Source organism: Stenotrophomonas sp. 05N423, assembly GCF_056397145.1.
Map to the genome: position 1 here is coordinate 1 of NZ_JBFTMV010000006.1, position 57,274 is coordinate 57,274.

47 protein-coding genes and 1 pseudogene (1 of these 48 cut by a window edge) are annotated in these 57,274 nt (G+C 67.4%); 17 read left to right on the plus strand and 31 right to left on the minus strand.

Annotated elements, in window-relative coordinates:
* Positions 1–638: 638 nt before the first annotated feature.
* Positions 639–1,823, plus strand: coding sequence for a benzoate/H(+) symporter BenE family transporter (locus AC1DGW_RS10915; RefSeq protein ID WP_478022725.1), 1,185 nt, complete (start codon positions 639–641; stop codon positions 1,821–1,823).
* Positions 1,824–1,975: 152 nt separating this feature from the next.
* Here AC1DGW_RS10915 and AC1DGW_RS10920 read toward each other — a convergent pair whose 3' ends face one another.
* The 4 genes from AC1DGW_RS10920 to AC1DGW_RS10935 form a co-directional block, all read right to left on the minus strand.
* Positions 1,976–4,135 (minus strand): lytic murein transglycosylase, encoded by a 2,160-nt coding sequence (locus AC1DGW_RS10920; protein WP_478022727.1) that lies wholly within the window; start codon positions 4,133–4,135, stop codon positions 1,976–1,978.
* A gap of 73 nt (positions 4,136–4,208) precedes the next feature.
* Entirely contained in the window at positions 4,209–5,183 is a 975-nt protein-coding gene (gene egtD / locus AC1DGW_RS10925; RefSeq protein WP_478022729.1) for an L-histidine N(alpha)-methyltransferase, read from the minus strand.
* Between the two features lies 1 nt (position 5,184).
* Entirely contained in the window at positions 5,185–6,486 is a 1,302-nt protein-coding gene (gene egtB / locus AC1DGW_RS10930; protein ID WP_478022731.1) for an ergothioneine biosynthesis protein EgtB, read from the minus strand.
* A 54-nt stretch (positions 6,487–6,540) separates the two neighbouring features.
* Positions 6,541–6,936, minus strand: a complete 396-nt coding sequence (locus AC1DGW_RS10935) for a YchJ family metal-binding protein (RefSeq protein WP_478022734.1) — start codon at positions 6,934–6,936, stop codon at positions 6,541–6,543.
* Between the two features lie 81 nt (positions 6,937–7,017).
* Between AC1DGW_RS10935 and AC1DGW_RS10940 the strand changes: the two genes are divergently transcribed.
* From AC1DGW_RS10940 to AC1DGW_RS10950, 3 genes are all read left to right on the plus strand, one after another.
* Positions 7,018–7,794 (plus strand): sulfite exporter TauE/SafE family protein, encoded by a 777-nt coding sequence (locus tag AC1DGW_RS10940; protein ID WP_478022736.1) that lies wholly within the window; start codon positions 7,018–7,020, stop codon positions 7,792–7,794.
* Between the two features lie 99 nt (positions 7,795–7,893).
* On the plus strand, positions 7,894–8,637 hold the full coding sequence (locus tag AC1DGW_RS10945; RefSeq protein WP_478022739.1) for an SDR family NAD(P)-dependent oxidoreductase: 744 nt from the start codon (positions 7,894–7,896) through the stop codon (positions 8,635–8,637).
* A 160-nt stretch (positions 8,638–8,797) separates the two neighbouring features.
* Entirely contained in the window at positions 8,798–11,668 is a 2,871-nt protein-coding gene (locus AC1DGW_RS10950; protein WP_478022741.1) for a TonB-dependent receptor, read from the plus strand.
* Between the two features lie 83 nt (positions 11,669–11,751).
* Here AC1DGW_RS10950 and AC1DGW_RS10955 read toward each other — a convergent pair whose 3' ends face one another.
* The 10 genes from AC1DGW_RS10955 to AC1DGW_RS11000 form a co-directional block, all read right to left on the minus strand.
* On the minus strand, positions 11,752–11,895 hold the full coding sequence (locus tag AC1DGW_RS10955; protein ID WP_478022743.1) for a hypothetical protein: 144 nt from the start codon (positions 11,893–11,895) through the stop codon (positions 11,752–11,754).
* Positions 11,896–11,978: 83 nt separating this feature from the next.
* Complete coding sequence (locus tag AC1DGW_RS10960; RefSeq protein WP_478022745.1) at positions 11,979–12,356, minus strand: MAPEG family protein; 378 nt, start codon at positions 12,354–12,356, stop codon at positions 11,979–11,981.
* Positions 12,357–12,427: 71 nt separating this feature from the next.
* Entirely contained in the window at positions 12,428–13,027 is a 600-nt protein-coding gene (gene folE, locus AC1DGW_RS10965) for a GTP cyclohydrolase I FolE (RefSeq protein ID WP_478023093.1), read from the minus strand.
* A gap of 129 nt (positions 13,028–13,156) precedes the next feature.
* Positions 13,157–13,795 carry an RpiB/LacA/LacB family sugar-phosphate isomerase gene (locus AC1DGW_RS10970; protein ID WP_478022747.1) on the minus strand — a complete coding sequence of 213 codons (639 nt, stop codon included), beginning with the start codon at positions 13,793–13,795 and terminating at the stop codon, positions 13,157–13,159.
* A 70-nt stretch (positions 13,796–13,865) separates the two neighbouring features.
* On the minus strand, positions 13,866–14,621 hold the full coding sequence (kduD, locus tag AC1DGW_RS10975) for a 2-dehydro-3-deoxy-D-gluconate 5-dehydrogenase KduD (RefSeq protein WP_478022749.1): 756 nt from the start codon (positions 14,619–14,621) through the stop codon (positions 13,866–13,868).
* A 205-nt stretch (positions 14,622–14,826) separates the two neighbouring features.
* Entirely contained in the window at positions 14,827–15,885 is a 1,059-nt protein-coding gene (locus tag AC1DGW_RS10980; protein ID WP_478022751.1) for a LacI family DNA-binding transcriptional regulator, read from the minus strand.
* 201 nt (positions 15,886–16,086) lie between these two features.
* Positions 16,087–17,370 carry a TRAP transporter large permease gene (locus AC1DGW_RS10985; RefSeq protein WP_478022753.1) on the minus strand — a complete coding sequence of 428 codons (1,284 nt, stop codon included), beginning with the start codon at positions 17,368–17,370 and terminating at the stop codon, positions 16,087–16,089.
* Between the two features lie 3 nt (positions 17,371–17,373).
* Positions 17,374–17,892, minus strand: coding sequence for a TRAP transporter small permease (locus AC1DGW_RS10990; protein ID WP_478022755.1), 519 nt, complete (start codon positions 17,890–17,892; stop codon positions 17,374–17,376).
* Positions 17,893–17,904: 12 nt separating this feature from the next.
* A complete protein-coding gene (locus tag AC1DGW_RS10995) occupies positions 17,905–18,909 on the minus strand; it encodes a TRAP transporter substrate-binding protein (RefSeq protein WP_478022758.1) in 1,005 nt (334 codons plus the stop codon).
* Between the two features lie 36 nt (positions 18,910–18,945).
* A complete protein-coding gene (locus AC1DGW_RS11000) occupies positions 18,946–19,770 on the minus strand; it encodes a 2-keto-4-pentenoate hydratase (protein WP_478022760.1) in 825 nt (274 codons plus the stop codon).
* 165 nt (positions 19,771–19,935) lie between these two features.
* Between AC1DGW_RS11000 and AC1DGW_RS11005 the strand changes: the two genes are divergently transcribed.
* The 3 genes from AC1DGW_RS11005 to AC1DGW_RS11015 all read left to right on the plus strand — a co-directional run bounded on the left by AC1DGW_RS11005 (position 19,936) and on the right by AC1DGW_RS11015 (position 23,171).
* On the plus strand, positions 19,936–20,898 hold the full coding sequence (locus AC1DGW_RS11005) for an alpha/beta hydrolase (protein WP_478022762.1): 963 nt from the start codon (positions 19,936–19,938) through the stop codon (positions 20,896–20,898).
* On the plus strand, positions 20,895–22,502 hold the full coding sequence (locus AC1DGW_RS11010; RefSeq protein WP_478022764.1) for a carboxylesterase/lipase family protein: 1,608 nt from the start codon (positions 20,895–20,897) through the stop codon (positions 22,500–22,502). Before AC1DGW_RS11005 ends, AC1DGW_RS11010 begins: the two co-directional genes overlap by 4 nt.
* Positions 22,503–22,571: 69 nt before the next feature.
* The gene (locus tag AC1DGW_RS11015; protein WP_478022766.1) at positions 22,572–23,171 is read left to right on the plus strand and encodes a cysteine dioxygenase family protein; all 600 of its coding nucleotides are present in this window, start codon (positions 22,572–22,574) and stop codon (positions 23,169–23,171) included.
* Positions 23,172–23,234: 63 nt separating this feature from the next.
* On the opposite strand, the gene AC1DGW_RS11020 is transcribed toward AC1DGW_RS11015, so the two are convergent.
* Positions 23,235–27,029: a LamG-like jellyroll fold domain-containing protein gene (locus AC1DGW_RS11020; protein WP_478022769.1), complete on the minus strand. Its 3,795-nt coding sequence runs from the start codon at positions 27,027–27,029 to the stop codon at positions 23,235–23,237.
* Positions 27,030–27,168: 139 nt separating this feature from the next.
* Complete coding sequence (locus tag AC1DGW_RS11025) at positions 27,169–29,922, minus strand: TonB-dependent receptor (protein ID WP_478022771.1); 2,754 nt, start codon at positions 29,920–29,922, stop codon at positions 27,169–27,171.
* A 272-nt stretch (positions 29,923–30,194) separates the two neighbouring features.
* Between AC1DGW_RS11025 and AC1DGW_RS11030 the strand changes: the two genes are divergently transcribed.
* From AC1DGW_RS11030 to adhP, 3 genes are all read left to right on the plus strand, one after another.
* Positions 30,195–31,217, plus strand: coding sequence for a sugar kinase (locus AC1DGW_RS11030; RefSeq protein WP_478022773.1), 1,023 nt, complete (start codon positions 30,195–30,197; stop codon positions 31,215–31,217).
* Positions 31,204–31,842 carry a bifunctional 4-hydroxy-2-oxoglutarate aldolase/2-dehydro-3-deoxy-phosphogluconate aldolase gene (gene eda, locus AC1DGW_RS11035; RefSeq protein WP_478022775.1) on the plus strand — a complete coding sequence of 213 codons (639 nt, stop codon included), beginning with the start codon at positions 31,204–31,206 and terminating at the stop codon, positions 31,840–31,842. Before AC1DGW_RS11030 ends, eda begins: the two co-directional genes overlap by 14 nt.
* A gap of 104 nt (positions 31,843–31,946) precedes the next feature.
* Positions 31,947–32,975 carry an alcohol dehydrogenase AdhP gene (adhP, locus tag AC1DGW_RS11040; protein WP_478022777.1) on the plus strand — a complete coding sequence of 343 codons (1,029 nt, stop codon included), beginning with the start codon at positions 31,947–31,949 and terminating at the stop codon, positions 32,973–32,975.
* Positions 32,976–33,042: 67 nt separating this feature from the next.
* Here adhP and AC1DGW_RS11045 read toward each other — a convergent pair whose 3' ends face one another.
* Positions 33,043–35,127: a TonB-dependent receptor family protein gene (locus tag AC1DGW_RS11045; RefSeq protein ID WP_478023095.1), complete on the minus strand. Its 2,085-nt coding sequence runs from the start codon at positions 35,125–35,127 to the stop codon at positions 33,043–33,045.
* Between the two features lie 205 nt (positions 35,128–35,332).
* Between AC1DGW_RS11045 and AC1DGW_RS11050 the strand changes: the two genes are divergently transcribed.
* Positions 35,333–36,535: an amino acid aminotransferase gene (locus AC1DGW_RS11050; RefSeq protein WP_478022779.1), complete on the plus strand. Its 1,203-nt coding sequence runs from the start codon at positions 35,333–35,335 to the stop codon at positions 36,533–36,535.
* An 83-nt stretch (positions 36,536–36,618) separates the two neighbouring features.
* On the opposite strand, the gene AC1DGW_RS11055 is transcribed toward AC1DGW_RS11050, so the two are convergent.
* Positions 36,619–37,854: an MgtC/SapB family protein gene (locus AC1DGW_RS11055; RefSeq protein ID WP_478022781.1), complete on the minus strand. Its 1,236-nt coding sequence runs from the start codon at positions 37,852–37,854 to the stop codon at positions 36,619–36,621.
* A gap of 188 nt (positions 37,855–38,042) precedes the next feature.
* Here AC1DGW_RS11055 and AC1DGW_RS11060 point away from each other — a divergent pair, with 188 nt between their 5' ends.
* Positions 38,043–39,056 (plus strand): class 1 fructose-bisphosphatase, encoded by a 1,014-nt coding sequence (locus tag AC1DGW_RS11060; protein ID WP_478022783.1) that lies wholly within the window; start codon positions 38,043–38,045, stop codon positions 39,054–39,056.
* A gap of 137 nt (positions 39,057–39,193) precedes the next feature.
* Positions 39,194–39,622, plus strand: a complete 429-nt coding sequence (locus AC1DGW_RS11065) for a nuclear transport factor 2 family protein (RefSeq protein WP_478022785.1) — start codon at positions 39,194–39,196, stop codon at positions 39,620–39,622.
* Between the two features lie 29 nt (positions 39,623–39,651).
* Here the strand turns inward: AC1DGW_RS11065 and AC1DGW_RS11070 are convergent, their stop codons facing one another.
* Entirely contained in the window at positions 39,652–40,743 is a 1,092-nt protein-coding gene (locus AC1DGW_RS11070) for a PA0069 family radical SAM protein (RefSeq protein WP_478022787.1), read from the minus strand.
* 111 nt (positions 40,744–40,854) lie between these two features.
* Between AC1DGW_RS11070 and cls the strand changes: the two genes are divergently transcribed.
* The 3 genes from cls to AC1DGW_RS11085 all read left to right on the plus strand — a co-directional run bounded on the left by cls (position 40,855) and on the right by AC1DGW_RS11085 (position 43,409).
* Entirely contained in the window at positions 40,855–42,315 is a 1,461-nt protein-coding gene (cls, locus tag AC1DGW_RS11075) for a cardiolipin synthase (RefSeq protein WP_478022789.1), read from the plus strand.
* Positions 42,316–42,378: 63 nt separating this feature from the next.
* On the plus strand, positions 42,379–42,657 hold the full coding sequence (locus AC1DGW_RS11080; protein ID WP_478022791.1) for a hypothetical protein: 279 nt from the start codon (positions 42,379–42,381) through the stop codon (positions 42,655–42,657).
* A complete protein-coding gene (locus AC1DGW_RS11085; protein ID WP_478022794.1) occupies positions 42,654–43,409 on the plus strand; it encodes a pyridoxine 5'-phosphate synthase in 756 nt (251 codons plus the stop codon). The genes AC1DGW_RS11080 and AC1DGW_RS11085 overlap by 4 nt, the downstream gene beginning before the upstream one ends.
* Positions 43,410–43,711: 302 nt before the next feature.
* On the opposite strand, the pseudogene AC1DGW_RS11090 reads toward AC1DGW_RS11085, so the two are convergent.
* The 12 genes and pseudogenes from AC1DGW_RS11090 to dnaA form a co-directional block, all read right to left on the minus strand.
* Positions 43,712–44,065, minus strand: a pseudogene (locus AC1DGW_RS11090) (ExbD/TolR family protein).
* Between the two features lie 163 nt (positions 44,066–44,228).
* Positions 44,229–44,639, minus strand: a complete 411-nt coding sequence (locus tag AC1DGW_RS11095) for an ExbD/TolR family protein (protein WP_055768671.1) — start codon at positions 44,637–44,639, stop codon at positions 44,229–44,231.
* A 3-nt stretch (positions 44,640–44,642) separates the two neighbouring features.
* Complete coding sequence (locus AC1DGW_RS11100) at positions 44,643–45,068, minus strand: ExbD/TolR family protein (protein WP_478022797.1); 426 nt, start codon at positions 45,066–45,068, stop codon at positions 44,643–44,645.
* A 45-nt stretch (positions 45,069–45,113) separates the two neighbouring features.
* Positions 45,114–45,857 carry a TonB-system energizer ExbB gene (exbB, locus tag AC1DGW_RS11105; RefSeq protein ID WP_478022800.1) on the minus strand — a complete coding sequence of 248 codons (744 nt, stop codon included), beginning with the start codon at positions 45,855–45,857 and terminating at the stop codon, positions 45,114–45,116.
* Between the two features lie 87 nt (positions 45,858–45,944).
* Positions 45,945–46,616: an energy transducer TonB gene (locus tag AC1DGW_RS11110; protein ID WP_478022802.1), complete on the minus strand. Its 672-nt coding sequence runs from the start codon at positions 46,614–46,616 to the stop codon at positions 45,945–45,947.
* 146 nt (positions 46,617–46,762) lie between these two features.
* Positions 46,763–47,956 (minus strand): tetratricopeptide repeat protein, encoded by a 1,194-nt coding sequence (locus AC1DGW_RS11115; protein WP_478022805.1) that lies wholly within the window; start codon positions 47,954–47,956, stop codon positions 46,763–46,765.
* A gap of 154 nt (positions 47,957–48,110) precedes the next feature.
* Entirely contained in the window at positions 48,111–48,917 is an 807-nt protein-coding gene (locus AC1DGW_RS11120; protein WP_478022807.1) for a M48 family metallopeptidase, read from the minus strand.
* Positions 48,918–48,989: 72 nt separating this feature from the next.
* The gene (locus AC1DGW_RS11125; protein WP_478022809.1) at positions 48,990–49,832 is read right to left on the minus strand and encodes a lysostaphin resistance A-like protein; all 843 of its coding nucleotides are present in this window, start codon (positions 49,830–49,832) and stop codon (positions 48,990–48,992) included.
* Positions 49,833–49,903: 71 nt separating this feature from the next.
* Positions 49,904–52,363, minus strand: coding sequence for a DNA topoisomerase (ATP-hydrolyzing) subunit B (gene gyrB / locus AC1DGW_RS11130; protein WP_478022811.1), 2,460 nt, complete (start codon positions 52,361–52,363; stop codon positions 49,904–49,906).
* Between the two features lie 109 nt (positions 52,364–52,472).
* Positions 52,473–53,573 (minus strand): DNA replication/repair protein RecF, encoded by a 1,101-nt coding sequence (recF, locus tag AC1DGW_RS11135; protein ID WP_478022814.1) that lies wholly within the window; start codon positions 53,571–53,573, stop codon positions 52,473–52,475.
* A gap of 622 nt (positions 53,574–54,195) precedes the next feature.
* The gene (gene dnaN, locus AC1DGW_RS11140; protein ID WP_055768690.1) at positions 54,196–55,296 is read right to left on the minus strand and encodes a DNA polymerase III subunit beta; all 1,101 of its coding nucleotides are present in this window, start codon (positions 55,294–55,296) and stop codon (positions 54,196–54,198) included.
* 321 nt (positions 55,297–55,617) lie between these two features.
* Positions 55,618–56,949 carry a chromosomal replication initiator protein DnaA gene (gene dnaA, locus AC1DGW_RS11145; protein WP_478022817.1) on the minus strand — a complete coding sequence of 444 codons (1,332 nt, stop codon included), beginning with the start codon at positions 56,947–56,949 and terminating at the stop codon, positions 55,618–55,620.
* A 252-nt stretch (positions 56,950–57,201) separates the two neighbouring features.
* On the opposite strand from dnaA, the gene rpmH reads away from it, so the two are divergent.
* A protein-coding gene (gene rpmH / locus AC1DGW_RS11150) for a 50S ribosomal protein L34 (protein WP_006404565.1) crosses the window boundary here: on the plus strand, positions 57,202–57,274 show its 5' portion. 68 nt of this gene lie beyond the right edge of the window; the window shows 73 of its 141 coding nt (coding positions 1–73); the start codon lies at positions 57,202–57,204; its stop codon lies off the right edge, out of view.

Genomic DNA, 57,274 nt, shown 5'->3' on the forward strand with positions numbered 1-57,274 from the left:
AAATACTCTTAGCTGCAGATGTTCAACCACTGGCAACGTTTCGCTTGCTTTACAAACTACTCATTGCTTGATCAAACGTCTGCAAGATGGACAGTCATCCACTCCTGCAGGCGCCTTCACAAGATACCTGCGCATACTTTCAAAGAACTTGGAAAGCGGCCTCAGCGCCAATTCCCAGTGCCCGACGTTTCCGTCCGAGCGAGCCGCCCATTATAGCCGGCCTTTCCGCTTCGTCAACACCTCGTTTCGAGGCGGACTCCGCTGCTTCAACCCCAAACCCGAAGGCCTTTCGTCGAAGCGAGCCGCCTATTATGACAGGCTTTTCGTTGCCGTCAACACCCTCTTTCGAGGAAGTTGCCGCTGCTTCGTGGTCCCTGTCACCGAAGTGACCGGCGCCGTGAAGCGAGGGAGCGAATTCTAGACATCTTTGTGAAATGTGCAATCACTTTTTGCGGCAGAGCCGCAAAAAGTCCGCTGGCGCCAGAATCGGCAAGGGGTAGCGCCGGGCAACGCCGGCTGATCGTCCCCGGGACGCCACCGCGAGGCTGCCACTTCCTTATAAGCTGTGGGTGCAGCAACGGGCGGCTGGCGTTGCCGCTGGGCCACAATGCGGGCTCTTCCCCGCCTCCAGCCGCACGATGACCGATCCCGTACTGCGCTCGTTCTCCCTCGATCTCTCCCTGCCGGCCATCGTCGCCGGCTTCATCACGGTACTGGTCGGTTTCGCCAGTTCGGCGGTGATCGTGTTCCAGGCAGCGCAGGCGGTGGGAGCCGGACAGGCCGAGATCGCCTCCTGGATGTGGGCGCTGGGCATCGGCATGGGGGTCACCTGCATCGGCCTGTCGCTGCGCTACCGGATGCCGGTGGTGACGGCATGGTCCACGCCAGGTGCGGCGATGCTGGTGGTCGGTGCCACGGCGCTGCCGCTGTCCGATGCGATCGGCGCTTTCGTGCTGGCGGCGCTGATGGGAGCGCTGGCCGGCTTCTCGGGCGTGTTCGAAAAGGCGATGCGGCGCATTCCGGTGTCGCTGGCCTCGGGCATGCTGGCCGGCGTGCTGCTGCGTTTCGGGCTGGACGTATTCGTCTCGGTGGGCACGCAGCCGTTGCTGGTCCTGGCCATGTTCGCCACGTATCTGGCAGGACGCCGCCTGTTCCCGCGCTACGCGGTGATCGCGACCCTGCTGGTGGGCGTGACGATCGCCGGCAGCCAGGGGCTGATGCACATGGAGCAGGTGCGGCTGCAGCTGGCGCGACCGCTGTTCACCTTGCCGACGCTGTCGTGGGCGGCCGTGTTCGGCATCGCGTTGCCGCTGTTCATCGTGACCATGGCCTCGCAGAACGTGCCGGGCGTGGCGGTGCTGAAGGCCTCGGGCTACGACGCGCCGATATCGCCGGTGGTGGGCTGGATCGGTGTGGTCAACACGGTGCTGGCACCGTTCGGCGGGTATGCGCTGAACCTGGCGGCGATCACCGCGGCGATCTGCATGGGCCGCGATGTACATGAGAACCCCGCGCGGCGTTACCCCGCCGCCGTGAGCGCGGGCGTGTTCTACATCGTGATCGGGCTGTTCGGCGCGACGGTCGCAGCGGTGTTCGCCGCCTTCCCGAAGGAGCTGATCGCCACGCTGGCCGGCATCGCGCTGCTCGGCACCATCGGCAACAGCCTGGCAGTGGCGTTGAAGGACGAAGGCGAGCGCGAACCGGCGCTGGTGACGTTCCTGGTGACGGCCTCGGGGCTGTCGATGGCCGGGATCGGGTCGGCGTTCTGGGGGCTGGTGGCGGGCGTGGTGGCCATGCTGGTGTTGCGGCGACCCGCCCGCTGACGTTTCGATATCAATGCCGCCCCGGCCCTCTCCCCAACCCCTCTCCGCGCCCCGGCCCACACCAGCGGTGTGGGCGCTCAACCGCACGCGCGCCGATGGCGCGCAAGCCGTGCGGTTTCGCCCCGGTGGGAGAGAGGCTTCAAGAGCCAGCGCTACAGCGGCTTGACCTCGAACACCTGCTTCAAGGTGTGGCGCCCGCCCGGCGCCAGTTCGATCAGGTCCGGGCCGACGTTGCCGGCTTCGACGCAGACATAGTTGCGCCAGCCCGCACCGATGTCGTCCATCTTCGCGGCGGCTGCTTCACCGGCGTTCCAGACGACAGCAGTCCGGCTGCCTTCAGTGGCGATGTCGATGCTGCGGCCGAAACCCGGATCACGCAGCACGTAGTGGCCGCGCGCCTGCGTGTAAATGCGATCGCTTCGGCCCGGATCGCGCGGGTCGCGCAGGTTCCAGTCGCCCTGCTGGACGTGGGCATTGCCGCCGTCGAGCTTGTCCAGGTAGGTCAGGCCATCCAGTCCGGTCACGTCGACCTTCAACGCGTCACTGACATTGAAATAATTGTGCAGTGCCTGGGTGAAGACGGCCGGCTGGCTGCCGGTGTTCTCGGTGAGCAGTTCCTGTTCCAGCGTGCGGCCGATGCGCAGCTTCATGGTCAGGCGCAGCGACAGGCCTTCCAGCGCTGGCGGCGCCAGGGTCAGTACCACGCTGCCATCGGCTTCGCGCTGCGCGTCGCGCAGCTCCCACGGCACGGTGCGCACGAAGCCGTGCGACGGCACATCGTTGCCCTGCCCCTGTTTCGCGAAGTACGGCCAGCACACCGGGCTGCCGCCACGGATCGGCGTGGGCGGCTGCCTGGCAGCGGGCGAAAGCCACATCACGTCGCGTCCGCCCTTGGGTACGAACGACAGCAGCTGGCCGCCGAACACGCTGATGGCCGCGGTGGAGAATGGCGTTTCCACCTTCCAGGCGGTGAAGCCGTTGAAATCGCCTGTACTCAGGCCCTGCACATCCTTCATCGAAACCCCGCTCCTTACGATGGCTGACTGGACGAACTGCGGATGGTCGGCAGGCAGCCGGAAGACCGTGGGTATCGCCGGCCGCGCATCGCGCAAGGCCTGCAGGATACGGGTACCGGCGCGACCATCGGCGTTCTGCCAGCCCAGCCGCTGCTGCTCGATGCGGATGGCGCGACGGGTGGCGTCGCCGACCATGCCGTCGGCGGCGCCGATGGCGTGGCCGCGCGCGAGCAGCAGGGCCTGCAGTTCACGCCGCTCGTTGCGGCCCAGGCCGGGATCGTCGGTAGGCCAGGCGGCGCTCAGACCATTGCCACCACGCAGGCGGTCGGCCAGGGTGGCGATGGCCAGCGCATAGCTTTCGGCCGCGTTGTAGGAATAGATCGCATCGTAGTTGCGGAACACCAGCAGCGCGGGGCCCTTCGCGCCAGCCGGCAGCAGCAGCGCGGCGGCGCTGTCGTCGGCCATCGCCGCGACCTGCAGCGCGCCGCCATCAATCCGGGTGACGCCCAGCGCGCGCCAAGCGGCGAGCGGCCGGCGCTTGGCGCGCCCGGCCAGGGTGGCATCGAAACCGGCGGGAATACGTACCTCGACACCCCATGGCTGGCCGCTGCGCCAGCCCGACTGCTTGAGGTAATTGGCGGTGGAGGCCAGCGCGTCGGGGATGCTGGCGACCAGGTCGCGACGGCCATCGCCGTCGCCATCGACCGCGATGCGCGCGTAGGTGGACGGCATGAACTGGGTCTGGCCGAAGGCGCCGGCCCACGAGCCGGTGAGGCCATCGGCGGCAAGGTCGCCACGGTCGATGAGCTTGAGCAGGGCCAGCAGTTCGCCACGGAAGAACGGCTGGCGGCGGCCATTACAGGACAGGGTAGCCAGCGATTGCAGCAGGGGGCGCTTGCCGGCGATGCGGCCGTAGTCGCTCTCCACGCCCCACACCGCGACCACGGTGGCCGGATCGACGCCGTACTGGGCGGCGATGCGGTCGAGCAGTTCGCGATGGGTGGCAAGCAGGGCGCGGCCATCGGCCACGCGCTGCGTATCCACCAGGGCGGCGAGGTAATCCCAGATCGGCGTGGTGAACTCGGGCTGGGCGTCGAGCAGCGGCAGTACGCTCATGTCCGGCGCAACGCCGGCGAACAGCCCGTCGAAACGTTCGGCGGCCATGCCCTGGGCGATGGCCGCGTCGCGCAGGCCGGTGCCGCAGCTGCCGAAATCGGCGATGGCGGCCTGCGCCGACGGCGCCATGGCGAGCGCACAGGCCAGGCTCAACGCTGGCAGCATCCGGATCGATTTCATGCAACGGCTCCCTGCGACGCCACACCATGGAACGAAGTCCGATGATAAGAGGCAGCGCTCGCGCCGTGGGAGTTCAGGCGGGCTGCAGCAGGCGCAGGCCGAACATGCGCGCGGGCGCATCCCAGGCCGCGCGTACCTGCAGGCCAGCGGCGGCAGCCATCGCGGCGAACTGCGCATCGTCGTACTTGTGGCTGTATTCCACATGCATGGCTTCGCCGCGCTCGAACCCGAACGCCTGTCCAGCTACATGCACAACCTGCGCGTGGCGGCTGACCAGGGACGTCTCGATGCGCCGCCACGGGACGACGTAGCAGGCGCGATGGGCGAAGCCGGACAGGTCGAAGTCGCTTCCGATCTCGCGGTTCAGGCGCGCCAGCAGGTTGAGGGTGAAGGCGGCGGTGACGCCGGCCGCATCGTTGTAGGCGGCCTCGATGATGGCCGGATCCTTGTCCAGGTCGATGCCGATCAGGGCCAGCCCGTCCGGCCCCATCGCCTGGCGCATCCCGCGCAGGATCGATACCGCCGCTGCTTCGGTGAAATTGCCCAGCGTCGACCCCGGAAAGAACAGCAGCGTGCGCCACGCCGTGCGCTGCGATGGCGGCAGGGCCGGCAACGCGGTGAAATCGGCGCATACGGGCAGCATTTCGATGGCGGGAAGCGCCACGGCCAGCGCGCGGACGCTGTCCAGCAGCGCGGTGCGCGAAATCTCCACCGGCGTATAGGCCACCACGTCCTGCAGCGCCTGCAGCAGCAGCCGGGTCTTGCGGCCGCTGCCACTGCCGTATTCCACCACCCGCGCCAGCGGCCCGACCTGCGCGGCGATCTCCGGCAGCGCCTGCCGCAACAGCTCCAGCTCGGTACGGGTGAGGTAGTACTCCGGTTGCCGGGTGATGCGCTCGAACAGCGCCGAACCGCACGCGTCGTAGAAATACTTGGACGGCAGCGCACGCGGCCGCGCCGACAGTCCGGCGAGCACGTCGGCGGTGATGCTGGCGCGGTCGGGACGGTGGTCGATCAGCCCCTCCAGCAGCGGGTCCGGCGCGCCCATCTCAGAGGTCCCTGGCCAGGCGCAGGCCGGCGAACTGCCAGCGCGCCGCGGGCGGGAAGAAATTGCGATAGCTGGCGCGCACATGCCCGGTCGGCGTGGCGCAGCTGCCGCCACGCAGCACGAACTGGCCGCACATGAACTTGCCGTTGTATTCGCCGGCGCTGCCCGGAAGCGGACGGAAGCCGGGATAGGCGCCATACGCGCTGCGGGTCCATTCCCATACATCACCGAACAGCTGTCGCGGCACGCCCGGCTCCGCGACCGGCGCAGCCGCCGGATGCAGCAGGCCGGTGTCCGCGAAGTGACCGGCGGGCGGTCTTGCCGAGGCCGCCGCTTCCCACTCGAATTCGCTGGGCAGGCGTGCGCCGGCCCAGCGCGCGCAGGCATCGGCCTCGAACCAGCTCAAATGGCAGACCGGCGCATCCGGATCCAGCGCGCGCCAGCCGCCCAGGGTGTATTCGCGTTCCAGCGCCTCGTCCCAGTACAGCGGATGGCGCCATTGGCCGACCTGCAGCTGGGCCCAGCCTTCGCTCATCCACAGCAGCGGATCGCGGTAGCCGCCGTCGTCGATGAAGGCGCGGTATTCGGCATTGCTCAGCGGGCGGTCGGCCAGCGCGTGCGCCGGCACCAGCACGCGATGCCGCGGTGATTCGTTGTCGTAGGCGAAGCGCGCATGCGCGGGCCAGGCCGCCGCGCCGATCTCGACGAGGCGCTCGGGACTTTCGATCCACAGCGCGGCATCGCTTGCCTGCGCCGCAGGCGGCGCGGGCAGGTCGTCGCGATAGGCCGGCTGCAGCGGGTTGCTCCACAACGCATGCTTGATGTCGGTCAGCAGCAGCTCCTGGTGCTGCTGCTCATGCTGCAGGCCGAGCACAAGATGACGTTGCGCCTCGTCGTCGAGGGTACCGGCGCGCAGGCTCTGGCCGATGCCGTCGTCGACCTGCGCGCGGTATTCCAGCACCTGCGCCAGCGCCGGCCGCGACAGCAGTCCGCGCTGCGCGCGCGCATGCGCCGGGCCCATGCTCTGGTAATAGCTGTTGAACAGCGACTGCCACTGCGGGTGCAGCGGCCGGTAGCCGCGTTGCCGGCCAAGCACGAACTGTTCGAAGAACCAGGTGGTGTGCGCCAGATGCCATTTGGCCGGGCTGGCGTCGGCCATGCTCTGCACCATCGCATCCTCGGCCGAGAGCGGCGCCGCCAGGGCCATGCTGGCCTGGCGCACGGCGCGGTAACGCTCCGCCAGCGTGGGAGGCGTTGTCGCAGCGCTGGAGGCCTTCAGCAATGCGGCACTGGAAATCTGCATGCCCCGAGCTTAGCCATGCCCGGTTAGCGCGGCGTCATCGGCGCCACGCGGTGTTCAGGCAAGTGCGTCGAGGTAGTACCAGCGGCCGTCCTCGCGCACGAAGCGGCTGTGTTCGGCCATACGCACGGCGCTGCCGCCACCGATGCGGTAGCGGGCGACGAATTCCACGTCGGCGGTATCGGCGCCGGTGACCCGGTGGCGCTTCACCTCCAGGCCCAGCCATTGCGTGCGCTGGCCGGGAGCGTCGTCCAGCGACAGCGTCTGCGGCCGCGTACCGGCATGCCAGGTCGCCAGCAGGTAGTCGACGTCGCCGGTCACGTAGGCGCTGTAGCGCGAACGCATCAGCGCTTCGGCATCGGGCGCGGCCTCGCCGGCATGCCAGCGCGCGCAGCAACGCGCGTATACGTGACCGGAGCCACAGGGACAGGGAGAAGTCGGGGCGATCTGCATGCGCGCATTTTCCCATTCGCGTCGCCCCCGCGACCAGCCGGTGCAGGCGTATGCTGTCGCGCCCCCCGTTCAGGTCCGACCATGCTGGAACTCCTGCCCACCGAACTGCCGTGGCTGCTGGTCATCGCCTTCATCGCCGGGCTGGTGGATGCCGCGGTCGGCGGCGGCGGGCTGATCCAGCTGCCGGGCCTGTTCACGGTGCTGCCGCAGCACACGCCGGCCGCGCTGCTGGGCACCAACAAGTTCAGTTCGGTGTTCGGCACCGGCGCGGCGACGTGGCGCTATGCGCGCTCGGTGCGCTTCCCGTGGCGGCCGGTGCTGCTGGCGGCGGCGACGGCGTTCGTGTTCGCCTTCCTCGGCGCCACCACGGTCAGCCTGCTGTCCAAGGACGCGGTGCGGCCGCTGGTGCTGACGCTGCTGATCGTGATGCTCGGCTACACGCTGGCGAAGAAGGACTTTGGTGCCATGCACCGCCCGCGCGAGGTCGGTCGCCGCGAGCTGGCCATCGCCCTGGCGATGGGCGCGGTGATCGGCTTCTACGACGGTTTCTTCGGCCCCGGCACGGGCAGTTTCCTGATCTTCCTGTTCATCCGCTTCTTCGGCCTGGACTTCCTGCGCGCTTCGGCCGCTTCCAAGGTGGTCAACCTGGCCACCAACGTCGCCGCGCTGTCGTTCTTCATCCCCAGCGGCAACGTGCTGTTGGCCTTCGCCGTGCCGATGGCGGTGGCCAACGTGGCCGGGTCGGTGACCGGCACGCGGCTGGCCCTGCGCGGCGGCACGCCGCTGATCCGCAAGCTGTTCCTGCTGCTGGTGGTGGTGCTGATCGCGCGCATGGCGTGGGATACGTTCGCCGGCTGAACGCGGCGCGGCGGTTTGATCGAACGCAACGCCGCCACCACGGCCGGTGCGGATGATGGTCTCCATGGCGGCCCTCCCTCGCCGCCCTGGAGACCCACCATGCAACTGGATTTTTCCGGCAAGGTCGCCCTGGTCACGGGTGCCGCCTCGGGCATCGGCGAGGCCGTCGCCCGGCAACTGGCGGCCAGCGGCGCGCAGGTCGTCGTCGCCGACCTCGACCGCAGTGCCGCCGAACAGGTGGCGTCCAGCATCGGCACGCCAGCACGTGCGCGCCAGCTCGATGTCAGCGATGGCGACGCGGTGCGGCAACTGGTGGAAGCCACCGTCGCCGAGTACGGCGGGCTGCACCTTGCGGTCAACAATGCCGGCATCGGCGGCGCCAGCCTGCCGACCGCCGACTACCCGCTGGAGGAATGGCACCGCGTGCTCGGCGTGAACCTGCACGGCGTTTTCCATTCGATGAAGTACGAGATCGCCGCGATGCTGGCCGGCGGTGGCGGCGCCATCGTCAACATGGCCTCGATCCTCGGCAGCAACGGCTGGGCGGGGTCCACCGCCTACGTGGCGGCCAAGCACGCGCTGGTGGGCATGACCAAGACCGCGGCGCTGGAGTACTCCGCGCGCGGTCTGCGCATCAATGCGGTCGGCCCGGGATTCATCGACACGCCGCTGCTGGCCGGCATGGACCGCACGGCCTACGACGGCCTGGTCGCCCTGCATCCGGCCGGACGCCTGGGTACCGCCCAGGAAGTGGCGGCACTGACCTGCTTCCTGCTCTCGGACCAGGCCTCCTTCATCACCGGCAGCTATCACCTGGTGGACGGCGGCTTCTCGGCGCGCTGAGCAGTCGCACCTGGTGGGCGAGCGGCGGTATGTGGCCGACGGATGCCGTCCGTCGGCCCGTCCGCGCATTCACTTGTAGGCTCCTAACGAATTGCTTACAAATCGCGCACGCCCGTCATGGTGGCGGGCGAGGTAGTCCGGCAATCCAAGGAGCTTTCCGATGACGTCGTTATCGTTGCATCCGCACCGCCTGACCAGAGCCATACAGCTTTCCCTGTTGTGCCTGCTGCCCGCCATCGCCACCGCACAGGAATCCACCACCGCCCGCACCTTGGACACGATCCAGGTCACCGGCAGCCGCATCAAGAAAGCCGAACTGGAGACCCAGGTCCCGGTGCAGGTACTCACCCGCGAGGCCATCGATCGCACCGGCTACACCTCGGTCGCCGACGTGGTGCAGCACCTCACCGCCAGCGGCGCCTCGCTGAGCACCAAGCTCAATTCCAGCGGCAACTTCGGCTTCCCGCCCGATGGCGGCGGCGTCGGCGCCGGCGCGGCGACGGTGGACCTGCGCCACCTCGGCCCGAAGCGCGTGCTGGTGCTGGTGGACGGCATCCGCTGGGTCAACGAATCCTCCGGCTCGGGCGTGGGCTCGTCGGTGGACCTGAACACCATTCCGCTGGCACTGGTCGAGCGCATCGAAGTGCTGGAGGACGGCGCCTCGTCGATCTACGGCTCGGACGCCATCGCCGGCGTGGTCAACATCATCACCAAGAAGAACGTCGAAGGCGGCCACGTCGAAGTCCAGTACGGCGACTACAACCTCAAGGGCGGCGGCACCACCGGCGTGGACTTCAGCTTCGGCAAGAGCGGCGACCGCGCGCAGTGGGTCGTCGGTGCGTCGTACTTCAAGCAGAAGGAAATCTCCTCGGCCGAGTACAAGTGGGCGCGCGAGCCGGTGCCGGGCACCGGCCTGGCCAATGGCAGTTCGGCCACGCCACAAGGCCGTCTGGTATTCGCCGATCCGGGCGGCAACACCTACAGCATCACCTCCAACACCGGCGTGACCCAACCGCATTTCGATCCCTCCCAGACGGGTTGCGCGCGTACCGACGACTACCACTGCTTCGGTACGCCGGACCGCTTCAATTTCGCCCCGTACAACCTGCTGCTGACGCCGAACGAGCGCAAGTCGGTGTTCGGCCAGGTGCGTTTCGACTTCTCGCCCAGCGTCAGCGGCTGGTTCCGCGGCCTGTACAGCGAGCGCAAATCGGCCAACGAAGCCGCGCCCGAACCGATCTTCCTCGGCACCGATGCCGGCGTGTACAACGACTGGGCCGAGACCAAACTGGTGATCCCCGCCAACCAGCGCTACAACCCGTTCGGTTTCGACCTGACCACCATCGGCCCGGACGCCAACCTGTTCCTGATCGGCCGCCGCCCGGTCGAAGGCGGACCACGCCGCTACGAGCAGGATGTGAAGACCTGGTACGCCGCCGGTGGGCTGGAAGGCAGCTTCGAGGTCAACAGCCGGCCGTGGAGCTGGGACATCAATGCCATGTCCAGCCAGAGCAAGGCCACCCAGACCAATACCGGCAGCTACAACATCAAGCACATCAACCAGGCGCTGGGCGATCCGGCTGCCTGCGCGGCCATTGCCGGCTGCGTACCGCTGAACATCTTCGGCGGCCCGGGCACGATTACCGCGGACATGCTGGCGTGGATCTCGCCGGTGGTGCGCGACCGCAGCAAGAACACGCTGAGCCAGGCCTCGGCCAACATCACCGGCGAACTGGCCGACCTGTGGGCCGGGCCGCTGTCCTTTGCCGCCGGCACCGAGTGGCGCCGCTACAAGGGCGAGTACTACCCCGACCCGATCACCGTGGCCGGCGAGTACAACGGCGTGCCGTCCGGCATCACCATCGGCAGCTATTCGGTGAAGGAGGCCTATGCCGAGTTCGACGTGCCGCTGGCGCGCGGCGGGTTCTGGGGCAAGAGCGTGGACCTGAGCGTGGCCGGCCGCTATTCGGACTACTCCACCTTCGGCGGCACCGGCACCGGCAAGATCGGGCTGCGCTGGCAGCCGGCCGACGAACTGCTGCTGCGCATGTCCTGGGCGCAGGGCTTCCGCGCACCGTCGATCGGCGAGCTGTATGGCACGCTGAGCCGCTTCGATGCGACCCTGGTGGATCCCTGCAACAACGCCGCCTCCACCACACCGAAGTGCGTGGCCGACGGCGTGCCGCCGGGGTACGAGCAGGTCAACCCACAGATCTCGGTGGTCACCTCCGGCAACCGCGACCTGCAGCCGGAGAAGAGCCGTTCGTTCATGGCCGGCGCGGTGTGGAGCCCGGGCTGGGCCGAAGGCAGCAGCTGGGCCAGCAAGCTGGACCTGGGCGTGACCTTCTACCGCCACACCATCGACGGTGCGATCCAGGCACCGGACGCACAGGCGATCATGGACCGGTGCATCGACAGCCGCGACGCGGTGGCCTGCGCCAGCTACACCCGCAACGACCGCGGCCAGATCGTCCGCTTCGAGGACATCCTCGCCAACCTGGGCACCATCAACACCAGCGGCTGGGACTTCACCGCGCATTGGCTGTTGCCACAGGCCGGCTGGGGCCAGCTGGGACTGGACTGGAAGGCGACCTGGGTCACCCGCTACGAGCTGGTCAACGAATCCGGCCAGGCCGAGCCCAGGCGCCCCGGCGTGGAGGTCAACGACAGCTCGATTCCGGAATGGACATCGAACCTGACCGCCAACTGGGACTACCGCAACTGGAACGCGAGCTGGTCGCTGCGCTACGTCGACCGCTTGCGCGAGAGCTGCGCCGGCGCCAATGGCTTCCCGATCTGCACCGACAGCGCGGCCGACCTGCACTGGCTGGGCGCCACCACCCTGCACGATGCGCAGGTCAGCTGGCGCACCGACGCGTGGATGAAGGGGCTGAAGATCACCGTGGGCGTCAACAACGTGTTCGACAAGAACCCGCCGATCTGCCTGAGCTGCACGCTCAACGGCTACGATCCCGGCACCTATGACCTGCCCGGCCGCTACAGCTACGCCAGACTCAGTCTCGATTTCTGAGCAGCAGCACCGCCAACGACAAAGGGAGCCGCAGGGCTCCCTTTGTTTTCCGCCGTGTCGAACCGCGACAAACGCAGTTCGTGCTAATGCCCTGCGTCGAGCTGCACCAGCCGGCGCGCGGCGGCGTCATGCACTTCCAGCAGGTCGGTCCGCATTTCCCAGAGACCGGCCAACAACAGCAATGCCAGCCATGGCCAATGGCGGCGGACCAACGAACGCTGTCTCATCCCAACCTCCTGTCGTCAATGTGTCCATCATGGAACGGGTTCGCAGCGCCGGGCAATGCCGATCCGATGCAGACCGCCCTGCCCTAGCGCAGTACCGCGCCGGCCAAAGCCATCACCACCAGCGCCAGCACCGGCAGCATCGACAGCGCGAAACCCAGCGCGCGGCTGGACGGTGCGTTCACATAGGCACGCCAGTAGACGAAACGGCCGACCAGGTACACAGCACCGACACCAGCCACCCAGGCGGCCGGCCAGAAGCGCGCGGCGACGAACAGCGCCGGCAGCAGCGCGACCATCAACTCCAGGGTATTCATCTGCACCCGGTACGCGCGCTCGAAGCCTTCATGGCCGACCACCGCCGGCGCCTTCACGCCATAGCGGCCGCGCGCGCGTCCGACCATCGCGCCGAAGAACAGGTACTGGACCACGGCCAGCAACGCCACCAGTTCAACGTAATGCATCAGCTTCTCCGGGATATCCGTCGTGAAGGCGTGGAGTGGACGCCGCGGCTGCGGGAGGCCTGGCGCGCGGCTCAGCGCCGCGCGTGGCCCACTTCGATGAAACGCAGGAACTCGGCGCGGGTGCGGGCATCGTCGTGGAAGCTGCCGCGCATGCGCGAGGTCACCATGCTGACGCCACGCTTGTGGATCCCGCGGGTGGTCATGCACTCGTGCGAGCCTTCCACCACCACGCCCACGCCCAGCGGCTGCAGCACGTCCTGGATGACATCGGCGATCTGCGCGGTCATCTTCTCCTGCACCTGGAAGCGGCGCGCATAGGCCTCGACCACGCGTGCCAGCTTGGAGATGCCGACCACGCGGCCGTTGGGCACGTAGCCCACGTGCACGCGGCCGAGGATCGGCGCCATGTGGTGCTCGCAGTGGCTTTCGTACTCGATGTCGCGCAGCACGATCATCTCGTCGTAGCCGGCCACTTCCTCGAAGGTGCGGGCCAGGTACTCGCGCGGGTCGTCGTTGTAGCCCTTGAACCAGTCGCCATAGGCCTCGGCCACCCGGCGCGGGGTGTCCAGCAGGCCCTCGCGGGCGGGATCTTCGCCGGCCCAGCGCAGCAGGGTGCGCACGGCCTCTTCGGCCTGGGCCTGGGTGACGGACGGGTTCTTGGAGTCGGCCATGGGTGACGGCGCCTGGATTTCGGGGGTGGACATGCTACCAGCCGGGTGCTGCCGGGGCACCGGCGGCGGCGGCCAGAAACGACGAGGGCGCCCGCAGGCGCCCTCGTCCATGGGTTCGGTGCCCTGCCCTTACTGGCCCAGCACGCTCTTCACGTAGGCCACGATCTCCGCGTCCTGGGCGTTGTCGAAGAACGCCTTCTGGAAGCGCGCACCGCCGACGGCCTGCTTCACCAGCTCCGGATCGATCGACTTCAGGCCGGCGATGAAATCCTTCGAGGCGCCCTGCTTCACCTGCGCCAGGATGCCGGCGTTGGCCATCTGCGACTCCTTGCGCTCGGCCGGGTAGCCCTGGCCGCGCTCGCCGGCGAAGGCCTTCTCGAAGATGTAGCGGATGTTGATTTCCGCGCCCCAGCCGAAGCCCTTGGCGAACGGCAGCGACAGCGCGTTGCCACTGTTGACCTGGGCGAACAGGAAGGCGTCGGTCGGCTCGATGCAATAGCCGCAGTACACGCCCGGCCATGCGTTGAGCGACATCATCGCGCCCTGGCCGGTACCGCAGCCGGCGACGACGAAGTCCACTGCCTTCGCGTTGAGCAGCAGCGCGGCGCAGATGCCCAGGTGGATGTAGGTCAGGCGGTGGTCGTTGTCACCGTCCATGCCGACGTTGAACACGTCGTGGCCCTGCGCGGCGGCGACGGTGTTGAGCTGTTCCAGCACCACCGGGTTCTTGGCGGCCTGGCTGAATTCCTGCATCAAGGCGATTTTCATTGCATGACTCTCTAGTTCGACAAGGGATTGCGTGGCGCACGGCCGTCGCCGCGCGCCGGGGAATGCCGGATCAGCGCGCCAGCCAGCCGCCGTCCACCGGAATGACCGCGCCGTTGACGTAGTCCGAGGCGCTGGAAGCCAGGAACACGGCGGTGCCGCCCAGGTCTTCCGGCCTGCCCCAGCGGCCGGCCGGGATGCGGTCCAGGATGGCCTTGCTGCGGTCTTCGTCGGCACGCAGCTGCGCGGTGTTGTCGGTGGCCATGTAGCCGGGGGCGATGGCGTTGACGGTCACGCCCTGCTGCGCCCACTCGTTGGCCAGCAGCCGGGTGATGCCGGCGATGCCGCTCTTGGATGCGGTGTAGGACGGCACGCGGATGCCGCCCTGGAAGGACAGCATCGAGGCGATGTTGATGATCTTGCCACGGCCCCGGGCGATGAAATGCTTGCCGGCGGCCTGGCACATGAAGAACGCGGACTTGATGTTGACGTTCATCACGTCGTCCCAGTCCTTCTCGCTGAACTCCACCGCGTCGGCACGGCGGATCAGGCCGGCGTTGTTGACCAGGATGTCCAGCCCGCCCAGGCCCTCGACGGTTTCGCGCACCACCCGCTCGACCGGCTCGATGCTGATCAGGTTGGCCTCGATGTTGAGGAAGCGGCGGCCCAGCGCGCGCACCTTCGCGGCGGTCTCCTCGGCCGGGACGATGCCGGCACCGGCGATGTCGGCGCCGGCGGCGGCCAGCGCCAGCGCGATGCCCTGGCCCAGACCGGTATTGGCACCGGTTACCAGCGCGACCTTGCCTTCGAGGCTGAATGGATTCGTCATGGTGTTCCTCTCCCTGAGCGGTGATACGGAGGTGGGTTGCAGCGTCGCGCCTTGCCTGGCGGGCGATACGGCGCGGCGGTGGCGCAGGTCCGTCCTGGACGGACCCCGCTGGATGCGGTGCGGAGCCATCATAGCCAATTAGGAAACCGGTGTCATTCCGCAGCGCGGAATGCTTGTTTTCCTTTCCGGAACAATGGTTTGAGGGTCAATCCAGAGGTGGCTGGCAGGAATCGCGCACGATCAGGTGCGGGCGCACGCTGGCGATCTGCAGCGCGGCCTGGCCCTCGGGCTGGATCAGCATCGCCGCGGCGGTGCGTCCGGTGTCACGGGTATTGCGCCGTACCGAGGTCAGCGACGGCCACAGCCGCGAAGCCAGCGGGCTGTCGTCGTAGCCGACCACCGACAACTCGCGCGGGATGTTGATGCCGGCGCGCATGGCGACCTTGTAGACACCGGCGGCCATCTCGTCGTTGCCGGTGAAGATGGCGGTCGGGCGCTGCTTGCCGAGCAGCAGCTTCTCCGCCGCGGCCACGCCGGATTCGAAGGTATAGCCGGCCTCGATGATGCGCGCCGGCGGCAGTTCGATGCCGCGGTTCTGCAACGCTTCGATGAAACCGGCGGTGCGCTCGTGCGCCGAGCGGTAGGCCGACGGACCGGTGATCAGGGCGATGTCGCGGTGGCCGAGCGAGAGCAGGTAGTCGGCGGCCTCGGCAGCGCCGTCGCGGTCGTGGGTGATCACCATCTGCGAGGTGTCGTCCAGCGGCAGCGAGGCGATGCGGGTGTAGCGGCAGCCGATTTCTTCCAGCATGTCGGCCAGCGCCTGGTCCTCGGAAGCGCGCGGCACCAGGATCACGCCATGCAGCTTCTGCTGCTGCACGAAGCGCTTCACGCCCTCGATGTAACCGGGGCTGCGCGTGTCGCAGGGATGCACCACCAGCTCGAAGCTGGAGCCGCGCAGCGCGTCGAGCGCGCCGTACTGCATGTCCACCAGGTATTGCGCGGTGGGATTGTCGTAGACCATGCCGATCAGGAACGAGCGCCGGAATGCCAGGCCGCGCGCCAGCGGATCGGGCGTGTACCCGACCTCGCGCATCAGCGCCTCGACCTTCTCGCGCGTGTCCTTCCGCACCAGCGGCGAGTTGTTGATGATCCGCGACACGGTCTTCTTGGAGACGCCGGACAGGCGCGCGATGTCGTTGATGGTCGCGGCCCTGCCCAAGGGCCGGGTTGTGGCGTCGGAATCGGCCTTCTTGCGCAATGACATGTCCTTGCAAACCATCCAGCGGAACGGGTTCTGGCGGGGCCGCGCCCGACCGGGCGCGGCGAAAGGGGCGGCGCGGCGGCCTCCAGCCGGTGCCGGCGGAGTCCGCCGGGGCAGGGCCGGAAACCCGCGCCAGGCGGTGATGTTAGCCCGAGACGCCGCCCCGGGCTGGAATCATCGGCCCGGTTCCCGCCGCGACGGCGCTCAACCGCGCAGCAGCGCCGGCAGCCACAGCGACAGCTGCGGGAAGAACGCCACCACCAGCAGTACGCCCAGCCCGGCCAGCCAGAACGGCCAGATCGTCTTCATGCTCTGGCCCACGGTGATCTTGCCGATGGCAGTGCCGATGAACAGCACCGAGCCCACCGGCGGCGTCACCAGGCCCAGGCCGCCGGCCAGCACCAGCACCAGGCCGAAATGGATCGGGTCGATGCCGTAGGCCTTCGCCACCGGCAGGAAGATCGGCGTGCAGATCAGGATCAGCGGCGCCAGGTCCATGAAGGTGCCCAGCAGCAGCAGCATCACCACGATCATCAGCAGCACCATGAACTTGCTGTGCGCGAACGACTGCAGGAAATCCACCGCCGCCGCCGGCACCTGCAGGTAGGCCAGCAGCCAGCCGAACACCGCCGCGGTGGCGATCACGAACAGGATCATGCCGGTGCTGCGCGCGGCGTGGATCACCGTGTCCAGGAACGCACGCCAGTTGAGCTGGCGATACAGCACGGTGGTGACCAGCAGCGCGTAGACCACGGCGATGGCCGCCGACTCGACCGCGGTGAAGATGCCGGCGCGGATGCCGATGAAGATCAGCGCCACCAGGCCCAGGCCGGGCAGGGCGGCGACCAGCCGCAGCAGCACCGCGCGCAGGCCCGGGAAGACTTCCACGCCGTAGCCGCGATGCCGCGCCACGGCGTAGCCGGTGACCATCAGCACCACGGTCATCAGCAGCGCCGGCACGATGCCGGCGGCGAACAGGTCGGCGATGGACAGGCCGCCACCGGCCGCGGCCGAGAACAGGATCAGGTTGTGCGAGGGCGGCACCAGCAGCGCCACCAGCGCCGCGGTGATGCTGACGTTGACCGCGAAATCACGGTCGTAGCCGCGCTGCACCATCTGCGGGATCATCGTGCCGCCCACCGCCGAAACGTCGGCAATCGCCGAGCCGGAGACGCCGCCGAAGAACAGCGAGGACAGGATCGACACCTGCCCCAGACCACCGCGCAGGCGCCCGACCAGCGAGGCGGCCAGCGCGATCAGGCGCTCGGAGATGCCGCCGCGCATCATGATTTCACCGGCAAAGATGAACAGCGGGATGGCGATCAGCGAGGCGGTGCCGGTGCCGGCCGAGATCTGCTGCACCAGCACCACCGCTGGCAGGTCGAGATAGAGCAGGGTGGCCAGCGCGGCAGCGGCCAGCGCATAGGCCACCGGCACGCCGATCAGCAGCAGCACGCCGAACGCGAGGAACAGGATTGCGATACCCATGATTCAACGGCCTCCTTCGCTGGCGGCCGGGCGCAGCGCCAGCCACAGCCGGTTCAATGCAAACACCACCATCAGCGCGCCACCGATGCTCAGCGGCAGGTAGTTCACGCTCTGCGGCAGGTCGGCACCGGCGGTCTTGATGTGCAGGCCGTCGATCCACAGCAGCCAGCCCCACCAGGCCAGCACCGCGCCGATGGCGGCCACCACCAGCTGTACCAGCGCATCGACCAGGCAACGCAGGCGCGGGCCGAAATGGTCGTGCAGCAGGTAGAAGCCGAAATGGCGGTTGGTGTGCACGCCGGCGGCCGCACCCAGGCTCATCGCCGTGCTCAGCAGCAACAGGGTGACCGGCTCGGTCCAGCTCGGCGAATCGTTGATCACGTAGCGGGCGAACACCTGCCAGCCCTGCACCACCACCAGCCCGAGCAGGGCGACGACGGCGACGTGGATGACGGCGGTGGCCAGCGCTTGCAGCGCACGCTGCGGGCCAGCCGGGGCAGTGGGGGGAGCGGATTGGGTCATCGCTGCGGGTCCTCAGGCGAAGTCGCGGATGCGGCGGTGCAGTGCGGCGATGTCCGGCTGGCGCAGGTAGTCGCGCAGCAGCGGCGCAGCAGCATCGCGGAACGCGGCGATGTCCACGGCGTTGGCCTTCACGCCGTGGGCCAGCACCGCCTGGCGGGCCTTGTCCTCGGACGCGTCCCATTCGCCGCGCATCACCTGCACCGACTGTCGCGCCAGGTCCAGCAGCAGGCGGCGGTCGCCCGGAGCCAGCGTGTCGAAACTGCGCCGCGACATCAGCAGCACGTCCGGCGCGTACGAATGCTGGCTTTCCGACCAGTAATGCGCGGCCTCGAAGTGGCGGCTGGAATGGAAGCTGCGCATGTTGTTCTCGGCGCCGTCGATCATGTGCGTCTCCATGCCGGAGAACGTGTCGCCCAGCGACATCGGCGTCGGGTTGGCGCCGAACAGGCGCATCAGCTGCAGGAAGATGTCCGAGCTGGCCACGCGCAGTTTCAGGCCATGCAGGTCGTGCGGCTCCACGATCGGATGCTTGGTGTTGTAGAAGCAGCGCGCGCCCGAATCGTAGATCGCCAGGCCGACCAGTCCGCGGCTCTCGAAGCCGGCCAGCACCGCATCGGCGATGCCGCCATCCAGCGCGCGTCGCATGTGCGCGACCGAGTCGAACACGTAGGGCAGGCACAGTGCCTGGGTCAGCGGGAAGGCATTGTTCAGCGCGCCGGAATAGACGCGGGTGATGTCGATGGCGCCGAAGCGCGCCATGTCGATCGCCTCCGACTCGCGGCCGAGCTGACCGGAGTGGTACTGCGCCAGCCGCAGCCGGCCGCCGGTCTCGCGTTCGAGCATCTGCCCGATCCACTTGACCGCGGTGACCGTGGGATAGTCGGCCACGTGGACATCGGTGGCGGTGAGCACACGCCCATCGCCGGCGGCCTGGCGGCCGCCGCCCGAACAGGCCATCAGCGCCGGCGCGGCGAGCGCACCCAGGCCGGTGGCAAGGAAACCTCTGCGATTGATCATCGAACCCCCTCCACGCATATCCACCGTGCGCGCCGGTCAGCCGGCGGCCACGGCCCTGCAGGAAATCTCGCCGTAACCCTCGAAGCGGATCACGGCCTGCTGGCCGACCGCAATATCGTGGATGCCGGTCGCATTGCCGGTGGCGATCAGCTCGCCACGGCGCAGCGGCCGGCCGCGGCGCGCCGAACGCGCCAGTGCGAACGCATAGGCCGCGCGCAGGCCGCCGGGCAGGTTGCTGGCGCCGCCGATGCCGACCACGTTGCCGTCGATCTCGGTGCGCGCCAGCAGCCGTGCTTCATCCAGCCGCGTCCAGTCCACGATTTCGGTGCCCAGCACCAGCCCATTGTTGTTGCCGAAGTCGGAGACGACCACCCGCGGCCCCAGCACGTTGATCGTCGCCAGCGGGCTGCTGGCCACCTCCACGCCGGTGAACAGGCGCGCGGGCAGGGCGGCGGCTTCGTCCGGCGTCCAGTCGAGCTTGTCGGCGGGCGCGTCGGCATCGAGCTGCAGCACGTATTCGGCTTCGACCGCGGCGAAACCGCCGGCGCCGGAGAACACCGGGATATCCACGATGCTACCGGTGGCATTCCAGAGCCTGCGCGAGAACACCGGGCCCAGCAGGCGCTCGTCCCCGGACGCGTCGCGGCGCTCGGCGGCGATGTAGCCGACCTTCCAGCCGACCACGTCGTCGTCCCAGCGGCCGATGGCCAGGTCCTGCACCTGATAGGCGGTCACCAGATCGGCCGGGATCGCGCCGGGAAAATCCGCGAGCGAACGCCCCGCGCGACGCGCCTCCACGAAGTGGCGGGCGATGTCGTCCAGCGCGGCGGACGGGTCCTGTCGGCCTTGATCGTTGCTCAAGTGGCTCTCCTGGTGGCGTTGCTGCACCGCCCATCGACAGTGCTGTGGGTGCTGTATATGGTAAACCGGTGTCATATGGCAATACGCAACGCATCACGGCCCCCTCGGCCCCGCATCGCGAGATTCCCCATGTTCCTGGCAGGCATCCGTAGTTCATTGTTATTGATGGTTTTTATCGTGGCTTCGGGACTTGCCCCCGGAACCGTGGCCGCCAGCACCGACGGTGAACCGGTAGCGGGATCGGCGCAGCGGATCGCGCTGTGGCCGGCCGGATTGGCACCGGGGGACAAAGCATTGGCGCAGGCGCCGCAGATCGTCGAGCGCAGCACCGACCCGGCGCTGCCGGACCGCTACATCACCCACGTCAGCGAGCCCTGGCTGGTCGTGTACCGTCCCGCCCGCCCCAACGGCACCGCGCTGCTGGTCACGCCCGGTGGCGGCTACCAGCGCGTGGTGCTGGACAAGGAAGGCTCGGCGCTGGTGCCGGCCTTCGTCGAACAGGGCGGCGTCACCCTGTTCGTGCTGCGCTACCGGCTGCCGGGCGAAGGCCGCGAGGATCGCGACGCGGCGCTGGCCGATGCGCAGCGCGCGTTGCGCCTGATCCGCGCCCGCGCCGACGAATGGCAGCTGGATCCGCGGCGCATCGGCGTGATCGGCTTCTCCGCCGGCGGGCACCTGGCCGCGCGCCTCGGCATCGGCTTCGACCAGCAGGCCTACCCGGCGACGGACGCCATCGACCGCGTCAGCGCGCGCCCGGATTTCCAGCTGTTGATCTATCCGGTGATCGACATGGCCGGCGCGGACGCGCATCCCGGTTCGCGCGAGCGCCTGCTCGGCGCGCAGCCGGAACCGCAGCTGCTGCGCCGCTATTCGATGCAGTACCAGGTCCGCACCGACACACCGCCGACCTTCCTGGTGCATGCCGGCGACGATGCCGCGGTGCCGGTCGGCAACAGCCTGGCCTTCTGCGCCGGACTGCACCAGGCCGGCGTACCGACCGAACTGCACGTGTTCCCGCGGGGCGGACACGGCTTCGGCACGCGCGGCACTGCCGGCCTGACCACCGCCGCCTGGCCGCGGCTGGCGCTGGACTGGATCGCCGCGCAGGCGACGGAGCGCACGCCATGAGCACCGCACCCGACAACCCGCAACGCCGCCATTTCCTGCACGCCGGCGCCCTGTGTTCGCTTGGCGCCGGCCTCGCCGCCGCCCTGCCGGCCGCAGCCGCGCGCGGGCAGGCCAGCCCGATCGCGCGCGTGCGCTCTGGCCGCATCGCCGGGCAGACCGAACAGGGCATCCATGTCTTCCGCGGCATCCCCTATGGCGCCGATACCGCAGCGCGACGCTTCCAGCAGGCGGCGCTGGAAACGCCATGGCAGGGGATACGCGATGCGCTGGCCTACGGCTCCGCCGCACCGCAGACCAGCGGCGAAGGGCCGGGCAGCGAGGACTGCCTGTATCTCAACGTGTGGACGCCCGCCCTGCGCGACGGCGCCCGCCGCCCGGTGCTGGTGTACATCCACGGTGGCGCCTACAACAACGGCTCCGGCAGTGATCCCTTGTACGACGGCGGCAATCTGTGCCGGCGCGGCGACATGGTGGTGGTCACCGTCAACCATCGTCTCAACGTGTTCGGCTACCTGTATCTGGCCGGGCTCGGCGGCGAGGCATTCGCCGATTCCGGCAACGCCGGCCAGCTCGACCTGGTGCAGGCGCTGCAGTGGGTACGCCAGCACGCGGCCGAGTTCGGCGGCGACGCCGGCAACGTCACCGTGTTCGGCCAGTCCGGCGGCGGCGCCAAGATCGCCACGCTGATGGCGATGCCCGCGGCGAAAGGCCTGTTCCACCGCGCCTGGACGATGAGCGGCCAGCAGGTCACCGCCGCCGGCCCGCGCGCGGCGACGCAGCGCGCGCGACGCGTGCTGGACCACTTAGGCCTGCACGACCCGCAGGCGCTTCGCACACTGCCGGTGGAAGCGCTGCTGGAAGCGGTGAAGCTGCGCGACCCCTCGTGGGTCGAGGACACCGGCCTGTACTTCGGCCCGGTGCTGGACGCGCGCCACCTGCCGGTGCATCCGTTCTGGCCGCAGGCGCCGCTGCAGTCGGCCGGCATTCCCATGGTCATCGGCAACACGCATGACGAGACCCGTGCCTTCCTCGGCCACGACGCGCGCAACTTCGCGCTGGGCTGGGACGAGCTGCCGGCGAAGCTGGAGAAAGAACAGTTCGTGGACCTGCTGCCATCGGTGGTGATCGCCGCCTACCGGCAGATGTATCCGCACTACACGCCATCAGAGGTGTTCTTCGCCGCGACCACCGCCGGGCGCTCGTGGCGCGGTGCGGTCGAAGAACTGGAAGCGCGTGCGCGGCAGGGCGCACCGACCTGGGCCTACCAGCTGGACTGGTACGACCGCGGCGGCGAAGCGGAACGGCTGCGCGCCTTCCATACGCTGGACATCCCGCTGGTGTTCCACAACACGCGGCAGCCCCGTTCGCGCACCGGCGCCACCGCATCGGCCACGCGCATGGCCGACGCGATGAGCGACGCGCTGCTGGCCTTCGCCCGTCACGGCGATCCCAACCATGGCGGACTGCCGCACTGGGAACCGTATTCGCTGCGGCGCCGGCAGACCCTGGTGTTCGACGATGGCAGCCGCCTGCAGGACGATCCGCGCGGCGGCGAGCGCCGGCTGTACGAACAGGTGCCATTCTTGCAGCGTGGTACGGCGTGAACCGCACAGGCAATCGAGCGAAGCGGAACGACGAACGGAATGTTCACCGCGTTGCCCTAGACTGGCCACATGATGTCAGATGCAACCGGTTATTCCGATTTCATCGGCCGCGAGCGGCTGGTGGCGGCCATCGACGCGGCGCTTGCCGCGCCTGACGTCGCCGCCACGGTGGCGCGGATCGAACAGGCACTGCAGCAGGCCATCGCCGACCCGACGGTCGTGCTGCCGGGTTGCATACACGAGCCGATCACCGACCACTACGCGCGGCGCGAGCTGTACCGCAGCGCGCGCCACGGCTACAGCATCATCGCCATGACCTGGGGAGCGGGGCAGGGCACGCCATTGCACGACCACGACGGCCTGTGGTGCGTGGAAGGCGTGTGGCAGGGCGTGCTGCGCATCACCCCGTACCGCCTGCTGGAAGACCGCGGCGACACCGCCCGCTTCCAGCCGCTTCCGGCCCTGACCAGCGAGCGCGGCAGCGCCGGCAACCTGATTCCGCCGGACGAGTTCCACGTGCTGCGCAACGCCAGCGACGATGAAATCGCGATCTCGGTGCACGTCTACCAGCGTCCGCTGGAACGTTGCACGGTGTTTGTTCCAGAGATCGGACACGAGGATTGGCATCGGCGCGAGAGCCGGCAGATGCAGACCGACCGCGTCGCATAGATGCGGGGCCTGGCCCCGCATATGGCATTTCCGCTGAAGCCCCGTGCCGGGCAAGTCCGGCACCTACGGCAATGACAACCGGTTGTTGAGCAGCGTCACTTCCTCCGCATCGCCTTCCTGCACCACCCGCACGCTGGCGCCGCTGCGGTCGAAACCAGCCGGCAACGCCAGTTCCACCGTCGTCGTGCGCGGCTTCAGGTCCAGCGGCGCTTCCAATGCCTCAATCGCTACCCGCGCCACTTCGCGGCCACGCGCATCCTCGATCACCGCATGACCGGGCCGGGTGGCGACATGGCCGAGGCTGTGCACGGTCAGCCGCACGCGCCCGTCCACTATCTGCACATCGCCACGGCCGATGCCGAGGTCACCGCGGGTTTCCGCCGGGGCAGCCGCCTGGACCAGTTCGAACTCGAACACCTGCGCCTGCTTCGGCGCGAAGCGCAACGTGGTCGCGGCGCTGCGCTGCAGGGCGACCTCGCGCACCTGCGCCTTGCCATCGATCCTGTCGTCGCCATCGCGGTCGATGCCGCTGGTGATGCGCCAGGTGCCGGCGGCGATGTTCCAGCCGGTCATCGCCGCTTCCAGCGGTTTGTCGCCCATGTTCCAGGCGATCACCTTGAAGCGCTCGCGTGAGGGGGCGTGCACCAGCAGCGCCACCTGCTCGGCGGCGCCGGGCTGGGCGAAACGCCAGCTCACCGTGTGGCCGGGGAAACTCTGGTTGCGCTTGAGCGCGATGCCGCCCAGGCGCAGGCGCTGCAGGAACTCGCTGGGCGCCTCGACGCGGTCGCTCCACCAATGGCCCTCGGTGTTCATGTACTCGCGCTGCGCCTTGGCCTGGATGCCTTCGGCGTGCAGGGCTTCAAGGTACTTCGTGTCTCCGGTCAGCTGCCACGCGGTGACCGCGGCGAAGCCGGTGTCGCCCTTGTCGGCGTCGGCGACCAGCTGTTTGCCCCAGTCCTGCTGGCGGCCGAGCACGTCGATGAAGTTCTCGCCCAGGTTGGACAGCGCGTTCGGGCCGCCCCGCACCACGCGGTAGTCCAGCGCCTTCAGGTAACGATCGTCGCCGCTCCAGCGCCATGCCGCCCAGAACGTGTGCATGACGTCGCCGCCGCCCGAGCCCTGGTTCAGTTCGCCGCCGCGGGTCTTGCCGGTGGCCCAGTTGATCTCGTTGGGCAGGGTCCAGCGGCCCTTGTCGTCGTCGTAGGCGTGGGCGAGATAGCTGTCGGCCAGGCCGGTGACCAGCCTGCGGCCGGTGGGATCGGCGTTGTATTCGCCCATCAGGAACGCCGGGTGCAGCACCGGAAACGAGTACGGCTTCTGCCATTGCCAGTTCGGTTCGCGGTACACCTTGTTGCCGCCGAACCAGTTGCTGGAGAACAGCAGCTGCCCCTGCGGATTGCGCAGGATGATGCGCTCGTCGAAGGCGCGCACCGTTTCCATCAGGCGTTCGACAGTCAGCGGGTCGCCCCAGTTGAGGTAGAGCATCGCGCTGTTGGCGTTGATGCCGTCCTCGTAGGAATGCAGTTCGTCGGTCTCGATGGTGCTCAGGCCGTTGGAGAACATGCCGTTTTTGTACACCGCGTCGGACAGCGCGGTCAGCGAGGCATTGAGCCGGTCGGGCTCCACGCCCATCAACGCCAGCCCCGGCCACTGTTGGGTGAGGTCGGTGTCGTCGGAAATGCCGCCGCCGAAATCGCCGTATTCGACCTGGCGGTTGTCGATCCACCAGTCGACGAAGCGGCGCACGCGCTTGAGGTCTTCCACCTGCCGGAATGCCCACAGCGGCACGCCCTTTGGCGGCTGCGGCTGCTGGAACGGCGGCCGGCCCTGGCTGTTGTAGCTGATGTAGTTCCAGTACAGCCGGCCCAGCTCGTGCTCGGGGTCCACGCGCAGCAGGTCGCTCAGGTCGGCGTAGACGCGCGCGTACAGGCGCTGGCGCTTGGAGGTGGTGTGTTCCTCGACCAGGAAACCCCAGTTGTCGCGCACCTGGTTGAAGCGGTCGGCGACGTGTTCCTTGAGCGCCTCCCTGCGGTCCTTGAACACCAGCCGTACCTCCGCGCCGTCCAGCGAGGTGGCGTTGAAGCCGGGCGCGGCCGAAGCGATGGAAATCCACAGGCTGTCGGCAGTGAGGATGCGATCGCGCAGGTCCAGCCAGAGCGTGCGCTTCTGCCCGGGCCGCACCGAGACCGATACGTCCATCATGTCGCGCGCCGGCCAGATCGGATCCTTGATGCGGATGTTCAGCGGGATCAATCCGTCATGCGTTGCCGGCAGGTCGAGCGCGGGAAGATCGAGCGCCACGCCGTCCAGCCCGTCGTGCATGTTCTCCCAGCTGTAGGCCCAGCTGCGGATCAACGGCTGCGCCGCCGGCGCGTCGCCGACGCCGGATGGAACGAGCACGTGCACGATGGGCTGCGGGTGCGTCGGCAGCGAGCCGGCCGCACGCCTGCGCGAACCGGCACCCTTGGGCAGCGCCATCACCACGCTGCGTTCGTCGGGCGCGAAGCGGCCGTCGATGTAGTCGCGCAGCGCGGCGACGTTGGTGTAGTCCGGCAGCACGCTGCTGTCGATCAGGTAGCGCTGCTTGACCGTGCCCTGCGGCTCGGCCGCATCACTGACGCGGTAACCCCAGATTTCCTGGATCGGCGTTTCCTGCTCGACGTTGCTGAAGCGCAGCGCGCCGCCGGTCTGCGCGGCGAAATCATTCACGCTGCGGACCACGCCCTTCGGCCGGGTGAACAGGGTGCCGGCATCGCCGTCGAGCGTGCCGAAGGCGGCGCCGCGGATCTCGATGCGGTTGATCTGCTCATCGGCAGGCACGGTCAGATCGAGGTGTTGCCCGCCTTCTACATAGGTGTTCCAGTCCGGCAGCTGGAAGTAGTCATTGCGGCCGGGCAGGCGCGAGCGGTTGTAGACGCCAGGCCAGGTGGTCTCGGCGATGCCATCGGTGCCCTTCCACATCCACTGCTTCTTGTCCTTGGCGTCGGCGAACTCGATCTTGCGGATCGTCGTCGTCGCTGCGGCCAGCACCGGCGGCGGCGCGCCCTCCCAACCGTAACGATGCCACCACGCACGCTGCGAGGCGGCCGCGGCATCAGCCGCGCGCGGCTCCACATTGCGCGCCAGCGCGGCCACGTCGTCGCCATCGAGCATGCGGTCGTAGACGCGGATCTCGTCCACGTCGCTGCCACGCAGGAAGTTGTAGCGGCTCTGCACCTGGTAGGGCGCCATCACCCGCCCGGCCAGGCCCAGCTGATCGAGCGCGGCGTCATAGTCACCGGTGGTCTCCACGCGCGCCACTTCGCGACCGTCGAGGAACAGGCGCACGCCCTGGTCCTCGTCCCAGGCGAAGGCGATGTGCTGCCATTGTCCGGGCGATGGGTTTTTTTCCAGCCGGAAGGAAACACGGGTACGTGCAAGGTTGGCGTCGGTGACGAAGGCGTCGAAGCCGTGGCCGTTCCAGTCGATGCGCAGCCAGGTCATGTCCCAGCTGCTGTGATCGGCATAGCCGACGCGAAAAATCACGAACGGCGCTTCGCCCACCGCATAGCGCGATCGCCAGAAGAAGGACAGGGTGCCGCGCTCGGCGCGGATGTTGCCCGGCGCGTTCCACGACAGCACGCCGTCGTCTTCCCAGCGGATCGCGCGGCCATGCGCACCGTCGTCTACCAGGCTCACCTTGTCCTGGAAGTTGGGCACGGCATCGCCCTGCGCCTGGTCGGCGACGAAACCCTGGTCGGCCGAGACGCGGAACAGCAGTTGCGCCGGGGAAGAATGCGCCGCCGCCGGGAGAGCGGCGGACAGCGCGGAAGCCAGCAGCAAGAGGTGGAGCGGGGAACGGGCGGAACGTCGTGACATCGTGCGTCTCTTGGAAACGTGCGTACAGTTGCCGGTACCGCACGCGGTGGGCCAAGTTAGCGACGCCGACGCATCATCACATCCTGCGTCGCACCATCTCCGTAACCCTCCCGGCTTTGCGCCGGGAGGGCATCACGCATCAGAACTTGTAGCGCAGGCCCAGCGTGTAGGTGCGGCCGGTCTGGCTGTACTCCAGCGGCAGCGACACCGACGGGTTGGCCACCCACGATTCCTGCGCCTCGTTGGTCAGGTTGGCGCCTTCCAGGCTGATCTCCAGCTGGTTGCTGATGCGGTAGTGGATCGACGCATCGAGGATGGTGGTGCCGCTCTGGCCGTGCACGCCGCTGGCGTCGCTGTCGAAGCCCTTTTCGGTGCCCGGCACCGCGATCAGGTAGTCGTTGCGGTTGGTCGCCGAGACGCGGCCGGAGAAGCTCTTGCCTTCATAGAACAGGGTGGCGTTCCACGAGTTCTTCGACTGCCCGGTCATCGGCGCCTTCTGCGCGGCTGCGCCGGAAGACAGCAGGTACTGGATGTCCGAATCCACGTAGGTGTAGTTCAGCTGCGTGCCGAAGTTGCTCCACTTGCCCGGCAGGAAGGTGAACGGCTGCACGTAGTTCAACTCCACGCCCTGCAGCTTGCCGCCGGGGGTGTTGATCGGCACGGTGAAGGTGAACTCGTCGCTGGGACTGGCGTTGAGGTTGTCCAGAAGGCTGGCCGGCAGGCCGCTGTCGGCATAGATCCGGTTTTCCTTGGTGTTCTGGATGTAGCTGCCGATGTCCTTGTAGAACAGGGTCGCGCCGAGCATGGCACCTTCGCCCAGGTACCACTCGAAGCCCAGGTCGTAGCTCTTGGCGCGCACCGGGTCGAGCATCGGGTTGCCGCCGCTGACCGTCTTCGCGCTGCCACTGACGCTGACCGTCACGCCCGGGGTCAGGCTGCCCAGGCCCGGACGCGACATCACCTTGGCCGCGGCAAAGCGCACCAGGAAGTCCGGCGTGACCTCGGCCACCACGTTCAACGACGGCAGGGTGTCGTTGTATTCGCGGGTCACGGTGGCAGGCACCGGCTTGCCGCTGGCTGTGGCGACGCCGGAAGAAGTCTGCTTGGTACGAACGTGGCGCACGCCGATGTTGCCGTACACCGGGATCGAGCCGATTTCGGTGGAGAACTTGCCCATCAGCCAACCGCTGCGGTCCTGTTCCTCGACACCGCGATTGCTGGCGGCGTAATCGCTCAGTGCATAGATGCCCTCGCCGCTGAGTACACCGAACATGTTGGCGATGGCGTCGAAGTTCGGCACCACCCACTTGCCCGGCGAACCGGCCAGACCGCTGAGGCTGGCCTGCTCGGTCATGTCGACCGGAACGATCTTGTTGCCGGTGCTGAAGTTCGGCAGCGAATTGGCCTCGTTCGCGGTGCGGCGGCGCTCCAGCGAGCCGAAGCTGTAGTTCTTGCCCTGCACGCCGCCGCTCAAGGTGAACGACGGGCCGATGACCCAGGCGAAGTCCAGCTCGCCGTTGTGGAACTCGTTGGTCACGTAGTTCTGGCGCAGGCGGATGGTGGACAGCGTCCAGCCGTTCGGATCGGTCGGGCTGACACCGTAGTTGAACACCGGCTTGTTGGCGTTGCCCCGGTAGTCGTAGCTGTAGCCCTGCACGTTCAGCTTGTCCATCATGATGGTCGCCTGGACCGGATTCTCATGCTTGGACTTCGACGTACCGACCCTGCCGCTGAGGGTGAAGTTGTCGGTCAGCTTGTGCTCGCCATCAAGGCTGAGCTGGTAGAAGTCCGTGCTCCACTCGTCGTGGCGGTTCTCGGCGCGGATATCCACGTTGTCCATCTGCGCATAGACCAGTGCGCCATTGCGCACTTCGCCGGCGTTGACCAGGATTTCCTTCTTGCCCTTGTCATCGGACTTGCTCAGGCCGTTGGCCTCGATGTACTTCTCGTCGCGCTTGGCGTCGATCTTCGAGTACAGCGCGTCCAGGCTGAAGGTGGTGCGGTCGCTGGGCTTGAACTGCAGCGAACCGGTCACGCCCAGGCGCTTCTGGTCGTGTTCCATCAGCGTGTAGCGCGGGAAGCGCGGCGCATAGACGTCGGACTTCAATGCCTCCTTGAACGCGGAATTCGGACTGAAGCCGCCATTGGTGGTGCCGCCGGACCAGCGTACGGTGCCGGTGCCTTCCTCCACGGTGTCGCGCTCGGAATACGCCACCGACAGCAGGGCGCCGACCTTGCCGTCGGCCCAGCTGTTGGCGATCAGGCCGGCGAAGCGCGGCATGGCCGCCTGCGAGGCATCGTTGTAGCCGGCCTGTACGTTGCCGACCATGGTGAAGCCGTCATAGTCGAACGGACGCGCGGTGCGCAGATCGACGGTCGCGCCGAGCGAGCCTTCCTCCACGTCGGCCGAGGCGGTCTTGCGCGCGATCAGCTGCGAGAACAGGTCCGAGGCGAATACGTTGAAGTCGAAGCCACGGCTGCGGTTGGTGCCGCCCTGGCCGTCGCTGCTGCCGACGGTGCTCAGCGCTTCCATGCCGTTGATGCGCACGCGGGTGAAATCCGGGCCCAGGCCACGCACGGTGATCTGGCGGCCTTCGCCGCCGTCGCGGGTGATGACCACGCCGGGAATGCGCTGCAGCGATTCGGCCAGGTTGCTGTCCGGGAACTTGCCGATGTCCTCGGCGACGATGGCGTCGACCATGCCGGCCTCGCCACGCTTGATGTCCAGCGCCTTCTCGACGCTGGCGCGGTAGCCGGTGACGGTCACGGTGTCCAGTTCGGTGGCGGCGGTGCCGGCATCCTGGGCCGACGCGGCGCCGGCCTGCAGGGCCAGCGCGATCGACAGCGCGAGTAAGGTAACCGGTGTCTTTTTCTGCTTGCTGTGTGGATACATGTGTTTCCCCCTCTCCAAAGGTTTACATGCGAAGCGGTGATTTCTGTAGTGCCAAAGGCCTATGACACCGCTGGTCAAAACCGAAAGTAGCAGGAGCGCCGGGAGGGAGCATCTTGCACTGCAACAGGCGGTTAAACCGCCGCAACCCCTTGTCTTTGGGACATTACGGCGCCGATCCCGACAGGGACAAGGGACATTTCCCGGTCAATGACACCGATGGTCAAACTATCGTGCCATCATTCCCGCCCATGTAGACCGCGACAGGAGTCCCGATGAGTTCCCCCCGTGTTGTCTGTTTCGGCGAGCTGCTGCTGCGGCTCGGCGCACCTGGCCACCAGCTGCTGCTGCAGACCCCGGCGCTGGAGGTGCATTGCGGCGGTGCCGAAGCCAATGTCGGCGTGTCGCTGGCTCACTTCGGCCATGACGTGGCGATGGTCGGCGTGGTCGCCGACAACCCGCTGGGTGCGGCGGTGACCGGCGAACTGCGCCGGCATGGCGTGGACACAGGCCGTGTGCGACGCGGCGAGGGCCGCATGGGCCTGTACTTCCTGACCACCGGCGCCGGCCACCGGCCCAGCGAAGTGGTCTACGACCGCGCCGATTCGGCCTTCGCCAACGCGCGCGCCGACAGCTACGACTGGCCGGCGCTGCTGCATGGCACGCAGTGGCTGCATCTGTCCGGGGTGAGCCCGGCGCTCGGCGCCGAGGCGGCGCAGGCCACGCTGGCGGCGGCGCGCGCGGCCAGCGCGGCGGGCATCAAGGTGTCCTTCGACGGCAATTTCCGGCCGAAGCTATGGGAGCGCTGGGGTGGCGACGCCAGGGCGATCCTGCGCGACCTGTTCGACTGCGCGCATATCGTGTTCGCCGACCACCGCGACATCGGCGTGGTGCTGGGAGGCGAGTTTCCGCAGGCCGACGCGCAGGCGCGCGTGGATGCGGCCGCGGCGATGGCGTTCGCCGCCTTCCCGCGCCTGCAGTACATGGCCTGCACCCAGCGCACGACGCACAGCGTCGGCCACCATTCGCTCGGCGCGATGCTGCTCGGCCGCGACGGCACCCGCGCGGTCGCACCGGCCGAGGAGCTGACCGACATCGTCGACCGCATCGGCGGCGGCGACGCTTTCGCCGCCGGCGTGCTGCATGGCCTGATCGAAGGCTTCGACGCCGATGCCACGATCCGCTTCGGCCTGGCCGCGGGCTGCCTGAAGCACTCCATTCCCGGCGATTTCAACCCGGTCGGCGTGGCCGACGTGATGGCCCTGGTGGGCGAAGGAAGGTTCGATGTCCGCCGCTGATCCGCGCGTGCGCGCCGTCCTCAAGCTGGCGCCGGTGATCCCGGTGTTCACCCCCGACGCCATCGACGATGCCGTGCAGGTGGCGCAGGCGCTGTTCCGCGGCGGCCTGCCGGTGATCGAGGTGACGCTGCGCACGCCCACCGCGATGGAGGCGATCGGGGCGATGGTCGAGGCCGTACCCGACGCGGTGATCGGCGCCGGCACCGTGCTCGACGCGCGGCAGATGGAGCAGGTCAAAGCCATCGGCGGCCGCTTCGCGGTGTCGCCGGGCGCCACCGACCGGCTTTACGCCGCCGCGCGCGATACCGACCTGCCGCTCCTGCCGGGCGTGGCCACCTCGTCGGAGCTGATGCGCGGGTTGGAACAGGGGCTGGATACGTTCAAGTTCTTCCCGGCGGTGCAGGCCGGCGGCGCGGCGATGCTGTCGGCGTGGAACGGCCCGTTCGGCGACGTGCGCTTCTGCCCGACCGGCGGCATCAGCGCGCAGACCGCCGCGCAGTTCCTGCACCTGCCCAATGTGCTGTGCGTCGGCGGCTCGTGGCTGACCACGCGCGAACTGCTGGCGGCGCGCGACTGGGCCGGCATCGAACGGCTGGCGCGCGAGGCGGCAGTGTTGGCGGGCTGACCCGGCGTCGGATGGCTTCCCGGCGCGTCCAGGGCGTGATCACGATCAATGCGCCGCCGGGCGAGTGGCGCCAGAGTAGGCGCATTCCCTGACGGAGATCGCGCATGGACAGGACGATGAAGGCCGCGGTAGTGCGGGCATTCGGCCAACCGCTGGTCATCGAAGAGGTGCCGGTACCGCGGCCGGGCGCCGGCGACATCCTGGTGAAGATCGAGGCCTGCGGTGTCTGCCACACCGACCTGCATGCCGCCGAGGGCGACTGGCCGGTCAAGCCCGAGCCCCCATTCATTCCCGGCCACGAGGGCGTGGGCCATGTGGTCGCGGTGGGCGAAGGCGTCCACCATGTAAAGGAAGGCGACCGCGTTGGCATCCCCTGGCTGTATTCGGCCTGCGGCCATTGCGAGCACTGCCTGGGCGGCTGGGAAACACTGTGCGAAAGCCAACGCAACACCGGCTACTCGGTCAACGGCGGATTCGCCCAGTACGCACTGGCCAACGCGGACTACGTCGGCCATCTGCCGAAGAACCTGGGCTTCGTCGAGGTCGCTCCGGTGCTGTGCGCCGGCGTCACCGTCTACAAGGGCCTGAAGGTCACCGACACCAAGCCGGGCGACTGGGTGGCGATCTCCGGCATCGGCGGCCTCGGCCACATGGCCGTGCAGTATGCGCGGGCTATGGGCCTGAACGTCGCGGCGGTGGACGTGGATGAGGACAAGCTCGCCCTGGCGCGGCGGCTGGGCGCGGCGGTCACCGTCGATGCCCGCACCACGGACCCGGCGGCGTTCCTGAAGAAGGAGATCGGCGGCGCCCACGGCGCACTGGTGACCGCGGTATCGCCCAAGGCGTTCGAGCAGGCGCTGGGCATGGTCCGGCGCGGCGGCACGGTGTCGCTCAACGGCCTGCCGCCCGGCGATTTCCCGCTGGATATCTTCGGCATGGTGCTCAACGGCATCACCGTGCGCGGCTCCATCGTCGGGACCCGCCTGGACCTGCAGGAATCGCTGCAGTTCGCCGCCGACGGCAAGGTCGCCGCGACGGTCGCCACCGATACGCTGGACAACATCAACGCGGTGTTCGCGCGCATGCGCGCCGGCCAGATCGAAGGGCGCGTCGTGCTGGACATGAACGCCTGACCGCCCGTGCATGACCGCCGTCGCCCGCGTCCCCTCCCGCGGGCGCGGCGGCCGTGCCATCTCCGCCTCAGCGCGGCCCCCACTGCCATTCCAAGCCCAGCGTCCAGCCGCGATCCGGGCCGGGTTCGTAGTAGCGCTGGTTGCCATCGTTGACGATGACCGAGCCGACGTAGCGCCGGTCCAGCAGATTGTCCACGCGCGCGAACAGGCGCAGCGGGCCGTGCGCGGTCCGCCACTGGCGGGCCGCCTCCAGGTTCAGCAGTACATAGCCGGGCGCGCGTTCGTCGCCCAGGTCGGTGGCGGGCGTGGCGCTGGCGGCCACGGTTTCGACCGCCAGCAGCCACGGACCCGGTTGCCAGCGCCAGCGCGCCTGCAGTTGCCGGCGCGGCACGCCCGGCAGCGCGGTACCGGCGGCCACCGGGTTGCGCGGCACGGTACAGGGCGCGGGCAGGCCGGTGCAGGCGAGGTAGCCCTCGCGCACGCTGGCCTGCAGCCAGGTCCAGACCAGTTGCAGCCGCTGGGTTTCGCCGATGGGCTGCAGCCAGCCCATCTCCACGCCCTGGCGGCGGGTGGCGCCGATGTTGCGGTAGCTGCTGCGGCCGCCGGTGTTGCTGGCCACGGCCAGCTCGTCGTCGGTGTCGGCGCGGAACAGCGCCAGTTCCAGCCGCGCCCCGGCCTGCGTACGCCATTTGGCGCCGAGCTCATGGTTGCGGCTGGTGGCCGGGGACAGGTCCAGCGCCAGCCCGGCGCCGCCATCGGCGCGATAGCCCAGCTCGTTGAAGGTCGGCGTCTCGAAGCCGCGGCCGGCCGAGGCATACAGGCGCAGGTTCTCGCCAGCGCGGAACACCAGCCCGGCCACCGGCGTGGTGGCCGCATAGTCGCGGCGGCCGCTGTCGTCGGGATTGCCGGCAGCGATGTAACGGTCGTCGGAACGGAAGCGCACCCGGCTGTGGCGCGCCCCGGCCAGCAGCGACCAGCGCGGGCCGAGCTGCCACCAGGCCTGCGCGAACTGGTCCGCGTTGCCGACGCGGTCGCGCTGGTCGCGGCGCAGCCGACCCCTGACGCCCAGCGTGTCGCCGACGAAGTTTTCATGGCCGGTGCGGTGCTGCCGCTGGCGGTCGGCGTTGGCGCCGATCACCAGTTCCAGCGGCCGGCCGGCCAGCGCGCCATGCCAGGCCCAGCGTGCATCCATCCCGCCGTAACCGCCGTCCAGGTCGACCACCCCGCCCGAATGCAGCGGGCTGGCCTGCGCCACCGGCGGGATCGCCAGGAACTGCTCGACCGTGCGCTGCCCGGCATAGGCCATCAACCGCCAGGTCTGCTGCTCGCGTTCCAACGTGTACACCGTGCCGGCCTGCGCCTGCCGCACCGATTTGCGGGTGTCGTACTGGTTGGCGACGGCGGTGGCCTGGCGCGGATCGGTGCGCACCTGGTCGGCGGTCAGGCCCAGCGGGTCCTGCGCGCGCGGGGCATCGAGCACGTTGAACAGCAGGTCCAGGCGCTGGCCCGGCGCAAGCTCGAATCCGAGCCGCGCATTGAGCGATTCGCGCCGCGCCGCGCTGTGTTCGCGCCAGCCATCGCTGCGGTAATCGCTGGCGGCGACGTTGTAGTGCATGGCCGCAACCTGGCCCCTGATCTGCAGGCCCAGACTGCGGCTGTTGTCGCTGCCGATGGCGGCGCGCAGCCGCCACGGGTCGGCCGCCCGGCCGTCGGCGCTCCACAGCTGCACCACACCACCGGAAGAGTTGCCGTACAGCGCGGAGAATGGCCCGCGCAGCACGTCGATGCGGTCGGCGCCGAGCAGGTTGAAGTGCGACAACTGGCCCTGTCCGTCGGGCATCGTCGCCGGCACGCCGTCGGCCAGCAGCCGCACACCGCGCACGCCGAAGGTGGAGCGCGCGCCGAAGCCGCGGATCGACAGCTGCGTGTCCTGCGCCAGGTTCTGCCGCTCGCGCGCCAACAGGCCGGGCACGCCACCCAGGGCTTCGGACACCAGCGCGCCGCGGCCATTGCCGTCCTCGTCCACGTCGATGCTGGTCATCGACGCGGGCAGGTCGAAATCGTCGACCGCATGCACGCGCGCGGCCTGCACCCGCACGGCGTCCAGCGTGGCGGGCGCGGGGCCGGCCCATGCCGTCGCCGGCAGCGCCATGGCCCACCCGATCGCCGGAAACAACCGCTTGCATCGCTTCATGCCGGCATCATCGCCGATCACCGGCAAGCACTGCGTCGCGCCACGACGGTTCCGCCTGAAACCCTGCGGCCAATGGCTCCCGGCCCTGTTAGGATGGGGCGGTTTGACCGCGCTGCGCGGTCGTCCCGAACTTCCCCCTCCCGCCACCGTGACGAGTACCGCCGTGTCCTTCTTTGCAAACGTGGAACAGGTTCCTGGCGACCCGATCCTGGGTCTGACCGAGGCTTACAACGCCGACCCGCGCCCGACCAAGGTCAACCTTGGCGTCGGCATCTATTACGACGAAGACGGCCGCATCCCGCTGCTGCGCGCCGTGCAGCTGATCGAGCAGCAGCTCGCCGCCGAAGCCAAGCCGCGCGGCTACCTGCCGATCGACGGCCTGCCGGCCTACACCCAGGCCACGCAGAAGCTGGTGTTCGGCGAGGGTTCTGACCTGATCGCCGCCGGCCGCGTCGCCACCTCGCAGACCATCGGCGGCAGCGGCGCGCTGCGCGTGGGCGCGGACCTGCTGCACAGGCTGCTGCCGCACGCCACCGTCGCCATCAGCAACCCGAGCTGGGAAAACCACCGCGCCGTGTTCGGCGCCGCCGGCTTCGACGTGGTCGACTACACCTATTTCGACAACGCCAGCCACGGCCTGGATTTCGCCGGCATGATCGCCGACCTGCAGAAGCTGCAGCCGGGCACCGTGGTGCTGCTGCACGCCTGCTGCCACAACCCGACCGGCGCCGACCTGAGCACGGAGCAGTGGAAGCAGGTCGCCGCGCTGCTGAAGGACCGTCAGCTGTTCCCCTTCATCGACATGGCCTACCAGGGCTTCGACAAGGGCATCGAGCCGGACGGCCAGGCCGTGCGCATCATCGCCGAGGCCGGCATCGACAGCTTCATCGTCGCCAACTCGTACTCCAAGTCGTTCTCGCTGTACGGCGAGCGCGTCGGCGCGCTGTCGGTGGTGGCTCCGGATGCGACTTCGACCAAGGCCGTGCAGTCGCAGGTCAAGCGCATCATCCGCACCATCTATTCCAGCCCATCCACCCACGGCGCCGCACTGGTGGCCGGCGTGCTGGGCAGCGCCGAGCTGCGTGGCATGTGGGGCGCCGAGCTGACCGAAATGCGCGAACGCATCCACGCCCTGCGCGCCGGCATGGTGCAGAAGCTGGCCGCCCTGGGCGCGCCGGAATTCGGCTTCATCCAGCAGCAGGCCGGCATGTTCTCCTACTCGGGCCTGAGCAAGGCCCAGGTGGACCGGCTGCGTGACGAGTTCGGCATCTATGCCGTCGGCACCGGCCGCATCTGTGTGGCCGCACTGAGCCAGAAGAACCTGGATTACGTGGCCAAGGCGGTCTACGAGGTCAGCCGCGGCTGATCCGCGGCCATCACCACGACCGAAGAAGAGCCCGGCGAAGTCCGGGCTTTTTTTTGCCCGGCCGCGGCCGACGTCCGTAGCGCTCAGCCCGGCACCAGCCAGGTCGTCAACGCCGCGCCTGCCACCATCGCCGCCAGCCCCACACTGACGGCGACACCATAACGTGGACCGCCACTGGCGAAGGCCAGCACCGACTTGGCCAGCGAGGCCGACACCAGCAGCGCCACCACGCCCCAGCGCGCCGTCGCCAGCTCAAGGCCACCGGAGGCATTCAGACCCGCGATGCCCGCCGCCGCCGCGTGCAGTTCGCCCAGCGCGGCGATGGTCGCCCCCGCCAACGCTCCCGCCTGGCCGAACAGCTGGCGCAGCCCTTCGGACACCAGCAGCACGGCGGCGATCACCAGCGCGATCATCAGCGCATGCCCCAGCCGGAAGGCCTTGGCGGCGGAGGTCGGCGGCAGCGTTTCTTCCTCCACGTGGCGCAGGCCCAGCAGCGAGAACGCCAGCAACAACAGCGATGCGGCCAGCAGCGGCCACGCGCTCGCGCGCAGCAGTGCAGGCGACGTGGCGCCGATCACCGCCGCGAACAGCAGCAGGGAGGCCAGGTTGGCCAGCAACGCAGCCGACGCCGAGGGTCCCACCAGCGCGGCCGACGCCCGGCTGCCGCGGCCAAAGCCGGCCACCGCCGCCGTGGACGAAGCGAAGCCGGAAAAGAAGCCCGCCACCGGCAGCCCCCGGCGCGCGCCCACGGCCCGCAGCGCGATGTGGCCGAGCATGCCCACGCCCATCACCAGCACCACGATCTGCCACAGCTTGGCCGGCACCAGCACGCCCCAGGGATCGATCGCGTCATCCGGCAGCAGCGGCAGCACCACCAGCGCGCAGGCAGCCAGCAGCAGCGCATCGCGCATCTCCTGGTCGCTGATCACCTCGCGGCTCAATCGCGCCAGTGGCGCCTTGGCCCACAGCAGGATCGCCACCACCACGCCGAGCGCCGCCGCCAGTTCCCGCGCTTCAAGCGCCAGGCCGCCGAGCAGCACCGTGATCAGCAGGGCGATCTCGCCGGTCAGGCCCGGGTCGTCGCGGGCGGTGACCCGGTAGCTGCTCCACGCCAGCAGGGCGGCCGCCAGCAGCACCACCAGGAACACGGCGGGTCCCAGTGCCAGGGCCACGACTCCCATCAATGCCAGCAATGCGTGGGTACGCACGCCTGCCTGCAACGCTGCGGCGTTTCCATGCTGGCGCTCCCGCACCGCGCCGATCAACAGGCCGATGCCGAGCGCCGCAAGCAGGCCATGTGTCGCCTGGTCCCAATCCATGTCGCCTCCTTCCTGGATACCCATGTTAAGCCGGCCGTGGGCAGGCTCGATGACGCGCGCCGGCTTCCGGCAACGACAGCATTTGTCCTTCGCCACGCGCGGCCAGGACAGAACCTGACCCTTGGCTCGTAAAAGGAAAGACAACCCGCGACAATAGCGCTCCTTTTGTCTGAAGGTAGCTTCCGACCATGTCCCGCACGTCGCTGACCCGCTTCCTGATCGAAGAACAGCATGCCCGGCGCATCAACGCCGACCTGCGCCAGCTGGTGGCGGTGGTGGCCCGCGCCTGCACCAGCATCTCGATCGCGGTGAGCAAGGGCGCGCTGGGCGGCGTGCTCGGCGACGCCGGCACCGGCAACGTGCAGGGCGAGGCGCAGAAGAAGCTCGACGTGATCTCCAACGAGATCCTGCTCGAAGCCAACGCCTGGGGCGGCCACCTGGCCGCCTGCGCCTCGGAGGAAATGGACCACAGCCAGCCAGTGCCGTCCGAATATCCGCACGGCGACTTCCTGCTGCTGTTCGATCCGCTGGACGGCAGCTCCAACATCGACGTCAACGTGTCGGTGGGCACCATCTTCTCGGTGCTGCGCACGCCGGCCGGCGTGGACCAGCCCGGTGACGAACATTTTCTGCAACCCGGCGTGCAGCAGGTCGCGGCCGGCTACTGCATCTATGGGCCGAGCACGATGCTGGTGCTTACCGTCGGGCACGGCACCCATGCCTTCACCCTGGATCGCGAGACCGGCGAATTCGTGCTGACCCAGCGCGGCATGCAGGTGCCGGCCGATACGAAGGAATTCGCCATCAACATGTCCAACCAGCGCCACTGGGAGGCGCCGATGCAGGGCTACGTGGCCGACCTGCTGGCCGGCCGCGAAGGCGTGCGCGGCAAGGACTTCAACATGCGCTGGATCGCCTCGATGGTGGCCGACGTGCATCGCATCCTCACCCGCGGCGGCATCTTCATCTACCCGTGGGACAGGAAGGATCCGTCCAAGGCGGGCAAGCTGCGCCTGATGTATGAAGCCAATCCGATGTCGATGCTGATCGAGCAGGCCGGCGGTGCCGCCACCAACGGCCGCGAGCGCATCCTCGACATCCAGCCCAGCCAGCTGCACCAGCGCGTGCCGGTGTTCCTCGGCTCGCGCAACGAGGTGGCCGAAGCCACCCGCTACCACCACGAGCACGACGCGCAGGCCTGAATCCACTCGGCCAGCGGATAGAGCGGGGCAACGCCCCGCAGCGGCAGCGGCCGGAAGCTCCCGGCCAGGGTATTGCGCGGCACTACACGTGCGCACCGATTCGGGCCACCATCGGCGTTTCCCTGGAGGACACGCCGATGCGCGTATGGATCGCCGTACCGCTGCTGCTGGTTTCCGTCCTGGCTTGGGCACAGCCGCCCACCCTGGAACAGGCCGACACCGACTGGAACCGCCTGCGCCTGCAGGGCGATGCGTCGGCGTTGGCGCCCCTGCTGGCCGAGGACTGGCTGCTCACCCATTCCGACGGCCGCGTGCAGCACAAGGCCGACTACCTGCAGGAACTGGCCACGCGCACACGCCGCAACACGCGCATCGACAACCAGGACGTGCAGGTACGCCGCTACGGCGATACCGCTGTGATCACCGGCACCAGCGTGCAGGCCGCGGTCAGCAACGGCCAGCCGTGGGAAGGACGCTTTCGTTTCACCCGCGTGTGGCTACTGCGTGATGGCCACTGGCAGATGGTGACCTCGCACTCCTCGCGGTTGTCCGATCCCCAGCCCTGACGGCGAAGACCGCAGGGCACGCGGGCCGATCAGAACAGCTCGCCCTGCGGCGAGGCCTTCTTCGGCGGTACCGGCGGCACGAAGCGGCTGCAGTCCAGCCACGGCCACTGCTCGCGCGAGGCGTTGAAACCCAGGCGCCTGCTGGCCAGCGCGAAGCGGCGCGACAGCAGCTGCGCATACACGCCTTCGCCGCGCATGCGCTTGCCGAACTGGCTGTCGTAATCCTTGCCGCCGCGCAGCTGGTTGAGGGTGCTCATCACATGCTCGGCACGCTGCGGATGGTGCGCCTGCAGCCAGTCGCGGAACAGTGGCGCCACCTCGTAGGGCAGGCGCAGCAGCACGTAACCGGCACTGCGCGCGCCTGCATCGCGCGCGGCTTCCAGCACTGCCTCCAGTTCGGCATCGTTGATCCACGGGATCACCGGCGCCACCATCACGCCGACCGGAATCCCGGCTTCGTGCAGGCGCCGCATCGCGCGCAGCCGCGCATGCGGCGCAGAGGCGCGTGGTTCCAGCTTCGCCGACAGATGCGGGTCCAGCGAGGTCACCGAAAAATGCACGCTGACCAGACGCTGCGCGGCCAGCGGCGCCAGCAGGTCGATGTCGCGCTCGACCAGCGCGTTCTTGGTGATAAGCGAGAATGGGTGGCTGGTTTCCAGCATCACCTCGATCAGCTGGCGAGTGATGCCCAGCCTGCGTTCGACTGGCTGGTAGGCGTCGGTGTTGATGCCCAGCGCAATGGGTTTGACCACATAGCCGGGCTTGGCCAGTTCCCTGCGCAGCAGTTCGGCGGCATTGGTCTTGGCGAAGATCTTCGTCTCGAAATCCAGCCCCGGCGACAGGTTCAGGTAGGCGTGGGTGGGCCGCGCGAAACAGTACGAGCAACCATGTTCGCAGCCGCGGTAGGGGTTCACCGACTGGTCGAAGCCGACGTCCGGAGAGGAGTTGCGGCTGATGATGCTGCGCGCGACTTCCACGCGCACGTCGGTACGCAGGCGCGGCGCGGCGAATTCCTCGCCGTCGTCGGCCAGCCAGCCGTCGTCGACGGCATCGGTGGTGGTGGTTTCGAAGCGGCCGGGCAAGTGGCTGGTGGCACCGCGGCCCTTGATCGGAGTGGGCATCGGCCTACGCTAGCGCGGCGGCGTCGCAGATGCAGCGACGCGGCGTTCATGCAGACGCCCGGCCACGGCCGGCCTCGCGCGCCCTGCACCGGCCATGGCTAGAATCGCCGCATGCGCGAAGCCCTTCACAGCCTCTGGACCAGCGTGTCCTCCATCCCGCACGCGGCGCAGATCCTGGCGACCGCCTACGTGCTGTACCTGGTACTGCTGGCCGGCTACATCGTGCTGCAGAAACGCGAACCGGTGGCGACGCTGAGCTGGATCCTGTCGCTGGCGGTGCTGCCCTACATCGGCCTGTTCGTGTTCTACGTGCTCGGCCCGCAGAAGATCGTGCGCCAGCGCCTGCGGCGCGGGCGTTCGCGCGAGGGCATGGAGGCCTACAACACGGTCTGCCCCGCCGATGTGCACTGCACCGAGCTGGCGCGCATCGGCCAAGCCACTACCGGCCTGCCGCCGAGTACCGCCACGGCCGTGGACTGGCTGGTCGATGGTGCGGCGACCTACGCGGCGATCCTGGCGGCCGTCGCCGGCGCGCGGCGCCACGTGAACCTGGAGTACTACATCTTCGAGCCCGACCACGCCGGCACGGCCCTGCGCGACGCGCTGATCGAGCGGGCGAGGGCAGGGGTGAGGGTACGCCTGCTGCTGGATGCAGTCGGCTCCTCACGGGTCAAGCGGGGCTTCCTGCGGCCGCTGCTCGATGCCGGCGCCGAAGTGACGTGGTTCCACCCGCGCCAGCTGCTCAAGCCGTTCAAGCGTCCGTGGCTGAACCTGCGCACGCACCGCAAGCTGGTGGTGATCGATGGCTCGGTCGCCTTCACCGGCGGCATCAACATCACCGACGACGAGGACGACAGCCGCAACCCGGACGCCTATCGCGACCTGCACACCCGCCTGACCGGCCATGTCGTGCGCAGCCTGCAGCTGGTGTTCCTGGAGGACTGGATCTACGCCAGCGGGCAGGGCATGGCCCATTTCGACCGGGAAGACCTGTTTCCTTCCAATGGCCCCACGCGCGAGGGCGGCACGGTACAGGCGCAGGTGCTGGTGTCCGGCCCGGATTCCTCGTGGGAAGCGATCCACCGCATGCACGTGGCGGCGATCCACGAGGCCGCCCGCCGCGTCTGGCTGGTAACGCCGTACTTCGTCCCCGGCGAAGCCGCGCGCATGGCACTGACTTCGGCCGCGCTTGGCGGGCTGGACACGCGCCTGCTGGTGCCGCGGCGCAGCGATTCGCTGTTCGTCACCCTGGCCGGTCGTTCCTACTACGACGAACTGCTGCAGGCCGGGGTCAAGATCTACGAGTACGGCCCGCGCATGCTGCATACCAAGGCCTTCATCGCCGATGACGACACCTGCATCGTCGGCAGCGCCAACTTCGATCACCGCAGCTTCCGCCTGAACTTCGAGCTGTCGATGCTCTACCACGATCGTGGGCTGACCTCGGAACTGGAAACGATCCTGGCCCAGGAGTTCGCCCGCGCCACGCCGGTGCGTGCCGACCGCCACCGCCCGCTGTGGCGGCAGCGCCTGCCCGAGGCCTTCGCCCGCCTTGCCTCGCCGCTGCTGTAGCTCCACGCATGGAAGCCGCACCGGGCGGGCCGCTACACTGGGCGCCTCCCTGGGGAGATCGTCATGTACTGGCTGTTCCTGCTGCTCGCGCTCGGTGCCTTCACCTTCGCCATCACGACCACGCACACGGGCTTGCTGCTCCTGTCGCTGTTGGCCGCGCTGCTCTTCTTCCTGTTGTGGATGAAGGGGCTGTACGCCGCACGCTTCGGCGGCGCGACCAGCCACGCGCCGCGCGCCCTGCACCCGGCCGAACTGCAGGCCCTGCGCGACCAGCTGCGACCAGGCGCGCCACCGGCCGCTTCCCCGTCTCCCTCCGCACCTGAAGACCATCCGCCGTCATGACCCGCCTCAGCGTCAACGTCAACAAGATCGCCGTGCTGCGCAATTCCCGCGGCGGCAACGACCCGGACGTACTGCGCGCGGCAACGGCCTGCCTGGACGCGGGTGCGCATGGCATCACCGTGCATCCACGCCCCGACCAGCGCCACATCCGCGCCGACGACGTCCACGCGCTTTCGGCGCTCACCCGGCAACGCGGCGTGGAGTTCAACATCGAAGGCAATCCGTTCGCGCCGCCGCGCACCGGTTATCCGGGCCTGCTCCCGCTGTGCGAACAGACCCGGCCAGCACAGGCCACCCTGGTCCCGGATGGCGACGGCCAGCTCACCTCCGACCACGGTTTCGACTTTGCCCGCGACGGCGAGCGCCTGCGCCCGCTGATCGCCGCATTGAAGGGCTTCGGTTGCCGGGTCAGCCTGTTCGTCGACGCCGGCAACCCGGACATCGCCACTGCCGCCGCACTCGGCGCGGACCGCGTCGAGCTCTACACCGGTCCCTATGCCGAAGCTTTCGCCAGCGGTTCGCCGGACGCCGCATTGGCGCTGTTCGCGGATGCCGCCCGGCGAGCGCAGGCCGCGGGCCTGGGCGTCAATGCCGGTCACGACCTGTCACAGGCCAATCTTGGCCGCTTCCTCGCACACGTACCGCAGGTGCTGGAAGTCTCCATCGGCCACGCGCTGATCGGCGAGTCGCTGTACGACGGGCTGGACTCGACGGTGAAGGGCTACCTGCGCATCGCCGGACACGGCCGCTGATCCTGCCTGCGTCGCTTTCCATGGGATGGAAGGCGGCCTCGGGGAAGCCTGATTGAGGGTCCGCTGCTGATCCGCAACGAACGACATGCCTTCGCGCAGGTCAATGTTGTCGGTGGCCAGACGCCGCGATCCTGTCATCCGTGAGTTGATCGTGTCGAAGCATCCACCCGACGTTCTGGCGCACGACAGGGCTTTGCGAACGACACCATTCGTCCTCTCCCATACAGTGCGGCTGCATGAGGCAAGGAAAGCGCTCCCGGCAGACGGGGCGCTTTCCGATGGCGCAATGGCCCGGCAGTGCACTACTGCGCGAAACCGATCTTCCTCACCCCGGCATTCCTGGCCTGGGCCAGGATCCTGGTCATGACCTCGTACCCGGAATCCGGACTGGCGTTGATGCGAAGTTCCGGCTGGTTGGTGGGATCCTTCTGTACTTCTTCTTCAATCTTCTGCTGCAGCTCGTTTACATCCACCGGGCTGTTGTTCCAGTAAACCCGATTGCCCGCATCCACACGCAGATAGATTGGCGATGGCGGTTACCGCGTCATCGGCAGCGGATTGATGACCCGCTGCGGCAGATCCACGGCGATCGGGTACGTCATGACTGACGCACTCAGCACGAGCACGCAGAAAGCAGCGCCGATCAGCGCCAGCATCAACACCACCGCCACCACGATCTTGTTCTGCATGCCTGTCCCCTTTCCGCTCCCTTGCCACCGACGTTAGCAGAGACCGTCTGGCTTGCCTCGAAGGGGAATAAAAAAAACGCCCCCGGCAAGCGGGGGCGTTTTCCAGTCGCGTCATGACTTGGGTATTGCGTTACTGCACGAAACCGATCTTCTTCATCTGAGCGTTCTTGGCCTGGGCCAGGATCTTGGCCATGACTTCGTACTCGGAATCCGGATTGGCGTCGATGCGAAGTTCCGGCTGGTTGGTCGGATCCTTCTGTACTTCTTCTTCCATCTTCTGCTGCAGCTCGTTCACGTTCACCGGGCTGTTGTTCCAGTAAACCTGATTGCTCGCATCCACACGCAGATCGATCGGCGGCGGCGGCTCGCGCAGCTGCGGCGGCGGGTTGATGACCCGCTGCGGCAGATCCACGGCGATCGGGTACGTCATGATCGGCGCGGTCACGATGAAGATGATCAGCAGCACCAGCATCACGTCCACGAGGGGCGTGACGTTGATGTCGGCCATGGGGCCCCTGTTTCCACCACTACTGAATGCCATCGCTTATTGCCCCTTCTCTTTGGTGGCAACGAAGCCGACGTCCAGCATGCCCTGACCCTGCGCGATCTTGGTCACTTCGTTGATCACGCTCATCTTGGTGGTCTTGTCACCACGCAGGTTGAGCGGCGGCTGGGGCGTCTGCTGGGCAGCAGTGGCGAAACGCGACTCCAGGGTCTCCTTAGTCACCAGCTCATCGTTCCAGTAGAGCGAACCGTCTTCCTTGACCGCCACCGTGATCGGACCGGCACGCTTTTCGGCGTCGTCCGGATTGATGTTCAGGTTGGCCTCGGGCAGCTCGACCTTGACCTTGTGGGACATCAGGGGAGCCGTGATGATGAAGATGATCAGCAGCACCAGCATCACGTCCACGAGGGGCGTGACGTTGATGTCGGCCATCGGGCCGCTGCTGTTACCACTACTGAAAGCCATAACGGGCTCCGTCTATATCGTTGCGAGGACTGCTCTGCCTACGGCTCAGCGGACGCGCGAGCCGGTGGCGAAGAAGTCGTGCAGATCGTGCGCGAAGGTGTCGAACTTGCTGACGGTGGCGCTGTTGATCTTGCTGAAGAAGTTGAAGGCGAACACGGCCGGGATCGCGACGAACAGACCGATGGCGGTCATGATCAGCGCTTCACCCACCGGGCCGGCAACGGCGTCGATCGAAGCAGAACCGGTGGCACCGATCTTGATCAGCGCGCCGTAGATGCCCCACACGGTACCCAGCAGACCCACGAACGGAGCGGTCGCGCCGACGGTGGCCAGCAGGATCATGCCGCCCTGCAGCCTGTTGGATTCGCGGGTCACGGCCTGACGCAGGGCGCGATCGACGAACTCCGAACGGCTCAGGGTCTCGGCAGCGCCAGCCTGCTGGTGGTGGGCAGCGGCCTGGGCAGCGTCCAGCGCGATCTTCGAGAACGGCTCGGAAGCCGGCTGCTCTTCCATGGCGCGGATGGCGTCCTGGGCATTGGCGGCATCCCAGAACATGCCCGGCACGCGGTCGGAAGCCGACTTCAGGCGGGCGGTGCGGAAGATGTTGATGACGGTCCAGTACCACGACATCGCCGACATCGCGACCAGGGTCAGCAGCACGACCCAGGAAACCGCGAAGTCACCCGGCTTGGAGGTCATTTCGTGAATCAGATGCTCGAAGCCCATCTGCGAGAGCGCGTTGTTTGCGTTGCCCCCGGCAGCAGCGGCGATGAAGATTTCCTGCAGCATGACGCTTACCTTTGTTGTGTGTGGTGTTAAAGGGTATAGCTAAAGTCGAACGGTTCCCGGAGGGCGGCCGGCGGCCGCCAGCCGGGATCAGCTCAGCGCAAAGTTGACCGGGACGCGGACGCGACCAGCCGCCTTCTGTCCATTGACGACGGAAGCGTTGAACTTCCACTTGCGTGCAGCGTCCATGGCGGCACGGTCGAGGTCGCGGTTACGGCTGGACTTCTCGACGGACACATTGGTGACGTTGCCGCTGGCGTCGACATCAATGATGAGGATGACCTCGCCCTGGATACCGGCGCGGAAGGCGGCCGGCGGGTAACGCGGCGGGTTCATGTTCTTGGACGAGATGTCCACGCTGGCCTGGATGTCGGTGACCTGGGCCGGCGGCGACGGCGGCGACGGCGGCGTCGCCACGTCGTTCGGACGCGGTTCCGGCACGTCCACCACCGGGGCTTCCGGCGGCGGCGGCAGCGGCGAGGCCTTCGGCGGCGCCAGGTTCTTGACCGGCGGCGGTGGGGTGTCCTGCGGCGGCGGCGGCGGCGGCGGGGGTGGCGGCGGCGGCGGGGCGTCGACCAGGGTCACCATGACGTTGCGTTCCTTTTCCGTAGCGGCCTTGGGGGCCACGGCCGGGATCAGGAGCATCATCAGGGCTGCCAGATGAAGTGCGATTACAAAGGCGATACCGGCGATGCGGGGCCAGCTCAGACCCTTGTCTTTCTCGCCGTCATACCTGTGGTGGAAAACCAGTTGTTCCGTCATGCGCCAAGAACTCATTAGTGGGGCCGGGGCGGCGTTGTTCCGACGCCCCTGATTCAGCGGTGCATGACACCGCAGGAACCTCCAAGCTTATACCAATCCTGACCAGCTGCGCATCACAAATGCAGCTGTTCAGGCGTTATTCCTGCTTACTTCAGGTTGATGATCTTGTCTGCATCGGCCGGGTTCTTCACACCTTTAGCCTTTGCATCCCGGGCAGCCTGCCTGGCTTCGGGAATCCGTCCTTCGGCATGCAGCACACGCGCCAGATTCAGGTAGGTCTCGCCATCCTTGGAAAGCGGGGCGGCTTTCTGCCACGCCTCGATGGCCTGCGGGATCTGGTCGGAGTAATAGTACGACTGCGCCAGCGCCAGGTAAGCCTGGTAGTCCGGCTTGAGGATGCCCTTGGACAGGCCCTCGTTGATCACCGCAATGACGTCCTTTTCCTTGTTCTCGGTGTTGGCATAGATCGAGTACAGCTGCTTGTACTCGCGCTCTTCGGTGAGCTGTCCGGCCGCGCGCAGCTTGTCCATCACCGCGCCAGCCTTGTCCATCTGGTCGGCCTGCATGTACATGCTGGCCAGGTTCAGTTGCGCCTTCTTGTCGGCCGGGTTCTTCGCGGCCAGGGCCTCTGCTTCCTTGACTGCTTCGCCGGTCTGGCCAGCTTCGGCGTAGGACGCCATCAGCAGCTGGTTCCAGTTGTCCTTGGGCTCGGGCGAGGCGGCGATGGCCGCCTTCAGCACCGGGATGGCCTCGGCATACTTCTCGGTCTGGTACAGGGCCTGGCCCTTGATCACCAGTTCCTCGGGCTTGTGCGACTTGGACTCGGCGAAATACTTGTCCAGGTTGGCCAGGCCTTCGGCGTACTGCTCGTCCTGCAGCTGCAGCTGGGCCAGCATCAGCATGGCCTGGAAGTGGCCGTTGTTGTCCAGCTGGTTCAGGGCGACGGCCTGCTGCAGGTATTGCTTGGCGGCGGCGTTGTCGTCCAGGTTGTAGGCGGCCTGCGAGGCGAGCTGGTTGGCAACCGCCTTGTCGTATTCGTTGGCACCGTCGGCGGCGATGATCTCGTCGGCCAGCTTGCGGGTTTCCTCGTAGTCGTCCTTGTTGTAGGCAGCGAACAGCTTCTGCAGCTTGCCGCTCATCTTCGAGGACGACTTGCCCTTGGGCTCCTCGCGGGTAGCCTCCGGATACAGCACCTCGGCCTTGGCCGAACCGCGGCTGTGGCGCTCGCCACCCCGATCGGACGAGCGCGACTGGGCGTCGGCATCGGCAACCACAACGCCACCAAGCACGGTCGCGATGAGGACGGAAAGCAGGGCCTGCTTATGGCTGCGGGAGATCATGGGTCACCTCGATGAAACCGCGGGGGGCGGTGCTGTAGACGGGCCGTCCGGGAAGACGGAGCCGCCAAACGTAACAGAAAATTTTTGACGGAGAAATCACTTCCGTTGCTGTACTGCACCAATGTCCAAGGCTGAGCCGGGTCATGTCCGGGAGTCAACCGCAGCGCGGTGTCCGCCCGGACTGTCGCGCCTGGCGATAGACGGGCTCCAGCGCGGCAACATCACGCTGCAGTTCGCGGATGCGGTTGGTCGGGTCCGGGTGGGTCGAAAGCCATTGTGGCGGGCGTCCGCCACCCGCCGCCATCATGTTCTGCCACAGGTCCACGGCCTGGGCCGGATCAAACCCGGCCTGGGCCATCAGGCGCTGCCCGACCACGTCGGCCTCGCTTTCCTGGGTGCGGGATCCCGGCAGCAGGATCAGTCCCTGCGCGCCCATGCTGCCGAACTGATTGACCGCACTGGCGGCGGTATCGCCATAGGCGGCGCCTGCCAATGCCCCGGCAACCTGCAGGAGACCGGAAGTTCCCATCTGCCGGGTTATGCGTTCCTCGTGATGCCGCGAGATCACATGGCCGATCTCATGGCCCAGTACCGCCGCCAGTTGGTCCTGGTTCTTCGCCACAGTGAAGATGCCGCTGTTGACCCCGACCTTGCCGCCGGGCAGGGCGAAAGCATTGGGCTCCTTCTCGACGAACAGCGCCGTTTCCCAACGTACCCCTCGGTATTGTTGTGGCAGTTCGGCCACCAGCGCGTTGACCACGCATTGGACATAGGCGTTCTGCCGGGCGTCCCTGCTCAGGGTCTGCTTGGCCTTGGTTTCGGCGAAGGCCTGCGCACCGAGCTGGTCCAGCTGCTGCTGGGAAACGCCGCCCACGATCTGGCGGCGGCCGGTAGGCGAGGTCGTTGTCGCGCAGGCACCCAGCAGCAAGGCGATCGCGACGCCGAACAGTACGGGTTTCATTGCGGATTTCCCCTCGTTCATGTCGGCAGTGTGCGAGCGCCCGGCTTAAATTTCCGTCAATCGGCGCCGCGTTTATTGGAGCCCGAAGAACACCAGTGCCGCCAGTGCGATCGCGTTGTTGAGCGTATGCGCGGCGATCGCCGCCCACAAGGTGCCGGTCCGGCGGTACAGCCAGGCGAAAGCGACACCCATGCCACCATAGACCAGCCACAGTTGCAGGATTTCCGGCAGCCCGTTGCCGCTCGTACCGGGGATCTCGTGGATGAAGGCGAAGGCGGCGCCGCTGAGCACCATGCCCAGCCATGGCCGACCCGCCACCCAGAGACGGCCGAACAGCACCCGGCGGAACAGCAGTTCCTCGTAAGCCGGCGCCAGGAACACCGCGAAGGCGACCAGAAACACAGGGTAGTGGGCCAACGCCTGTTCCATCAGCGGCAGATTGGTCGGCACCGGCTCGATGCCAAGCTGCTTGCCGATCCAGCCGATCAGGCTGCTGCCGGTGAACACGCCAGCGGCCACGAGCAGGGTCCATCCCCAGGTCGAACGGCGAAGCGCGGCGGCGTGGGATGCGGCACGTTCGGCCTGCGAGGCAGGCCGACGCCAGAAGTAGAGCACCAGTGCGGTAGCGCCGGTGGAGACCAGCGCGATCAGCATCTGCGCCAAGGCACCCGGCTGGCCCAGCTGCGAACCCAGTTGGCCCGCGTCCGGCGCACCGCCGCCTTCGCGCGCGATCGCCATGCCGACCTCGAAGCCGCGCCACAGGCCCCAGGCCAGGCCGCAGAACAGGCTCAGGCCCAGCAGGATGCAGGCAGCCAGCAGGACATCCAGTCCGAATCCCAGCAGCGGGGAACCTTCGCGGGACACCGGTGGCGTGGTGGGCGGGACGGACAACGGAACCGGCGGTGGTGCGGACATCGTGATCCTGGGGCAGCAACGGAATACGGGCAGACGCCGGATGCGGCACCTGCCCATGTTGCCGGATTGTGTCAGATATCCAGGTTGGTGACCTTCAGCGCGTTGTCCTCGATGAAGTCGCGGCGCGGCTCGACCACGTCGCCCATCAGGGTGCTGAAGATCTGGTCGGCGGCCACCGCATCCTCGATACGCACCTGCAGCAGGCGGCGGGTATCGGGGTTCACGGTGGTATCCCACAGCTGTTCCGGGTTCATTTCGCCCAGACCCTTGAAGCGCTGGATCTGGCGGCCCTTCTTGGCTTCTTCCATCAGCCAGGCCTGGGCCTGGGCGAAGCCGGTGACTTCGGCCGAGCGGTTGCCGCGGTTGATGGTGGCGCCCTCGCGGATCAGGCCATGCAGCAGCTGAGAGGCCTGGTGCAGCGGACGCAGTTCGCCGGATTCGAACGCCGCCAGCGGCAACACCTGGATGTGCTCCTCGCCCATGTGGCGGCGGGTGACCAGCACGGCCGCCGGGCGCTGTTCGGTCGGCTCCTGCAGGACCAGACTGAAACGCGGCGTGCCCAGGCTGCCCTGGTTCAGGCGCCTGGCCAGCGCGTCCAGACCTTCGCCGGCGGCAGCGTTGCGCAGGTGCTCCAGGTCCATCGGAGTGAAATCGACCAGCGCCTCGAGCAGGCTGCGGTCGTAACGGTGCGCATTGCGGTCGATGGCATCCTGCGCGCTGGCGTAGGTCATCAACAGCTTCTCAAGCGCCACGCCCTCGATCGGCGGCTCGCCGGCGGCCGGGACCAGCGAGGCGTTCTCCACCGCGCTGTTGGCCAGGTAGGCATCCAGCGCCGGGTCGTCCTTGAGGTACAGCTCGGTCTTGCCCTGCTTGATCTTGTACAGCGGCGGCAGGCCGATGTAGACGTAGCCGCGCTCGATCAGCTCCGGCATCTGACGGTAGAAGAACGTCAGCAGCAGGGTGCGGATGTGCGCGCCGTCGACGTCCGCGTCGGTCATGATGATGATCTTGTGGTAGCGCAGCTTGTCCGGGTTGTACTCGTCGCGGCCGATGCCGGTGCCCAGCGCGGTGATCAGGGTACCGACCTGGTCGGAAGCCAGCATGCGGTCGAAACGCGCGCGTTCCACGTTGAGGATCTTGCCGCGCAGCGGTAGCACGGCCTGGTTCTTGCGGTTGCGGCCCTGCTTGGCCGAACCGCCTGCCGAGTCACCCTCGACGATGAACAGTTCGGACAGCGCCGGATCCTTTTCCTGGCAGTCAGCCAGCTTGCCGGGCAGGCCGGCGATGTCCAGCGCGCCCTTGCGGCGGGTCAGGTCGCGCGCCTTGCGCGCGGCTTCGCGGGCACGGGCGGCATCGACGATCTTGCCGGCGATGGCCTTGGCTTCGTTCGGATTCTCCTGGAGGAACTCTTCCAGGCGCGCGCCGAAGGCGTTTTCCACGGCCGGGCGCACATCCGAACTGACCAGCTTTTCCTTGGTCTGGCTGGAGAAGCTCGGGTCCGGCACCTTCACCGACAGCACCGCGATCATGCCTTCGCGCATGTCATCGCCGGTCAGGCTGATCTTGGCCTGCTTTGCGATGCCGTTCTGCTCGATGTAGTTGTTCAGCACGCGGGTCAGCGCGCCGCGGAAGCCTGCCAGGTGAGTGCCGCCATCCTTCTGCGGGATGTTGTTGGTGAAGCAGTACATCGTTTCCTGGTAGGAATCGGTCCACTGCAACGCCACTTCCACGGTGATGCCGTTGTGCTCGCCGGTGACCGAGATGACGTTCGGGTGCAGTGGGGTCTTCAGCTGCGCCAGATGCTCCACGAAGCTCTTGATGCCGCCTTCGTAGTGGAAGTCGTCGCGACGGCCTTCGCCGCGTTCGTCGGCCAGGATGACCTTGACGCCCGAGTTGAGGAACGAGAGCTCGCGCAATCGGCGCGCCAGGATCTCGTAGTGGAACTCGACATTGCCGTGGAACGCCACGGTCGACGGCCAGAAACGCACGGTGGTACCGCGCTTGGTGGTGGTTCCCAGCTGCTTCAGCGGGCTGACTGCGGCACCGTTGCTGAATTCCTGCTGGTAATGGAAACCACCCTGGAACACGTCCACCAGGAGCTTCTGCGACAGCGCGTTGACCACGCTGACGCCGACGCCGTGCAGGCCGCCGGAAACCTTGTAGCTGTTGTCGTCGAACTTGCCGCCAGCGTGCAGGACCGTCATCACCACTTCGGCGGCGGAAACCTCGCGGCCGAGCTTCTGGCTCATCTGCTCGTGCTTGCCGACCGGAATGCCGCGGCCGTTGTCCGACACCGATACCGAACCGTCGGCATGGATGGTCACCACGACGTTGTCGGCATGGCCAGCGAGGGCTTCGTCGATGGAGTTGTCGACGACTTCGAACACCATGTGGTGCAGACCGGTGCCGTCGTGGACGTCGCCGATGTACATGCCGGGACGCTTGCGGACAGCCTCCAGCCCTTCCAGGGCAGTGATGCTGTTGGCGTCGTAATTGCCATTGCTGGCCGGGGTGTTCTGTTCTTCGCTCATCGCGCTTGCCGTTGGCTCCACAGGTCACGCGCCGGCCCGGAGGTCGGGGCGTGAGTAAAGAGGGGGTCGTGGAAAGTATACCAGCCGGGCCATTACGCACCCGGAACGGTCATTGCAGCATCCGGATTGCGCCGTGTTCCACGTGGAACACGGCCGCCGGTCGCAGCTGCTCTTCGAGTGCGGCAGGTGGTTCGGTCGCGGTGATGAAGACCTGCGCGGGCGTCTCCGCCAAGCGTTCCAGCACGCGTTGCTGGTGATGCCGGTCCAGTTCCGCCCCTAGGTCGTCCAGTGCGATCACCGGCCATTCGCCGCGCTGGGCCGCGTAATCGTCCGCCTGCGCCAGCAGACAGGCGAGGGCGGTGAGCTTGGCCTGCCCACGCGACAGGGCATCTCGGCCCGGGATCTCCCCATAAGCGACAGACCAGTCCGCTCGATGTGGCCCCACCGAGGTATGGCCCATGGTGCGATCCCGCTCACGGGACAGCAGCAGAGCGTCGGCCAACGGCATTTCGTGCCGACGCCAGCCCGATTGCAGCTCAAGACCCTGCAGCTGAAGCCCCGGCGCCAGATCGGCGGCGATGGCTATTGCTCGTTCCTGCAGCCGATCAAGGTAGTGCTGGCGCCGTGAGGTCAGCGGAGTACCGGCCTCGGCCAGTTCATGATCCCAGGCGTCGAGTTGTCGCGGAGCGGCTCCGGCCTTGAGCAGGGCATTGCGTTGCTTGAGCGCCCGCGTGTAACGACGCCAAAGGGGGAGAAAGTCAGGTTCCACGTGGAACAATCCCCAATCGATGAAGCGCCGGCGCGGTTCGCTGCCTCCACTCACCAAGGCGTGGCTACCTGGTTCGAAGGTCACCACTGCCAGCGCGGCGCACAGGGATCCAAGCTGGGCCACGTCCTCGCCGTCCAACCGGCCTTTCCAGGTCTGCCCGCCATGGCGTAGACCTGCCCGACGAAGCCGTTCGACCGATGCCGCCCCCCCCTGCTCCTGCCATTCGACAAAGACTTCCAGAGCATCGGCGCCCTTTTGCACCAATCCATCGCGGACGCGGCCACGGAAGCTGCGCCCATAGGCCATCAGATGCAGGGCTTCCAACAGGCTGGTTTTGCCCGCGCCGTTGTCCCCCGTGATCAGGTTGATTCCGGGACGGGGAGCCAGTTCCACCGAGTTGAACCGGCGTACGCGGTTCAGTGAGAGACGGACGATGTGCATTGACGCTCGGGAGTAGACACGACGCCCACGGCATCACCAGCCAAGGCAAGACCGGCAGCTTAAAGCATCTATCGGGAAAGCCAGCTCTGTTCCCGGGTCAGGCCAGAGATCGAACATGGCCCATCAATCCGATGGCATCACTTGTCCCTGTGCACAGACCGTTCTCGAACCTTGGGCATCCTGTGGACAGTTTTGTCGGCTTTCCCATGAATCCCACTTGTTCACAGCTATCCACAGCCTGATCCCGGGCTTTTCCATAGGGGTTTCATGACATAAATACCCTTTAAAAACAAAAAGATAAGCATTTTTTAAATGAAATCCAGTCCTACCATCACCACAAAGCTTTTGATTTGTTTCCAGATTTAAAGCTTTGACAGGCGGCTTCCGGATCAGGATTCCTGGAGAAAAGCCTGATGATCATGTCCTGTATCGAGGTGGCCTCGCCTTCTGGGATATCCCGTCTCCAACAATCACTCGGACAAACTTTCCATCCGGATCCGCGATTCTCGAAGTGAGTTCCACGTGGAACATCACATAATCGGATACTGATCCCGGGAAGGCTCGCAGCAGGCAAAAAAAAGCCCGGCATTGCCGGGCTCTGTTCCACGTGGAACCTGATGCGTCAGAGACGCAGCGGCATGACCACGTGCCTGGACTTCTCGCTGCTGGCCTCGCGTACCAGCGCCGACGAATTGGAATCGCGCAGCTGGATCACGATGTGCTCATCACGCAATGCCGACAAAGCATCGAGCAGGTAATTCACGTTGAAGCCGATGGCAAGATCGCTGACCTGGGTGTCGGCTTCGATCTCTTCCTGCGCTTCTTCCTGCTCCGGGTTGTGCGCGCTGATCTTCAGCTGGCCTGGAGTGACTTCGACACGGACGCCGCGGTACTTCTCGTTGGACAGAATGGCGGCACGCTGCAGCGAAGCACGCAGGCTTTCACGATCCACCTTCACCTCGCGGTCGGCACCGATCGGGATCACCGCCTCGTAATCCGGGAAACGGCCGTCGATCAGCTTGGAGGTGAAGGTCACATCGTCGCGTTTCACGCGCACGTGGCTGCGGCCGACCTCCAGTTCAACTTCGCGATCGCCGCCTTCCAGCAGGCGCTGCAACTCGGTCACGCCCTTGCGCGGCACGATGATCTGGCGCTTGGAACCGGTGCTGTTCTCCAGTGCGGTCTCGCACAACGCCAGACGGTGGCCGTCGGTGGCCACGCAACGCAGCAACTGGTCGCGCAGGTCGAACAACAGGCCGTTGAGGTAGTACCGCACATCCTGCTGCGCCATCGCGAACGCGGTGCGCTCGATCAGTTCCTTCAGGGCGGATTCCGGCACCACTACGCGCTCGGTGGCTTCGACCTCGTCGACCGATGGGAAGTCATTGGCCGGCAGCGTCGCCAGCGTGAAGCGGCTGCGACCGGCCTGCACTGTGATCTTCTCGCCGGTCTGCGACACGGTCACGCGGCTGCCGTCGGGCAGGGCGCGGATGATCTCGAACAGCTTGCGTGCCGGAATCGTGGTTTCGCCATCCTGCGCATCCTCCACCGCAATGCGGGAGACCATTTCCACTTCCAGGTCGGTACCGGTCAGCGACAGCTGGCCGCCCTGTACCTGGACCAGGAAGTTGGCCAGAACCGGAAGGGTCTGACGGCGTTCGACCACGTTGACGACCTGGGCCAACGGCTTGAGGAAGGCTTCGCGCTGCAGTGTGAAACGCATGTGGTTTCGTGCCCCTATGCTTTTAAAGATGTGGGTTAAATCAAAAGCTTGGTGGTGCTGGTAGAGCCAGATTTGGTTTAAAACACACCCAAGTATTTGTTTTTAAAGGGTTTAATTGCATCGAAACCCTCTGTATTACTGGTCCGGAACGGGTGGGGAAAGGTGTGGATAACTTTGCCTCGATCCGGAAGCGCATTTTTATCCACAGATTCCCCAACGCCTGCCCCCGAATGATGCACCGTTTTGTGCGATGACGCCTGCGTGGCGTCGATGCATCATTCGCTGGCCCTGTTGCCTGTCCCTTCCCGGTGTCCCGATGGCTTACTCACTCAACTTGCGGATGAGCTTGTCCCAGTCCTCGCGCAGCTTGCCGTCGGTCTCCATGAGCGTGCGGATCTGGCGGCAGGCGTGCAGCACCGTGGTGTGGTCGCGGCCGGCGAAGGCATCGCCGATTTCCGGCAGGCTGTGCTCGGTCAGTTCCTTGGTCAGCGCCATCGCGACCTGGCGCGGACGCGCCAGCGAACGGGTGCGGCGCTTGGACAGCAGGTCCTTGATCTGCAGGCCGTAGTAGTCGGCCACGGTCTTCTGGATGTTGGGAATGCTGATTGCCTGCTGCTGGGCGCGCAACAGGTCGCGCAGGGTTTCCTGGGCGAATTCGGTGGTGATGGCGCGGCCGGTGAAGTTGGCTCGCGCGGTCAGCGTGTTGAGTGCGCCTTCCAGGTCGCGCACGTTCGAGCGCATCTTCTTGGCGATCAGGAATGCCACGTCGTCGGGAATCTCGGCGCCACGCTCGCGCGCCTTGGCCAGCACGATGGCCGCGCGGGTCTCGAAATCCGGTGGCTCGATGGCCACCGAAAGGCCCCATGCCAGGCGCGACTTCAAGCGCGCTTCCAGGCCTTCGACCTCACGAGGGTAGCGGTCGCAGGTCAGGATGATCTGCTGCTTGCCGTCGAACAGCGCGTTGAAGGTGTGGAAGAACTCCTCCTGCGTACGGTCCTTGCCGGCGAAGAACTGGATGTCGTCGATCAGCAGCGCGTCCACCTGCTGGAACTGGCGCTTGAACTGGTCCATCGTCTTTTCCTGCAGCGCACGGATCATGGCGCTGAAGAACTGCTCCGAACGCAGGTAGAGCACGCGTGCACCCGGATTGGCCTGGCGCATAGCGTTGCCGGCGGCCAGCATCAGGTGGGTCTTGCCCAGGCCGGTGCCGCCATACAGCAGCAGCGGGTTGTGCGCGCGGTCGCCGGGCTTCTGCGCCGCCTGGAAGGCGGCGGCCAGGCCCAGCTGGTTGCTGCGGCCTTCGACGAAGTTGGTGAAGGTGTAGTGCGCATCGAGGTTGCCGTTGAACGGCACCACCGGCGCGGCCGGAGCCGCCATGCCAACAGTGGAAGCGGCAACCGGCGCCGGCTCGGCCGCGCGCGGGCGCGAGCCGATTTCCAGCTGCACGTCGGTGATGTCGGCGAAATAGCGCAGCAGCTCATGGATGCGCGGCAGGTAGCGCTCGCGCACCTGGTCGACGATGAAGGCGTTCGGGGCGTACAGCACCATGCTGTCGGCGCGGTGGTCGGCCTGCAGCGGCTTCAACCAGGTGTGGACATCTTCTGGCGGAAATTCCGCTTCCAGACGTTCGATACAACGGGACCAGGCATCCATCGGAAATAATCGTCGAAGGCACGCGGGACGGGCGCAGAAAGCCGCCCGGCCACGTGCCGGAAAGGGGGAAAGTGGATGGCGCAGACTACCACCGCAGGACGGGGGCGGGAATGCTTGTCCCTGACTTGTTCACAGATCCATCCACAGCCTGTGGATGAAACCCTTGCGGGGCAAGCACTACAGTGCTTGACGTGATGGGGGGAGGCCTATAGAATTTCCGGTTCTTTCCGTCCCATTCATACAGGTGCCCCCATGGCCACCAAGCGCACGTTCCAACCCAGCAACCTCAAGCGCAAGCGCGATCACGGCTTCCGCGCGCGTATGA

Coding starts and splice junctions, on each gene's coding strand:
- AC1DGW_RS10940 (WP_478022736.1), top strand. CDS start 7,018: ATGCTGGAACTCCTGCCCACCGAACTGCCGTGGCTGCTGGTCATCGCC.
- AC1DGW_RS10915 (WP_478022725.1), top strand. CDS start 639: ATGACCGATCCCGTACTGCGCTCGTTCTCCCTCGATCTCTCCCTGCCG.
- AC1DGW_RS11020 (WP_478022769.1), bottom strand. CDS start 27,029: ATGTCACGACGTTCCGCCCGTTCCCCGCTCCACCTCTTGCTGCTGGCT.
- AC1DGW_RS10980 (WP_478022751.1), bottom strand. CDS start 15,885: ATGTCATTGCGCAAGAAGGCCGATTCCGACGCCACAACCCGGCCCTTG.
- egtB (WP_478022731.1), bottom strand. CDS start 6,486: ATGCAGATTTCCAGTGCCGCATTGCTGAAGGCCTCCAGCGCTGCGACA.
- eda (WP_478022775.1), top strand. CDS start 31,204: ATGTCCGCCGCTGATCCGCGCGTGCGCGCCGTCCTCAAGCTGGCGCCG.
- AC1DGW_RS11025 (WP_478022771.1), bottom strand. CDS start 29,922: ATGTATCCACACAGCAAGCAGAAAAAGACACCGGTTACCTTACTCGCG.
- folE (WP_478023093.1), bottom strand. CDS start 13,027: ATGGCCGACTCCAAGAACCCGTCCGTCACCCAGGCCCAGGCCGAAGAG.
- AC1DGW_RS11085 (WP_478022794.1), top strand. CDS start 42,654: ATGACCCGCCTCAGCGTCAACGTCAACAAGATCGCCGTGCTGCGCAAT.
- AC1DGW_RS10995 (WP_478022758.1), bottom strand. CDS start 18,909: ATGATCAATCGCAGAGGTTTCCTTGCCACCGGCCTGGGTGCGCTCGCC.
- cls (WP_478022789.1), top strand. CDS start 40,855: ATGCGCGAAGCCCTTCACAGCCTCTGGACCAGCGTGTCCTCCATCCCG.
- AC1DGW_RS10990 (WP_478022755.1), bottom strand. CDS start 17,892: ATGACCCAATCCGCTCCCCCCACTGCCCCGGCTGGCCCGCAGCGTGCG.
- AC1DGW_RS11100 (WP_478022797.1), bottom strand. CDS start 45,068: ATGGCTTTCAGTAGTGGTAACAGCAGCGGCCCGATGGCCGACATCAAC.
- adhP (WP_478022777.1), top strand. CDS start 31,947: ATGGACAGGACGATGAAGGCCGCGGTAGTGCGGGCATTCGGCCAACCG.
- egtD (WP_478022729.1), bottom strand. CDS start 5,183: ATGGGCGCGCCGGACCCGCTGCTGGAGGGGCTGATCGACCACCGTCCC.
- AC1DGW_RS11125 (WP_478022809.1), bottom strand. CDS start 49,832: ATGTCCGCACCACCGCCGGTTCCGTTGTCCGTCCCGCCCACCACGCCA.
- AC1DGW_RS10920 (WP_478022727.1), bottom strand. CDS start 4,135: ATGAAATCGATCCGGATGCTGCCAGCGTTGAGCCTGGCCTGTGCGCTC.
- recF (WP_478022814.1), bottom strand. CDS start 53,573: ATGCACATCGTCCGTCTCTCACTGAACCGCGTACGCCGGTTCAACTCG.
- AC1DGW_RS11095 (WP_055768671.1), bottom strand. CDS start 44,639: ATGGCATTCAGTAGTGGTGGAAACAGGGGCCCCATGGCCGACATCAAC.
- AC1DGW_RS11080 (WP_478022791.1), top strand. CDS start 42,379: ATGTACTGGCTGTTCCTGCTGCTCGCGCTCGGTGCCTTCACCTTCGCC.
- AC1DGW_RS11010 (WP_478022764.1), top strand. CDS start 20,895: ATGAGCACCGCACCCGACAACCCGCAACGCCGCCATTTCCTGCACGCC.
- AC1DGW_RS11065 (WP_478022785.1), top strand. CDS start 39,194: ATGCGCGTATGGATCGCCGTACCGCTGCTGCTGGTTTCCGTCCTGGCT.
- AC1DGW_RS11110 (WP_478022802.1), bottom strand. CDS start 46,616: ATGACGGAACAACTGGTTTTCCACCACAGGTATGACGGCGAGAAAGAC.
- AC1DGW_RS11015 (WP_478022766.1), top strand. CDS start 22,572: ATGATGTCAGATGCAACCGGTTATTCCGATTTCATCGGCCGCGAGCGG.
- exbB (WP_478022800.1), bottom strand. CDS start 45,857: ATGCTGCAGGAAATCTTCATCGCCGCTGCTGCCGGGGGCAACGCAAAC.
- AC1DGW_RS11060 (WP_478022783.1), top strand. CDS start 38,043: ATGTCCCGCACGTCGCTGACCCGCTTCCTGATCGAAGAACAGCATGCC.
- dnaA (WP_478022817.1), bottom strand. CDS start 56,949: ATGGATGCCTGGTCCCGTTGTATCGAACGTCTGGAAGCGGAATTTCCG.
- AC1DGW_RS11070 (WP_478022787.1), bottom strand. CDS start 40,743: ATGCCCACTCCGATCAAGGGCCGCGGTGCCACCAGCCACTTGCCCGGC.
- gyrB (WP_478022811.1), bottom strand. CDS start 52,363: ATGAGCGAAGAACAGAACACCCCGGCCAGCAATGGCAATTACGACGCC.
- AC1DGW_RS11120 (WP_478022807.1), bottom strand. CDS start 48,917: ATGAAACCCGTACTGTTCGGCGTCGCGATCGCCTTGCTGCTGGGTGCC.
- AC1DGW_RS10955 (WP_478022743.1), bottom strand. CDS start 11,895: ATGAGACAGCGTTCGTTGGTCCGCCGCCATTGGCCATGGCTGGCATTG.
- AC1DGW_RS10950 (WP_478022741.1), top strand. CDS start 8,798: ATGACGTCGTTATCGTTGCATCCGCACCGCCTGACCAGAGCCATACAG.
- AC1DGW_RS11115 (WP_478022805.1), bottom strand. CDS start 47,956: ATGATCTCCCGCAGCCATAAGCAGGCCCTGCTTTCCGTCCTCATCGCG.
- AC1DGW_RS10960 (WP_478022745.1), bottom strand. CDS start 12,356: ATGCATTACGTTGAACTGGTGGCGTTGCTGGCCGTGGTCCAGTACCTG.
- AC1DGW_RS11030 (WP_478022773.1), top strand. CDS start 30,195: ATGAGTTCCCCCCGTGTTGTCTGTTTCGGCGAGCTGCTGCTGCGGCTC.
- AC1DGW_RS10970 (WP_478022747.1), bottom strand. CDS start 13,795: ATGAAAATCGCCTTGATGCAGGAATTCAGCCAGGCCGCCAAGAACCCG.
- kduD (WP_478022749.1), bottom strand. CDS start 14,621: ATGACGAATCCATTCAGCCTCGAAGGCAAGGTCGCGCTGGTAACCGGT.
- dnaN (WP_055768690.1), bottom strand. CDS start 55,296: ATGCGTTTCACACTGCAGCGCGAAGCCTTCCTCAAGCCGTTGGCCCAG.
- AC1DGW_RS10935 (WP_478022734.1), bottom strand. CDS start 6,936: ATGCAGATCGCCCCGACTTCTCCCTGTCCCTGTGGCTCCGGTCACGTA.
- AC1DGW_RS11045 (WP_478023095.1), bottom strand. CDS start 35,127: ATGGCGCTGCCGGCGACGGCATGGGCCGGCCCCGCGCCCGCCACGCTG.
- AC1DGW_RS11055 (WP_478022781.1), bottom strand. CDS start 37,854: ATGGATTGGGACCAGGCGACACATGGCCTGCTTGCGGCGCTCGGCATC.
- AC1DGW_RS10945 (WP_478022739.1), top strand. CDS start 7,894: ATGCAACTGGATTTTTCCGGCAAGGTCGCCCTGGTCACGGGTGCCGCC.
- AC1DGW_RS11005 (WP_478022762.1), top strand. CDS start 19,936: ATGGTTTTTATCGTGGCTTCGGGACTTGCCCCCGGAACCGTGGCCGCC.
- AC1DGW_RS10985 (WP_478022753.1), bottom strand. CDS start 17,370: ATGGGTATCGCAATCCTGTTCCTCGCGTTCGGCGTGCTGCTGCTGATC.